The 55,048-nt window shown below is 70.3% G+C and carries 59 protein-coding genes and 1 pseudogene (2 of these 60 only partly in view); 28 read left to right on the top strand and 32 right to left on the bottom strand.

Annotated elements, in window-relative coordinates; translation table 11 throughout:
* Positions 1-375, bottom strand: the 5' portion of a protein-coding gene (locus ACH34Q_RS14525) for a TetR/AcrR family transcriptional regulator (protein WP_395983418.1). Its footprint begins 204 nt before the window's first position; only the first 375 of its 579 coding nucleotides appear in the window; it begins with the start codon at positions 373-375; the stop codon falls past the left edge of the window.
* Positions 376-461: 86 nt separating this feature from the next.
* On the opposite strand from ACH34Q_RS14525, the gene ACH34Q_RS14530 reads away from it, so the two are divergent.
* Positions 462-1,592, top strand: coding sequence for an FAD-dependent oxidoreductase (locus tag ACH34Q_RS14530; protein ID WP_395983419.1), 1,131 nt, complete (start codon positions 462-464; stop codon positions 1,590-1,592).
* A 47-nt stretch (positions 1,593-1,639) separates the two neighbouring features.
* On the opposite strand, the gene ACH34Q_RS14535 is transcribed toward ACH34Q_RS14530, so the two are convergent.
* Entirely contained in the window at positions 1,640-1,945 is a 306-nt protein-coding gene (locus tag ACH34Q_RS14535; protein ID WP_395983420.1) for a hypothetical protein, read from the bottom strand.
* 263 nt (positions 1,946-2,208) lie between these two features.
* Here ACH34Q_RS14535 and ACH34Q_RS14540 point away from each other — a divergent pair, with 263 nt between their 5' ends.
* From ACH34Q_RS14540 to ACH34Q_RS14575, 8 genes are all read left to right on the top strand, one after another.
* Positions 2,209-2,778 carry a hypothetical protein gene (locus tag ACH34Q_RS14540; RefSeq protein WP_395983421.1) on the top strand — a complete coding sequence of 190 codons (570 nt, stop codon included), beginning with the start codon at positions 2,209-2,211 and terminating at the stop codon, positions 2,776-2,778.
* A 114-nt stretch (positions 2,779-2,892) separates the two neighbouring features.
* Positions 2,893-4,608 carry an LLM class flavin-dependent oxidoreductase gene (locus ACH34Q_RS14545; RefSeq protein WP_395983422.1) on the top strand — a complete coding sequence of 572 codons (1,716 nt, stop codon included), beginning with the start codon at positions 2,893-2,895 and terminating at the stop codon, positions 4,606-4,608.
* Positions 4,609-4,617: 9 nt separating this feature from the next.
* Positions 4,618-5,577, top strand: a complete 960-nt coding sequence (locus ACH34Q_RS14550; RefSeq protein WP_395983423.1) for a DUF1152 domain-containing protein — start codon at positions 4,618-4,620, stop codon at positions 5,575-5,577.
* A gap of 50 nt (positions 5,578-5,627) precedes the next feature.
* Entirely contained in the window at positions 5,628-6,560 is a 933-nt protein-coding gene (deoC, locus tag ACH34Q_RS14555; RefSeq protein ID WP_395983705.1) for a deoxyribose-phosphate aldolase, read from the top strand.
* A gap of 4 nt (positions 6,561-6,564) precedes the next feature.
* The gene (locus ACH34Q_RS14560) at positions 6,565-8,007 is read left to right on the top strand and encodes an aldehyde dehydrogenase family protein (RefSeq protein WP_395983424.1); all 1,443 of its coding nucleotides are present in this window, start codon (positions 6,565-6,567) and stop codon (positions 8,005-8,007) included.
* Positions 7,997-8,857: an aldehyde dehydrogenase family protein gene (locus ACH34Q_RS14565; RefSeq protein ID WP_395983425.1), complete on the top strand. Its 861-nt coding sequence runs from the start codon at positions 7,997-7,999 to the stop codon at positions 8,855-8,857. Before ACH34Q_RS14560 ends, ACH34Q_RS14565 begins: the two co-directional genes overlap by 11 nt.
* An 84-nt stretch (positions 8,858-8,941) precedes the next feature.
* Positions 8,942-10,039 carry a hypothetical protein gene (locus tag ACH34Q_RS14570; RefSeq protein WP_395983426.1) on the top strand — a complete coding sequence of 366 codons (1,098 nt, stop codon included), beginning with the start codon at positions 8,942-8,944 and terminating at the stop codon, positions 10,037-10,039.
* Between the two features lie 87 nt (positions 10,040-10,126).
* Positions 10,127-10,387: a DUF2630 family protein gene (locus ACH34Q_RS14575; RefSeq protein WP_395983427.1), complete on the top strand. Its 261-nt coding sequence runs from the start codon at positions 10,127-10,129 to the stop codon at positions 10,385-10,387.
* 42 nt (positions 10,388-10,429) lie between these two features.
* On the opposite strand, the gene argS is transcribed toward ACH34Q_RS14575, so the two are convergent.
* The 6 genes and pseudogenes from argS to ACH34Q_RS14605 all read right to left on the bottom strand — a co-directional run bounded on the left by argS (position 10,430) and on the right by ACH34Q_RS14605 (position 16,095).
* Positions 10,430-12,175: an arginine--tRNA ligase gene (argS, locus tag ACH34Q_RS14580; RefSeq protein WP_395983428.1), complete on the bottom strand. Its 1,746-nt coding sequence runs from the start codon at positions 12,173-12,175 to the stop codon at positions 10,430-10,432.
* Between the two features lie 230 nt (positions 12,176-12,405).
* Positions 12,406-13,461: pseudogene (gene plsX / locus ACH34Q_RS14585) on the bottom strand (phosphate acyltransferase PlsX); the annotation flags it as partial.
* Positions 13,462-13,602: 141 nt separating this feature from the next.
* Positions 13,603-14,007 carry a hypothetical protein gene (locus ACH34Q_RS14590; protein ID WP_395983429.1) on the bottom strand — a complete coding sequence of 135 codons (405 nt, stop codon included), beginning with the start codon at positions 14,005-14,007 and terminating at the stop codon, positions 13,603-13,605.
* Between the two features lie 110 nt (positions 14,008-14,117).
* Positions 14,118-14,531 carry a hypothetical protein gene (locus tag ACH34Q_RS14595; RefSeq protein WP_395983430.1) on the bottom strand — a complete coding sequence of 138 codons (414 nt, stop codon included), beginning with the start codon at positions 14,529-14,531 and terminating at the stop codon, positions 14,118-14,120.
* Complete coding sequence (locus tag ACH34Q_RS14600; RefSeq protein WP_395983431.1) at positions 14,528-15,364, bottom strand: alpha/beta fold hydrolase; 837 nt, start codon at positions 15,362-15,364, stop codon at positions 14,528-14,530. Before ACH34Q_RS14600 ends, ACH34Q_RS14595 begins: the two co-directional genes overlap by 4 nt.
* A gap of 2 nt (positions 15,365-15,366) precedes the next feature.
* A complete protein-coding gene (locus ACH34Q_RS14605; RefSeq protein ID WP_395983432.1) occupies positions 15,367-16,095 on the bottom strand; it encodes a DUF998 domain-containing protein in 729 nt (242 codons plus the stop codon).
* Positions 16,096-16,404: 309 nt separating this feature from the next.
* Here ACH34Q_RS14605 and ACH34Q_RS14610 point away from each other — a divergent pair, with 309 nt between their 5' ends.
* A complete protein-coding gene (locus ACH34Q_RS14610; protein WP_395983433.1) occupies positions 16,405-17,718 on the top strand; it encodes a KamA family radical SAM protein in 1,314 nt (437 codons plus the stop codon).
* Positions 17,719-17,853: 135 nt separating this feature from the next.
* Positions 17,854-18,450: a YHS domain-containing protein gene (locus ACH34Q_RS14615; protein ID WP_395983434.1), complete on the top strand. Its 597-nt coding sequence runs from the start codon at positions 17,854-17,856 to the stop codon at positions 18,448-18,450.
* Here the strand turns inward: ACH34Q_RS14615 and ACH34Q_RS14620 are convergent.
* A complete protein-coding gene (locus tag ACH34Q_RS14620) occupies positions 18,407-19,609 on the bottom strand; it encodes a helix-turn-helix domain-containing protein (RefSeq protein WP_395983435.1) in 1,203 nt (400 codons plus the stop codon). The genes ACH34Q_RS14615 and ACH34Q_RS14620 overlap by 44 nt on opposite strands.
* 128 nt (positions 19,610-19,737) lie before the next feature.
* On the opposite strand from ACH34Q_RS14620, the gene ACH34Q_RS14625 reads away from it, so the two are divergent.
* The 4 genes from ACH34Q_RS14625 (at position 19,738) to ACH34Q_RS14640 (ending at position 22,863) form a co-directional block, all read left to right on the top strand.
* On the top strand, positions 19,738-21,081 hold the full coding sequence (locus ACH34Q_RS14625) for a flavin-containing monooxygenase (protein WP_395983436.1): 1,344 nt from the start codon (positions 19,738-19,740) through the stop codon (positions 21,079-21,081).
* The gene (locus tag ACH34Q_RS14630; protein ID WP_395983438.1) at positions 21,078-21,914 is read left to right on the top strand and encodes an SDR family NAD(P)-dependent oxidoreductase; all 837 of its coding nucleotides are present in this window, start codon (positions 21,078-21,080) and stop codon (positions 21,912-21,914) included. Before ACH34Q_RS14625 ends, ACH34Q_RS14630 begins: the two co-directional genes overlap by 4 nt.
* Before the next feature lie 15 nt (positions 21,915-21,929).
* Positions 21,930-22,079: a hypothetical protein gene (locus tag ACH34Q_RS14635; protein WP_395983439.1), complete on the top strand. Its 150-nt coding sequence runs from the start codon at positions 21,930-21,932 to the stop codon at positions 22,077-22,079.
* Between the two features lie 76 nt (positions 22,080-22,155).
* Positions 22,156-22,863, top strand: a complete 708-nt coding sequence (locus tag ACH34Q_RS14640; protein ID WP_395983440.1) for a TSUP family transporter — start codon at positions 22,156-22,158, stop codon at positions 22,861-22,863.
* Positions 22,864-22,869: 6 nt separating this feature from the next.
* On the opposite strand, the gene ACH34Q_RS14645 is transcribed toward ACH34Q_RS14640, so the two are convergent.
* On the bottom strand, positions 22,870-23,490 hold the full coding sequence (locus ACH34Q_RS14645) for a TetR/AcrR family transcriptional regulator C-terminal domain-containing protein (RefSeq protein WP_395983441.1): 621 nt from the start codon (positions 23,488-23,490) through the stop codon (positions 22,870-22,872).
* 104 nt (positions 23,491-23,594) lie between these two features.
* On the opposite strand from ACH34Q_RS14645, the gene ACH34Q_RS14650 reads away from it, so the two are divergent.
* The 4 genes from ACH34Q_RS14650 to ACH34Q_RS14665 all read left to right on the top strand — a co-directional run bounded on the left by ACH34Q_RS14650 (position 23,595) and on the right by ACH34Q_RS14665 (position 27,215).
* Positions 23,595-24,926 carry a DHA2 family efflux MFS transporter permease subunit gene (locus ACH34Q_RS14650; protein WP_395983442.1) on the top strand — a complete coding sequence of 444 codons (1,332 nt, stop codon included), beginning with the start codon at positions 23,595-23,597 and terminating at the stop codon, positions 24,924-24,926.
* On the top strand, positions 24,923-25,687 hold the full coding sequence (locus ACH34Q_RS14655) for an SDR family NAD(P)-dependent oxidoreductase (protein WP_395983443.1): 765 nt from the start codon (positions 24,923-24,925) through the stop codon (positions 25,685-25,687). Before ACH34Q_RS14650 ends, ACH34Q_RS14655 begins: the two co-directional genes overlap by 4 nt.
* A 77-nt stretch (positions 25,688-25,764) precedes the next feature.
* Positions 25,765-26,232 carry an SRPBCC family protein gene (locus ACH34Q_RS14660; RefSeq protein ID WP_395983444.1) on the top strand — a complete coding sequence of 156 codons (468 nt, stop codon included), beginning with the start codon at positions 25,765-25,767 and terminating at the stop codon, positions 26,230-26,232.
* A 152-nt stretch (positions 26,233-26,384) separates the two neighbouring features.
* Entirely contained in the window at positions 26,385-27,215 is an 831-nt protein-coding gene (locus tag ACH34Q_RS14665) for a phosphoribosylaminoimidazolesuccinocarboxamide synthase (RefSeq protein WP_395983445.1), read from the top strand.
* Between the two features lie 61 nt (positions 27,216-27,276).
* Here ACH34Q_RS14665 and ACH34Q_RS14670 read toward each other — a convergent pair whose 3' ends face one another.
* The 3 genes from ACH34Q_RS14670 to ACH34Q_RS14680 form a co-directional block, all read right to left on the bottom strand.
* A complete protein-coding gene (locus ACH34Q_RS14670; RefSeq protein WP_395983446.1) occupies positions 27,277-27,543 on the bottom strand; it encodes a hypothetical protein in 267 nt (88 codons plus the stop codon).
* On the bottom strand, positions 27,536-28,078 hold the full coding sequence (locus ACH34Q_RS14675) for an RNA polymerase sigma factor (RefSeq protein ID WP_395983447.1): 543 nt from the start codon (positions 28,076-28,078) through the stop codon (positions 27,536-27,538). The genes ACH34Q_RS14670 and ACH34Q_RS14675 overlap by 8 nt, the downstream gene beginning before the upstream one ends.
* Before the next feature lie 171 nt (positions 28,079-28,249).
* Positions 28,250-28,891 carry a CatB-related O-acetyltransferase gene (locus ACH34Q_RS14680; RefSeq protein ID WP_395983448.1) on the bottom strand — a complete coding sequence of 214 codons (642 nt, stop codon included), beginning with the start codon at positions 28,889-28,891 and terminating at the stop codon, positions 28,250-28,252.
* A 270-nt stretch (positions 28,892-29,161) separates the two neighbouring features.
* On the opposite strand from ACH34Q_RS14680, the gene ACH34Q_RS14685 reads away from it, so the two are divergent.
* Positions 29,162-29,659, top strand: a complete 498-nt coding sequence (locus tag ACH34Q_RS14685; RefSeq protein WP_395983449.1) for a hypothetical protein — start codon at positions 29,162-29,164, stop codon at positions 29,657-29,659.
* 457 nt (positions 29,660-30,116) lie between these two features.
* On the opposite strand, the gene ACH34Q_RS14690 is transcribed toward ACH34Q_RS14685, so the two are convergent.
* Positions 30,117-30,920 (bottom strand): PP2C family protein-serine/threonine phosphatase, encoded by an 804-nt coding sequence (locus tag ACH34Q_RS14690; protein WP_395983450.1) that lies wholly within the window; start codon positions 30,918-30,920, stop codon positions 30,117-30,119.
* 141 nt (positions 30,921-31,061) lie between these two features.
* Between ACH34Q_RS14690 and ACH34Q_RS14695 the strand changes: the two genes are divergently transcribed.
* Positions 31,062-31,988, top strand: coding sequence for a thermonuclease family protein (locus tag ACH34Q_RS14695; protein WP_395983451.1), 927 nt, complete (start codon positions 31,062-31,064; stop codon positions 31,986-31,988).
* 52 nt (positions 31,989-32,040) lie between these two features.
* Here ACH34Q_RS14695 and ACH34Q_RS14700 read toward each other — a convergent pair whose 3' ends face one another.
* From ACH34Q_RS14700 to ACH34Q_RS14730, 7 genes are all read right to left on the bottom strand, one after another.
* A complete protein-coding gene (locus ACH34Q_RS14700) occupies positions 32,041-32,562 on the bottom strand; it encodes a YbhB/YbcL family Raf kinase inhibitor-like protein (RefSeq protein WP_395983452.1) in 522 nt (173 codons plus the stop codon).
* 62 nt (positions 32,563-32,624) lie between these two features.
* Entirely contained in the window at positions 32,625-33,497 is an 873-nt protein-coding gene (locus ACH34Q_RS14705; RefSeq protein WP_395983453.1) for a carbohydrate ABC transporter permease, read from the bottom strand.
* Positions 33,498-33,553: 56 nt separating this feature from the next.
* On the bottom strand, positions 33,554-34,447 hold the full coding sequence (locus tag ACH34Q_RS14710; RefSeq protein WP_395983454.1) for a carbohydrate ABC transporter permease: 894 nt from the start codon (positions 34,445-34,447) through the stop codon (positions 33,554-33,556).
* Positions 34,444-35,484, bottom strand: a complete 1,041-nt coding sequence (locus tag ACH34Q_RS14715) for an ABC transporter ATP-binding protein (RefSeq protein ID WP_395983455.1) — start codon at positions 35,482-35,484, stop codon at positions 34,444-34,446. The genes ACH34Q_RS14710 and ACH34Q_RS14715 overlap by 4 nt, the downstream gene beginning before the upstream one ends.
* A 27-nt stretch (positions 35,485-35,511) precedes the next feature.
* Complete coding sequence (locus ACH34Q_RS14720) at positions 35,512-36,912, bottom strand: ABC transporter substrate-binding protein (RefSeq protein WP_395983456.1); 1,401 nt, start codon at positions 36,910-36,912, stop codon at positions 35,512-35,514.
* Between the two features lie 158 nt (positions 36,913-37,070).
* Positions 37,071-37,868 (bottom strand): ABC transporter ATP-binding protein, encoded by a 798-nt coding sequence (locus ACH34Q_RS14725; RefSeq protein WP_395983457.1) that lies wholly within the window; start codon positions 37,866-37,868, stop codon positions 37,071-37,073.
* Between the two features lie 31 nt (positions 37,869-37,899).
* Complete coding sequence (locus tag ACH34Q_RS14730) at positions 37,900-38,874, bottom strand: ABC transporter permease (protein WP_395983458.1); 975 nt, start codon at positions 38,872-38,874, stop codon at positions 37,900-37,902.
* Positions 38,875-39,112: 238 nt separating this feature from the next.
* Between ACH34Q_RS14730 and ACH34Q_RS14735 the strand changes: the two genes are divergently transcribed.
* From ACH34Q_RS14735 to ACH34Q_RS14745, 3 genes are all read left to right on the top strand, one after another.
* A complete protein-coding gene (locus ACH34Q_RS14735) occupies positions 39,113-40,603 on the top strand; it encodes a bifunctional phosphatase PAP2/diacylglycerol kinase family protein (RefSeq protein WP_395983459.1) in 1,491 nt (496 codons plus the stop codon).
* Positions 40,604-40,721: 118 nt separating this feature from the next.
* Positions 40,722-40,946 carry a DUF6158 family protein gene (locus ACH34Q_RS14740; RefSeq protein ID WP_395983460.1) on the top strand — a complete coding sequence of 75 codons (225 nt, stop codon included), beginning with the start codon at positions 40,722-40,724 and terminating at the stop codon, positions 40,944-40,946.
* A gap of 32 nt (positions 40,947-40,978) precedes the next feature.
* Positions 40,979-41,503, top strand: coding sequence for a YceI family protein (locus ACH34Q_RS14745; RefSeq protein ID WP_395983461.1), 525 nt, complete (start codon positions 40,979-40,981; stop codon positions 41,501-41,503).
* On the opposite strand, the gene ACH34Q_RS14750 is transcribed toward ACH34Q_RS14745, so the two are convergent.
* The 7 genes from ACH34Q_RS14750 to ACH34Q_RS14780 are packed head-to-tail and all read right to left on the bottom strand — an operon-like array spanning position 41,476 to position 48,284.
* Complete coding sequence (locus ACH34Q_RS14750; RefSeq protein WP_395983462.1) at positions 41,476-42,318, bottom strand: hypothetical protein; 843 nt, start codon at positions 42,316-42,318, stop codon at positions 41,476-41,478. The genes ACH34Q_RS14745 and ACH34Q_RS14750 overlap by 28 nt on opposite strands.
* A complete protein-coding gene (locus ACH34Q_RS14755) occupies positions 42,315-43,484 on the bottom strand; it encodes a glycosyltransferase family 4 protein (RefSeq protein WP_395983463.1) in 1,170 nt (389 codons plus the stop codon). The genes ACH34Q_RS14750 and ACH34Q_RS14755 overlap by 4 nt, the downstream gene beginning before the upstream one ends.
* Positions 43,484-43,846, bottom strand: a complete 363-nt coding sequence (locus ACH34Q_RS14760; RefSeq protein ID WP_395983464.1) for a hypothetical protein — start codon at positions 43,844-43,846, stop codon at positions 43,484-43,486. The genes ACH34Q_RS14755 and ACH34Q_RS14760 overlap by 1 nt, the downstream gene beginning before the upstream one ends.
* A complete protein-coding gene (locus ACH34Q_RS14765) occupies positions 43,843-44,577 on the bottom strand; it encodes a hypothetical protein (protein ID WP_395983465.1) in 735 nt (244 codons plus the stop codon). Before ACH34Q_RS14765 ends, ACH34Q_RS14760 begins: the two co-directional genes overlap by 4 nt.
* 21 nt (positions 44,578-44,598) lie before the next feature.
* Entirely contained in the window at positions 44,599-45,780 is a 1,182-nt protein-coding gene (locus ACH34Q_RS14770; RefSeq protein WP_395983466.1) for a glycosyltransferase family 4 protein, read from the bottom strand.
* Between the two features lie 14 nt (positions 45,781-45,794).
* Positions 45,795-46,667, bottom strand: coding sequence for an NAD-dependent epimerase/dehydratase family protein (locus ACH34Q_RS14775; RefSeq protein WP_395983467.1), 873 nt, complete (start codon positions 46,665-46,667; stop codon positions 45,795-45,797).
* A 9-nt stretch (positions 46,668-46,676) separates the two neighbouring features.
* A complete protein-coding gene (locus ACH34Q_RS14780; RefSeq protein ID WP_395983468.1) occupies positions 46,677-48,284 on the bottom strand; it encodes an ABC-F family ATP-binding cassette domain-containing protein in 1,608 nt (535 codons plus the stop codon).
* A 318-nt stretch (positions 48,285-48,602) separates the two neighbouring features.
* On the opposite strand from ACH34Q_RS14780, the gene ACH34Q_RS14785 reads away from it, so the two are divergent.
* On the top strand, positions 48,603-48,974 hold the full coding sequence (locus ACH34Q_RS14785; protein WP_395983469.1) for a hypothetical protein: 372 nt from the start codon (positions 48,603-48,605) through the stop codon (positions 48,972-48,974).
* A gap of 100 nt (positions 48,975-49,074) precedes the next feature.
* Here the strand turns inward: ACH34Q_RS14785 and ACH34Q_RS14790 are convergent, their stop codons facing one another.
* From ACH34Q_RS14790 to ACH34Q_RS14800, 3 genes are all read right to left on the bottom strand, one after another.
* Positions 49,075-49,617, bottom strand: a complete 543-nt coding sequence (locus tag ACH34Q_RS14790) for a DUF6183 family protein (protein ID WP_395983470.1) — start codon at positions 49,615-49,617, stop codon at positions 49,075-49,077.
* A 168-nt stretch (positions 49,618-49,785) separates the two neighbouring features.
* Complete coding sequence (locus ACH34Q_RS14795) at positions 49,786-49,980, bottom strand: DUF397 domain-containing protein (protein WP_395983471.1); 195 nt, start codon at positions 49,978-49,980, stop codon at positions 49,786-49,788.
* Positions 49,977-50,825 carry a Scr1 family TA system antitoxin-like transcriptional regulator gene (locus ACH34Q_RS14800; protein WP_395983472.1) on the bottom strand — a complete coding sequence of 283 codons (849 nt, stop codon included), beginning with the start codon at positions 50,823-50,825 and terminating at the stop codon, positions 49,977-49,979. The genes ACH34Q_RS14795 and ACH34Q_RS14800 overlap by 4 nt, the downstream gene beginning before the upstream one ends.
* A gap of 403 nt (positions 50,826-51,228) precedes the next feature.
* On the opposite strand from ACH34Q_RS14800, the gene ACH34Q_RS14805 reads away from it, so the two are divergent.
* Both ACH34Q_RS14805 and ACH34Q_RS14810 read left to right on the top strand, forming a co-directional pair.
* The gene (locus ACH34Q_RS14805; protein ID WP_395983473.1) at positions 51,229-51,627 is read left to right on the top strand and encodes an ATP-binding protein; all 399 of its coding nucleotides are present in this window, start codon (positions 51,229-51,231) and stop codon (positions 51,625-51,627) included.
* A gap of 109 nt (positions 51,628-51,736) precedes the next feature.
* A complete protein-coding gene (locus ACH34Q_RS14810; protein ID WP_395983474.1) occupies positions 51,737-52,333 on the top strand; it encodes a hypothetical protein in 597 nt (198 codons plus the stop codon).
* A 46-nt stretch (positions 52,334-52,379) separates the two neighbouring features.
* On the opposite strand, the gene ACH34Q_RS14815 is transcribed toward ACH34Q_RS14810, so the two are convergent.
* On the bottom strand, positions 52,380-54,071 hold the full coding sequence (locus tag ACH34Q_RS14815) for a proline--tRNA ligase (protein WP_395983475.1): 1,692 nt from the start codon (positions 54,069-54,071) through the stop codon (positions 52,380-52,382).
* A 106-nt stretch (positions 54,072-54,177) separates the two neighbouring features.
* On the opposite strand from ACH34Q_RS14815, the gene proS reads away from it, so the two are divergent.
* Positions 54,178-55,048: the 5' portion of a proline--tRNA ligase gene (gene proS, locus ACH34Q_RS14820; RefSeq protein ID WP_395983476.1), read on the top strand. It continues 578 nt past the right edge of the window; only the first 871 of its 1,449 coding nucleotides appear in the window; it begins with the start codon at positions 54,178-54,180; the stop codon falls past the right edge of the window.

The following is a 55,048-nucleotide window of genomic DNA, read 5'->3' on the forward strand; positions in this document are numbered from 1 at the left end:
GTAGGCCTTCTGGAGTTCCGGACGGCGGGTGGCCTCCAGGGCCAGCTCGTAGACGGCCAGGTAGCGCGTCCGGTGCTGGTCGGCCGCCACCAGGAGCGAGTACCCGAGCAGCTCGATGAGCTGGGAACGATCGATGGATGTGCCGGCCTGCGCGTTCGCGGCCTCCATCTCGGCGAGATGCAGCTCGGCCGCCCGCTCCATGGCCGCGGTGAAGAGGGCCTCGCGGCTCCGGTGGTAGTTCGACGCCGTTCCCGCAGGCAGGCCCGCCGTCTCGTCCACGGCGCGATGGCTGAGTCCATGCGCTCCGCGCGTGCCGAGGACCTCGATCGCGGCGTCGGCCAGCGCGTGGCGGCGTTTCAGATTCTGTGGCGGCACCCGCGAATTTTATACCCCGCGTAGTACTACGATCATGCTGTCACTACGATAGTTGTACTACTCCCGTACTTGAGAAGAGGGATCGGATGAAAGCCCTGGTGATCGGTGCGGGAATCGGCGGGCTCGCCGCCGCTCGGGGACTCCTCGCGGCCGGACACGACGTCGAGGTGTTCGAGAAGGCACCCACCCTGCGCACGAGCGGCGCCGCGTTCACGCTCTGGAGCAACGGCACCGGAATCCTGAAGGAACTGGCCGTCGATCTTGACGACTTGGGGGCCGGCGTCGACTACCTGGAACAGCGCGACTCCAATGGCCGCGTCATGCTGAGCATCCACGTCGGACACGCGGTGCGGCGCTACGGCCATCCCAACATCTCGCTGCCGCGCCGCCGCCTGATCGAACGGCTCGCCACGGAACTCCCCGAAGGCACCCTGTCGTTCGGCCGGTCCGCTGCCACGATCACGCAGGACCCCGGCGGCGTGCGGGTGGAGTTCGAGGACGGCGAAGCCGCGACGGGCGACGTCCTCGTGGGCGCCGACGGACACCATTCCGCCGTACGCACCCATCTGTGGGGCGGCGACCCGACGGAACCGAGCGGCTGGACGACCTGGCAGGGACTGAGCCCGGTCGACACCGAGGTCACCCGAGGCCGTACCGGCCTGATGATCCAAGGACCCGAGGGCCTCTGCGGGCTGATGCCCGCGGGCGCAGGCCTGCTGCAGTGGTGGTTCGACTTCCGCTGGAAGCCCGGGGACGTCGAACCCGCCGCCCCCATCCAGGAGCTACGCCGCCGCTTCGGCCACTGGACGGCTCCTCCCGTACCCGAACTGCTCACCGCCGTGAAGGACGAAGAGGTCGAGTTCTTCCCTCACTACGGGCACCGCATCCCCCGTACATGGGGCAAGGGCCGGATCACGCTGGCAGGCGACGCCGCCCACACCATGCCCCCGACCCAGGCCCAAGGCGCCAACCAGGCCCTGGAGGACGCATGGGCCCTCGTCCAGGTTCTGCGGAACAAGCCCGCAGACGTACCGGAAGCCCTTCGCCGCTACGAGCGCGCCCGTTCCAAGCGCGCTTCCCTCATCGCCCGAGTGGCGGGTACGGAGATCACCGACAAGTACTTCCCCGCCATCTCGCGGCTCGTACCCAACGCCATCATGGGCCCCGCCTACACGAGATGGCTCCGCCAGATCAGCAACTACCTCTCAAGCTCTTGATGTTGCTGACGGCGGGAGGCGGCGCGGCCGGTGGACTTTGGGCGTGGTCAGCTCAGGGAAGCGCGGTCGAGGATCTCGACGAACGTGATCTCATCGTGGACCACGTCCAACACGATCATCCCTTCGTCCGGCAGCAGGGGAACGCAGCGATGCCCGGTTCCGTAAGCGCCCGGGGGCGGCGGAGCCGAGTAGAAGCTCTTGCAGAAGTCGTCCGAGCAGGGACACCACTCGATGAACCGGAGGAAGGGGACCGACGAGGCGAGTCCGTCCTCGCCTTCCGCGCGGAGCAGGTCGACGAGCTCGCCGACCAGTTCCGGATAGAGCTCGCCGAGGCGCTGGGCGTCTTGACTCATTGAGGCAATGTAGCCCTGGCAAGGGAAAGGGTGATCACGGGCGGCTGTGCTGAACAGGGGCCGGCGTCGTGCCCCTGGCCAGTGAAGTCGCAGGTCGGGGCGGTGCCGCGATGGGGCTGCGGGCCCCGTCGTACGTCTGGACGGCGCATCGGGACGGAGTGGTGCTCGTGGAACGCCGTCCTGTCGGAGTCGGCCAGGGATCTTCGGTGCCGCTGCGCGGGAAACGGGGACATTTGTCATGGGTGATCGCCATAATCTCCGGCATGGTCGATTCTGCGTTGAACACTCTCCTGAGCCGGGTCCCACCGCCCGAGGCCCCCTATGTCGGTGAACGCGACTGGGAAGCGGTCTTCACGGAAGTGGGCACCCGGCTGCCGAACGAATACGTGGATCTGATCGGCCACTACGGCGCCGGGATATGGGCGGGCTGGCTGCGGTTCAACCCGCCGGGTCGACAGGGACCGGGTGGCATGCCGGCGAGCTCCGCACATGCCGCCTACGCGTATCGCACGCTGCGCGACGATTGGCCGGAGGAGTTCGCCCTTCCGGTGTGGCCGGAGCCGGGCGGTTTCCTGGCGGTCGCCGACACCGTGCACGGGGACTATCTGGGCTGGCTCACCGAGGGTCCGGACCCGGAGTCCTGGCCGCTGATCTTCTGGCCCCGGCACAACGACCAGGGCCCGCCACTGACCTGCGGCCTGGCCGAGGTGGTCTACGCGCTGCTCATCGGCGACCATGAAAAGTTCGGCTTCCCCAACAGCGAGGACGAGGACGAGGACAAGGTGCCCGACTTCGAGGCGTTCACCGCCGCCTCCTACGACCGACGCAAGTAGCCGGCCGTCCTGTGGGGCCGGCCGCCACCTATTGACGCGTCGTCCAGTCCAGGGGGACGCTGGCCGCGTACGGCCAGGTGGGCAGGGGCCTTCGCCGGGCCGGCGTGTGCGGAGGTGATCGAGATTCGTTTCTCCGTCTTCTATGAGCACCAGCTGCCGAGGCCGTGGGACGAGGGGGCCGAGCAGCGGCTCTACCGGGACGCGCTGGACCAGATCGAGATCGCGGACCGGATCGGCCTCGACTACGTCTGGGAGGTCGAACATCACTTCCTGGAGGAGTACAGCCATTCGTCGGCGCCTGAGGTGTTCCTGGCGGCGGCGTCGCAGCGTACGGAACGGATCAGGCTCGGGCACGGGATCGTCCAGCTGCCGCCGCAGGTCAACCATCCGGCCCGGATCGCCGAACGGATCGCGACGCTGGACCTGGTGTCGGGCGGGCGGGTCGACTTCGGTACGGGCGAGGCCAGTTCCTCGGCGGAGCTGGGCGGGTTCGGGGTGCGGCGTACCGACAAGCGGGCGCAGTGGCAGGACGCGATCGACGTCATCACCCGGATGTTCGTGGAGGAGCCGTTCGCGGGATGGGACTCGCGGCATTTCCGGATGCCGCCGCGCAACGTCATCCCCAAGACCGTCCAGAAGCCGCACCCGCCGTTGTGGGTCGCCTGCTCGCGGCGCGAGACGATCGAGTTCGCGGCGCGGAACGGGATCGGCGCCCTCGCGTTCTCGTTCATCGAGCCCGAGGACGCGGGCAGGTGGGTCGACGAGTACTACCGGCTGCTGGCCTCGGAGGAATGCGTTCCCGCAGGGTTCGCGGTCAATCCGAACGTCGCCGTGGTGCTGCCGATGATGCTGCACGAGGACGAGGAGACGGCCATCGATCGCGGGATCGACGGGGCGCATTTCTTCGGGTTCGCGCTGGCGCACTACTACGGGACGACGCCGCACGATCCCGGCCGTACCGACGTATGGAAGCACTTCGAGGAGCGGCGGGCGGCACGGGGATTCTCCCGCGAGCAGATCATCGCCAACGCCGAATCCCTGAACGTCAATATCGGCTCGCTGCGCGGTGCCGTAGGGACGCCGGGCCAGGTCGCGGACCTCATCCGTCGGTACGAGGCGGTCGGCGTGGACCAGATCTCGTTCGTCCTCCAGGCCGGGCCCAACCGGCACGAGCACATCTGCGAGGCGCTGGAACTGTTCGGACGCGACGTTCTCCCGCAGTTCACCGAGGGACGCGAGGAGCGCGAGGCAGCCAAGGCCGAACGGCTGGCGCCCGCGATCGAGGCCGCACTCGCCCGCCGGGCCCCGGCCCGAAAACTGGCGTCCGGGTACCGCATCGACGAGGACGCCGAGGTCGCGCGGGCAAGGCGAGGCTCGCGGGCCGGGCGCCCGCTGCGGGACGAGGTGCGCACTGCCGGGCAGCGCCGCGTACGGCAGGGCCTCTACCGCATGGTGGGCGGACGTTCGGACGCGCAACTGGAGCGGCGTTTCGGACCCGGCGCCCAACGCGTTTTCTTCGCCGGAATGGCCCGGGCGTACGACGCGGATGCGGCCGGCGGGTTCGAGGGCGAGCTGGAATTCCGGCTGTCACGTTCAGGGGTCGTCACGCCCTGGACGATCGAGGTCCGGAACGGACGGGCCCGTGCCCGCGCAGGAGGGGCGCGAAATCCCGTCCTCACGGTCAGTACGGGCACGGCCGACTTCCTGCGAACCCTGTCGGGCCACACCAACCCGGCCGTGCTGCTCATGGACGGCCGGTTGAACCTGAGCGGCGACGTGGAACTCGCACCCCGGCTAAGTGAGATGTTCGGCGGCCCCTCGCCTTATTAGAGTCGCGGGATGTTCTCCCTTCACGAACCGCCCCTGTTCGCTCGCCTGAAAAAGGCGGAACGGATCCTGATCGCAGGGGCGGGCGGCGGGTTCGACGTGTTCGCGGGCCTGCCTCTCGCGCTGGCGCTACGAGAGCAGGGCAAGGAGGTGCATCTGGCCAACCTGTCGTTCAGCCACCTCTACGGCCTGGGCAGCGAGGTCTGGTGGGAACAGGACGTCGCCAGGATCGAGCCCGATACCCAGGCGCGCGATCCGTACTTCCCCGAGGGCGTCCTGGCCCGTTGGCTGGAACGGCACAAGCAGCCCTCAACCGTGTACGCGTTCGCGAGAGTGGGGGTACGGCCGCTCAGGGACGCCTACCGCTTCCTGGTGGAACGGCTCGCCATCGATGCCGTGGTCCTGGTGGACGGCGGCACCGACATCCTCATGCGCGGGGACGAGCATGGCCTGGGAACGCCTGAGGAGGACATGGCGAGCCTCGCGGCCGTACATGGCCTCGACGTACCGCAGAAGCTCGTCGTGTGCCTGGGCTTCGGCGTGGACGCTTTCCACGGTGTCAACCACTCCCATGTGCTGGAGAACCTCGCGGCCCTGGATTCCGAAGGCGCCTATCTGGGTGCGTTCTCGATTCCGCGCGACAGCAAGGAAGGTGCCCTCTATCTGGACGCGGTGGCGTACGCCCAGGCGCAGACCCCGGACCACCCCAGCATCGTGAACGGCTCGATCGCCGCCGCCCTCCGGGGCGAATTCGGCGACGTACGATTCACCGAACGCACCCGGGGCGGCGAGCTGTTCATCAACCCGCTGATGGCGATGTACTTCACCGTGGATCTGGACGGCCTGGCCCGCCGCTCCCTCTACCTGGAACGCCTGGAGAAGACCGTCCTGATGCGCCAGATCAGTTCCATCATCGAGGACTTCAGACACGACCTGAAGAAATCACGCCCACCCCACCAGTTCCCCCACTGACCTGTCGTTTGGTGCCGGGGGCACGTGTGGGCGATGCTGGGGGCGTGTCAATGGAGACTCTGAACGGGGTGGGCGGAGCGGCGGAGCTGCGCGCCTTCCTGCATGGGCTGCCCGGCGTCGATCAGGTCGGTGCCGAGGAACGGGCGGCCCGCCTGGCGACCCGGTCCATCAAGACCACGGCCAAGGCCCAGGCCATCGATCTGGCGATCTCCATGGTGGACCTGACCACCCTGGAGGGCGCCGATACCCCCGGCAAGGTCAGGGCGCTGTGCGCCAAGGGCGCCCAGCCCGATCCGGGCGAGCCGGACGTGCCCAGGGTCGCGGCGATCTGCGTCTATCCCGACCTCGTGGGCGTCGCCGTGGAGGCGCTGAAGGGGACCGGGATCGGGGTGGCGAGCGTGGCGACGTCGTTCCCGTCCGGGCGGGCGCCGCTGGAGGCGCGGCTGGCCGATACGGCCGCGGCCGTGGCCGCGGGGGCGAGCGAGATCGACATGGTGATCGACCGCGGCGCGTTCCTGGCCGGGGACTACGTGAAGGTGTACGAGGAGATCGTCGCGGTCAAGCAGACCTGCGGGGACGCCCATCTGAAGGTCATCTTCGAGACCGGCGAGCTGGTCACCTACGACAACGTGCGGCGCGCGTCCTGGCTGGCGATGCGGGCCGGCGCCGACTTCATCAAGACCTCCACCGGCAAGGTCGCGCCCGCCGCGACGCTGCCGGTCACGCTGGTCATGCTGGAGGCGGTCCGCGACTTCCGCGACCGTACGGGGCGCCAGGTCGGGGTCAAGCCCGCCGGCGGGATCCGTACCACCAAGGACGCGATCAAGTACCTGGTGCTGGTGAACGAGACGGCCGGGCCCGACTGGCTCAGCCCGGAATGGTTCAGGCTCGGCGCGTCCAGCCTGCTCAACGACCTGCTGATGCAGCGCCGCAAGCTCGCCACCGGCGTCTACTCCGGCCCCGACTACTTCACTTTGGACTGACCGGATGACCGAGAAGATCTTCGCGTACGCGCCGGCGCCCGAGCCCCGCGGCGTCGTCGACATCAGGCCCGCGTACGGCCTGTTCATCAACGGCGAGTGGGTCGACGGGACGGGCGGGGAGAGCACCAAGACCATCGATCCGGCGACCGAGGAGACCCTGGCCGAGATCACCGAGGCCGGTGCGGCCGACGTGGACCGGGCCGTGGCCGCCGCGCGCGCCGCGTACGACAAGGTCTGGGGCCCGATGCCGGGCCGGGAGCGGGCCAAGTACCTGTACCGGATCGCCCGGATCATCCAGGAGCGCTCGCGGGAGCTGGCGGTGCTGGAGTCGATCGACAACGGCAAGCCGATCCGCGAGTCGCGGGACGTGGACCTGCCGCTGGTCGCCGCCCACTTCTTCTACTACGCGGGCTGGGCCGACAAGCTCGGTCACGCGGGCTTCGGGTCCGACCCGCGGCCGATCGGCGTCGCCGCGCAGGTCATCCCGTGGAACTTCCCGCTGATGATGCTGGCCTGGAAGATCGCCCCGGCGCTGGCCTGCGGCAACACGGTGGTGCTCAAGCCCGCCGAGACGACCCCGCTGACCGCGCTGGCGTTCGCCGAGATCTGCCGGCAGGCCGAGCTGCCGCCGGGCGTGGTCAACATCATCACCGGTGCGGGCGAAACGGGCCGGCTGCTGGTGGAGCACGAGGGCGTCGACAAGGTCGCGTTCACCGGCTCGACGGACGTCGGCCGGCAGATCGCGCGCAGCGTCGCCGGTACGCGCAAGCGCCTGACACTGGAGCTGGGCGGCAAGGCCGCCAACGTGATCTTCGACGACGCCCCGCTGGACCAGGCCGTCGAGGGGATCGTCAACGGGATCTTCTTCAACCAGGGCCACGTCTGCTGTGCCGGATCGCGGCTGCTGGCGCAGGAGTCGGTGGCCGAGGAACTGCTCGACCGGCTCAAGGCGCGGATGGCCACGCTGCGCGTCGGCGACCCGCTCGACAAGAACACCGACATCGGCGCCATCAACTCCGCCGAGCAGCTCGAACGGATCCGTGCCCTGTCGGAGATCGGCGAGCTGGAGGGCGCCCAGCGCTGGTCGCCGCCCTGCGAGCTGCCGCAGCGCGGGTTCTGGTTCGCGCCGACGGTGTTCACGGACGTGGCGCAGTCGCACCGGATCGCCCGCGAGGAGATCTTCGGGCCGGTGCTGTCGGTGCTGACCTTCCGGACGCCCGCCGAGGCCGTCGAGAAGGCCAACAACACCCCGTACGGGCTGTCCGCCGGGGTGTGGACCGAGAAGGGCTCGCGCATCCTGTGGATGGCCGAACGGCTGCGCGCGGGCGTGGTCTGGGCCAACACGTTCAACAAGTTCGACCCCGCGTCGCCGTTCGGCGGCTACAAGGAGTCGGGCTTCGGCCGCGAGGGCGGCCGGCACGGTCTGGAGGCTTATCTTGAGTACTGAGTCCCGGCTTGTGGTGCGGAAGACGTACAAGCTGTTCATCGGGGGCGCGTTTCCCCGTTCCGAGTCCGGCAGGTCGTACACGGTGAACGACGCCAAGGGCCGCTTCCTGGCCAATGCCTCCCAGGCCTCCCGCAAGGACGTACGGGACGCGGTCACGGCCGCGCGCAAGGCATCGGGCGGCTGGGCGGGGCGGACCCCGTACAACCGCGGCCAGATCCTCTACCGGATCGCCGAGATGCTGGAGGGACGGCGCGCGCAGTTCGCCGAGGAGCTGCGGGCCGCCGGGCTGAGCAAGGGCGCGGCGGCGGCCGAGGTGGACGAGGCCGTCGACCGGTGGGTCTGGTACGCGGGATGGGCCGACAAGCTGGGCGCCGTGCTGGGTTCGGCCAATCCGGTCTCGGGGCCGTTCTTCAACTTCTCGACGCCGGAGCCGACCGGGGTCGTCGGGATCGTCGCGCCGGACTCGCCGCTGCTCGGGCTGGTGTCCGTGGTGGCGCCCGCGATCGTGTCGGGCAACACGTCCGTCGTGGTCGCGTCCGAGCCGATGCCGCTGGTCGCCATCACGCTTGCCGAAGTGCTGGCGACGTCCGACCTTCCGGGTGGCGTCGTGAACGTTCTCACCGGGCGCCGGGACGAGCTGGCGCCGTGGCTCGCGTCACACATGGACGTGAACGCGCTCGACCTCGCGGGCGCGTCCGAGGACCGTGTGAAGGAGCTCGAGGAGGCCGCCGCCGGCAACCTCAAACGCGTGCTCCGTCCGGCCGGGAGCGACTGGTCGCGGGAGCCCGGAACGGCCCGGATGACCGCGTTTCTGGAGACCAAGACCGTGTGGCATCCGGTGGGCGTCTGATCCCTGGATCGGCGGAGTGTGTGTAGAGCGTCACTTTCTGTGGAATAGAACTCCCCGTAGCTGATCATCACGGGGGGTAGATCAGTGCCTACCAAGACGACAACACGCAAGACGACCAACGCCAAACGGTCCACCGCCGCCAAGAGCACTCCGGCCAAGCGCACCAGCGCCGCGTCGAAGAGCACGGCGGGACGGACCACGACCGCACGCAGGACCACGGGCACCGCGTCCAAGTCCTCGGGCACCACGGCCAAGCGCGGTACCACCGCGCGCAAGAGCACGACGAGCAAGAGCACGGGAGGTACGGCACGCAAGAGCACGGCGAGCACCGCGCGCAAGAGCACCGGTACCGGTACGACGAGCGCGGCCGCGAGCCGGAGTTCCAAGGCGGCGGCGACCAAGGTCAACAAGGCGGCGACCGAGGCCAAGTCGGCGGCCACCAAGATGAAGTCGGTGGCCACCAAGGCGACGGCGTCGGCCAAGTCGATGACCGCCATGAACAAGGCGATGACCACGGCGACCAAGGCGATGACCGACGCGTCCAAGGCGATGAACGCCGCGGCGAAGGCCATCACCACGTCCGCCAAGGCCACGTCCAAGAGCACGGGCACGGGTACGCGCAGTTCGGCCGCACGGAGCACGGGCACGCGGAGCACGACTTCGCGCAGCACCGGTACGCGCGGCACGGGTACGCGTAGTACGAGCTCGCGCAGTACGGGGACGCGCAAGACCTCACCGGCGTCCAGCCGGTCGAAGTCCACGACGTCGAAGTCGACGACCACGTCCCGTACGGCCAAGCCCAGGGCGACGGCGGCGCGCAAGACCGCCACCTCGTCCTCGGGTACGGCGCGCAAGACGCCGTCGAACGGAAGGAGGTCGTCGTCGTCCTCGACATCCGGATCAGCTGCAAAGACGACGCGACCGCGGACCACCCGGTCCACCACGAGGACGACGAGCGGCCGCACGACGGCAGGCCGTACCACCACGGGCCGTACCACCACGGGCCGCACCACGGCCGCGCGGACGGCGACCGGCCGCACCACGGCCGGGCGGACCGCCACTCCGGCGACCAGGCCGCCGGCGATGGTCGAGCCCAAGACCGACGTAGGCTCGATGGGTCAGCGGCCACGTACCGAAGGCGGGCTCCTCGCGGGCACCGCCCGGGGTACCCAGGGCGGCTGAGGCCGGTGTCCGGCGGCGAGGCCCCTTCCCGTGCAATGCGGGGAGGGGGCTTCGCCGGACATGCCCACGATTCGGCGGAGGTCCGGAGTGACCAGGCAGCAGAACGACGACCAGCAGATCCTTGCGCGGATCAGCGAGTTCGTGAACGACGAGCAGGAGCTGCGCGAGCGGCACCGGCGTGGCGAGCTGGCGGGGGAGGAGGAGCGCCGCCGCCTGCGGGAGCTGGAGGTGGCCCTGGACCAGTGCTGGGACCTGCTCCGGCAGCGCCGGGCACGCAGCCTGGCGGGGGAGGACCCCGGCGCGGCCGAGGTCCGTCCGCCCGATCAGGTGGAGGGTTACCTCCAGTAGCCGTCCACAACGGAGTACGGGCTACACGCGCTCGAGCGCGGGCTACATGCGCTCGGGCGTGGGAACCCCGAGCAGCTTCAGGCCGGTGACCAGGGTGCGCAGCGTGGCCGCGCACAGCGCCAGCCGCGACGCCTTGGTCTCCTCGTCCGGAGCCTTCAGCACGGGGCAGTTCTCGTAGAACGCCGTGTACGCCGAGGCGAGCTCGAAGATGTAGCTCGCCAGCCGGTGCGGCTCGGCGTTCGCGGCGGCCTGCTCCAGCGCCGCGCCGAAGCTCAGCAGGTGCAGTGCCAGCGCGCGCTCGGCCGCGTGCCCGAGCACGATCGGGCCGGTGGCCGCCTCGGGCGACAGCCCGCCCTTGCGGAAGATCGACCGGATCCGGGCCGCGGCGTACTGCAGGTACGGGCCGGTGTTGCCCTTGAACGCGATCATCCGGTCGAAGTCGAAGATGTACTCGCTGTCGCGCGCCACCGACAGGTCGGCGTACTTGACCGCGCCGATCCCGACCGCCTCGACGATCGCGGCCCGGGTGGCCGCGTCGAACGTCTCGTCGTGCGTGATCGCGTCGTACTCCACGCCGGCCCGCTCGACGGCCTCGTCCAGCAGTTCGGCGAGCTTGACCGTGCCGCCCGCCCGGGTGCGCAGGATCTTGCCGTCGGTGCCCAGCACGTTGCCGATCTCGGCGTGCTCGGCCTGGACGTCGCCGCCCAGCCAGCCCGCCATCCGGGCCACCGCGAACACCATCCGGAAGTGCAGCGACTGCGGGGTGCCGACCACGTAGATCATCCGGTCGACCCGCTCGGTGTCGACCCGGTACCGGACGGTGGCCAGATCGCTGGTGGAGTAGTTGTAGCCGCCGTCGCTCTTGCGGATGATCACGGGCAGCGGCTCGCCCTCCCGGCCGGCGAACCCGGGCGGGAACGCGCACAGCGCGCCGTCGCTGATCGTCGCGATGCCCTTGTCCTCGAGCTCCTGGACGGTCGGGGCGAGCTGCTCGTTGTAGAAGCTCTCGCCCTTGATGTCGTCGTCGGTGAGCGTGATGCCGAGCCGCTCGTACACGGTGTTGAAGTACCGCTTGGAGACGTCGACGAGCACCTGCCAGAGCCGCAGCGTCTCGGCGTCGCCGGCCTGCAGCTTCACCACCCGCTGCCGGGACCGCCCGGCGAACTCCTCGTCGGAGTCGAACTTCTGCCGCGCGGCCTGGTAGAACGCGGTCAGGTCGCTGACCGAGGAGTCGTCCCGGGCGGCGGCGTCCTCGCCCAGGTCGATCAGGTGCTCGATGAGCATGCCGAACGGCGTGCCCCAGTCACCGACGTGGTTGTCGCGGACGACCTCGTGCCCGAGGAACTCCAGGATCCGGGCGATCGCGTCGCCCACGATCGTGGTCCGCAGGTGCCCGACGTGCATCTCCTTGGCCACGTTGGGCGAGGAGTACTCGACGACGACCTTCTGCCGCGCCTCGGTGACCGGCACCGCGAGCCGCTCGCCGGCCAGTACCTCCAGGGCCTGCCCGGCGATCCACTCGTCCCTGAACGTCAGGTTGATGAAGCCGGGCCCGCTGACCTCGACGCCCGTCGCCAGGTCGGTCACGTCCAGGTTGGCGACGATCTCGCTCGCCACGTCTCGCGGCTTTCGGCCCAGCTTCTTGGCCAGCGGCAGTGCCACATTGGCCTGAAGGTCGGCGAACTGCGACGGCCGGATGACCGGGTCGGTGTCCGCGTACGAGGGTCCGAAGGCGGCGCTGAGCGCGGCCCGGACCCGGGCGGCGATGACGAGTTGCGGATCGGGCATGGCCCAAGGTTATCGGCGCCGGGTGGCAGCCCTGGTAACCATTAAACCTAAAGATCGGTATCGACGGACCGCTCTTCCTGCGCCTCCACGGCCTCGACCCGGGTCTCGGGCGCGGTCTCGGCTCCGGGCGGGGCCTCGTCCGGCTTCTCGGCGACCTTCCTCTCGCCTTTGTCGGTCTTCTCGGCCCTGTCGGCCTTCTCGGTCTTGTCGGAGTCGCGGTCGCCGTGCCGGAGCCGGCCGAGCCTGGACGGGGTACGGGTGGCGGCGATCTGCTCGCGGATCCGGTCGATGATGCGGCCCATCGCCAGGTCGTGCGCGAGCAGGCAGGCCGAGGTGATCGCGCGGGCGCGGGACGCCCCGTGCGCGATGACGACGGTGCCGTTCAGCCCGAGCAGCACGCCGCCGCCGTAGGTCTCCGAGTCGAGCCGGTCCCGGAGCTCCAGCAGGCGGCGGCGCTGGAGCAGCGACCCGAACCGCGCCGTGGCGCTGCCCGACATCGCCTCGCGCAGCTCCCCGAGGGCCATCCGTACGGTGCCCTCCATGGTCTTCAGCGCCACGTTCCCGGTGAAGCCGTCGGTGACGACGACATCGACCGTGCCCGCCAGCAGGTCGTGGCCCTCCACGTTCCCGGCGAACTCGATCCCGTGCTGCCCGCCCGCCAGCAGTTCGTACGCGCGCTTGGTGACCTTGTTGCCCTTGCCCGCCTCGGTCCCGATGCTGAGCAGCCCCACGCGGGGGCGCGGCAGGTCCAGCAGGATCTGCGCGTACGCGGTGCCCACGGCGGCGAACTGGACGAGCGTCTCGGGCTTGACGTCGGCGGTGGCACCCGAGTCGAGCAGGACGGTCGGGCGCGGCCGGGTGGGCAATGTCACCGCGATCGCCGGGCGCATCACGCCCTGCTGCCCCTTGAGCCGCAGCCGCGCGGTGGCGACCACGCCGGCGGTGGTGCCCGCCGACACCAGTGCCGAGGCACGGCCCTGCTTGATCAGATGGCAGGCGATCGCGACCGACGAGCGGGGCTTGCGCCAGCTCGCCAGCGCGCCCTCGCCCATGTCCAGGGCCTCGTCGGCGTGCACGATGGGGATCTCGCCGATGATCCCGTGCCGGTCCAGCTCCCGCCGGATCCGGGGCGCCTGCCCGACCAGCACCAGCCGTACACCGTGCTCCCGTACGGCGGCCACCGCGCCCGCGATGATCTCCTCGGGGGCATGGTCGCCGCCCATGGTGTCGACGGCGATGGGCGCGGGGCGCTCCGGCGCCGGGCGCGGTTCGCCCGTGCCGGTCATGGCGACTCCAGGAGGGTGTAAGGCCGGGGAGGGCCGCAGAAATGCAGCTCACCGCATCGTAGGCGGTCCCCGTCCCTGCACCGGTTCCGGGTCGTACCGGTTCCGCGCCGTACGGGCCGGACCGGCTCCTGGCCGTCCGGGTCAGCCGGCCTTCTTCTCGCAGTCGGCGCCGAGGCAGCGGGCGTTCTCCACGACCGGGCGGCCGTCGACCAGGATCGTGTAGTGGTGCTCGCTCGTCTCGTCCTCGCCGGTGCCGATGACCTGGACCGGCTTCTCGTCGGCGGTACTGCCGGTGCAGCCGGCGCGCAGCTTGAGCTTGGTCCAGCCGGGCAGGTCCTGGCAGGTCAGCCCCTTGCGCAGGGCGATGCCGCGGCTGCTCAGCTCGGCGGTGGCGGTGGTTCCGAGTGCGTCGCGCAGCGCCGACTGGGTCGGGTAGCGCAGCTCCTTGGAATCGGTCAGCGTCACGAAGGCGATGGCCGCGACGACGCCGATGACGGCGAGGCCGGCCAGGCCGAGGGCGATGCCCCTCACGCGGGTGATCTTCACAGCCGTAACGTCGCCGCGAGGACGGGGCATATGCCGCGTACGGCCAGGGTTTTTCCTGCTCATGGGCCATCGTTGGCCGTGGCGGTGGCGGCCTGTTCAGGAAGTTCTGGTCAGGACGGTTCGTGGCAGGAGACGCCCAGGCAGCCCGTCCGGAGGACCTCCTTGCCGTCCACCGTGATCACGTACGACTCGCGCGGGTGGTCGGTGTCGGCGCGGTCGGCGCCGCCGGTCACCTCGACGCGGGCGCCCGTGGTCGTACGGCCCGTACAGGTGATCCTCACCACGGCGTCGGAGCCGGTGTCCGGGGTCACGCAATCGGGGCGGCGGTCCATCCGGACGCCGCGTTCGGCCAGTTCGGCGCTGGTGCCGTCGGCGACCGCGTTGCGGTAGGCGCCCTCGGAAATGCGCTGCATCAGTTCGCAACCGCTCAGCGAGAAGGTCAGCAGCACGGCGAGCGCGACGGCGCGCACCCGCTTCACGCCCGGCCCGTTCACGCGCACCCAGGCCACGTGCGGCCCGTTCACGAGAGGACCTCGGCGACCGCGTCGGCGACGGCGTCCGGGCGGTCGAGCTGGATCATGTGCTTGGTCCCGGTCAGCTCGATCTGGCGGCCTCGCGGGCTCATCGCGGCGAGCCTGCGGTGCCCCTCGGCCCAATCGCGGGCGCGATCGGCGTCCCCGACGTCGCCGAGGGCGGTGAGGACGATCAGCGGGAGGTCCGGGAACGGCCTGCGCTCGCGCAGCGCCACCAGGTCGGCGGCCATCTCGCGGTACGCGCAGTTCGCGGAGAGCACCGTGCCGAGGACGGTGCCCCGCCCGTACACCTCCCGGATGTCCTTCGCCGGAACGGTCTCGCCCCGGTCGCTCGTGTGCTTCAGGATCAGCCGGCGGGCGGCGGGACCGGCGAGCCGGGCGAGGCGGGTCCTCTCGAGGACGGCACCGACCCCGATGAAGATCGGGTGCAACGCGGCCGACAGCCGCGGGTACGAACGGGGATCGCGCTCGTAACTGGGATCGACGAGCACCAGGCCGTTCACGAGTTCGGGGTGCAGGCGGGCCAGCGCCTCGGCGGGGAAGCCGGCCATGGAGTGGGCCAGGACGGTCACCGGGGGACCGGCGCGTTGCGCCAGGTCGGCCAGGATCCGCACGTCGCGGCGCAGGCTCGGGGGCACCTGGGCGGCGGGGCTCAGCCCGAGCCCGGGATGGTCGTACGCGATCACACGGTGGGCGCCGCTCAGCAGATCGGCCGTGGGACCCCAGTCGAACCAGGCCTCGCCGAGACCGGCGCTGAGCAGCAGCGGAGGTCCGTCGGCCGGTCCCGACTCGACCACGTGGACGAGTTCGCCTCCCGCGTTCACGATCACAGCGGTGCCCGCTCTCGTACGGAGGCGGCCCCGCCGGTGGAGCCCCGGGCCCGGCGCCGGTCCTCGTACAGGGCCCAGGCGATGACCAGCAGCCCCAGGCAGAGGATGGAGATCTGGACCCGCTGGATGATGCCCAGCCACCGGCCCAGCAGCATCGCCACCAGCGTGCTCAGCGCGGCGACCGTCTCCACCAGCGCCAGCAGCCAGCCCCAGCGGGCCAGCGCGGGCCACCAGCCGTACCGGCGGGCGGCGATCGACAGGGACAGCAGCGCGGCCACCCCGAACGTGATCACCAGGCTGCTGGTGACCGCGTGGAACGAGTGCGAGAAGCTCAGCCGGTCGGTGCGTTCGAGCAAGGCGCAGCGGGTCTCCAGGCTGGGCGCGCAGTCCAGCGGGAACACCGCGTCGCCGATGGCGCACAGCCCGAACAGGGCCAGGAAGATCCACCCGGCCACCGCCCAGCGCCGCCGCCGCAGCGTGACCAGCGCCGTACCGGCGACGGTGATCGCCAGCACCCCGGTGATGAAGTCGCCGCTGCTGTAGACCAGGTGGAACGGCTGGTCGGCGGCCGACAGCTCGCTGACGTAGCCGTTGACGCGGTCGAGGTCGGGGCTCAGGAAGTGCTCGAGCAGGAACGTGGCGTACGTGATCGCCGCGATGACCGCCAGGATCGGCGCGAACGCGGGGACCGTGCCCGGCCGGTCCCGAAGATCTGGCGCGCTCACCCAGCCCCCTTACTGGTCGACCGCTCATCAGCATAGGACCACCGGGGCTCACATCGAGTGATCGGCGGAGGCCGGGGCGCTCCGACAGGACGTGCGCGGATTTGTCAGGTCTGTGGTTGACCAGCTTCTTTGTACCCTCTTGAGGGTAGAAATGCGGATGAGTGGGTTCAACTGCTTCCATGGGGGTGGCCTGGGCCTGATCGATCATCGTGCGTAGTGATCACTGTCCGTACCGATCCGTGCTGACGCGTGCCCCGGGGCACGTGCCCTAGGGTGCGTTTTCCCGCCGACTTCAAGGAGACCCAACACGTGACACTGGTGAACGACGCGGCTCCCGCAGTGCGATCGACCGGTCGCAAGTTCCGCGCCTTCACGGCGAAGCACCTCGACGAGCTGACGATGCGCGCCGGCCTCGGCCCCCAGGAACGGCTCGCCACCCGGGCCGTCGCCACGGTCCTGCCGTTCCGGACCAACGCCTACGTCCTCGAGGAGCTCATCGACTGGTCGGCCGCGCCCGACGATCCGATCTACCGGCTGGTCTTCCCGATGGCGGACATGCTCCCGGCCGAGGACGTCGCGCACCTGTCGGACCTGCTGAGCAGGGAGGCGCCCAAGGCCGAGATCGACGCCGCCGCGAGCGCCGTCCGGGCGAAGCTGAACCCGCATCCGGCCGGGCAGATGGAGCTCAACATCCCGAGCTTCGGCGACGGCAAGATCCCCGGGCTGCAGCACAAGTACGACGAGACCGTCCTGTACTTCCCCAAGCAGGGCCAGACGTGCCACGCGTACTGCACGTACTGCTTCCGCTGGGCCCAGTTCGTGGGCGAGCCGGACCTGAAGATGGCCGGCGACGACACCCACCAGCTGCGGGACTACCTGCTGGCCCATCCCGAGGTGACCAGCGTCCTGTTCACCGGCGGCGACGCCATGATCATGGGCGAGTCGGTGCTGCGCCGCTACGTCGAGCCGCTGCTGGAGCTGGAGCAGCTGGAGTCGATCCGGATCGGCACCAAGTCGCTGGCGTACTGGCCGCAGAAGTTCGTCACCGACCCCGACGCCGACGGCATGCTGCGGCTGTTCGAGCAGGTCGTGGAGTCGGGCAAGAACCTGGCCTTCATGGCCCACTTCACGCACCCGCGCGAGATGGAGCCGCTGGTCGTCACCGAGGCCGTCCGCCGCATCCGCGACACCGGCGCCGTCATCCGCACCCAGGCCCCGCTGATCCGTACGATCAACGACGACCCCGAGGTCTGGAACGGCATGTGGCGTACCCAGACCCGGATGGGCATGGTCCCGTACTACATGTTCGTGGAGCGCGACACGGGCCCGCAGGACTACTTCGCGGTCCCGCTGGCGCGCGCGTACGACATCTTCCGGGACGCCTACAAGAACGTCTCCGGGCTGGCCCGTACGGTCCGCGGACCCTCCATGTCGGCCACGCCCGGCAAGGTCTGCGTGGACGGCGTGCTCGACATGTTCGGCGAGAAGGTCTTCGCCCTGCACTTCATCCAGTGCCGGGACTCCGACCTGGTCGGCAAGCCGTTCTTCGCCAAGTACGACCCGGACGCCGTCTGGCTGGACGACCTGAAGCCCGCCTTCACCGACCGCTTCCCCTGGCAGTAACCCTTCCGTCGACTCGTGGCGTGTTCGCCTCATCGCCCGGCGTCGACGGCGAACCCGCCACGAGTCAACAGGGTGTGGCGGCCGTGACAGCCGGCTGTGCGCCGGATGCAAGGACGGGCGGGCAGCGTGGCCCGCATGCTGTTCATCGAGCTTTTCGTACCTGAGAACGCACTCGACGCCGACCAGCGCCGGCAGGTGGCCCAGGGGTTCCTGGGCTCCATGACCGGAGGCGAGGGAGGGATGGAGGGCGCGTCGGCGGACATCTTCGCGTCCCAGTTCCATGTCGTGGTGCACGAGCCGGAGACGTGGGTGCGGGGCGAGCGCCTGCTGGACGGGGACGGGCCGTCCCCTTACCTGGTGCGCGTCCACACCCCCGGCCCGTGGCGCAAGGACATGAGCGAGTACGTCATCACCGCGTTCACCAAGCTGATCACGGACGTGGACCCGGACGCCGCCGTCCAGGTGCACGTCCTGGGTGTTCCCGAAGGGGGCATCGGCGTGCGCGGGGAGGCGAAGACCTCCGCCGCGCTCGTCGAGATGATGAACGAGCCCCTCGAGCAGGCCTACGCCGAGGGCAGGGCGCTCAAGGACCCGATGTGCGACATGCTCGTCTCCCCGGACACCGCGCCGACCCTGGAGTGGGAGGGGACGCTGTACGGGTTCTGCTGCGAGGGCTGCCGTACCGAGTTCATCGAGAAGCAGGAGAAGAAGGCGCGGAAGGCTCGCGCCTGATGGGCTGAACCGGGCTGGAGGCCGCCTGGGCCAGCCACGTACGGCCGAGCCACCAGGCGTCCACGGCGCCGAAGGTCGTGTACGGGTCGATCCCGGTGACCTCGGCGAAGCGCTGGACGCGGTTGCGGACCGTGTTGGGGTGCACGAACAGGCCCGCGGCCGCGGCGGTCACGTCCCGGTCGGCCTCCAGCCAGGCGGCGACGGCGCGCGCGACCGGCTCGGCGTTCGGGCCGAGCGCGGCCCAGGCGGGCATGTGGCGGTCGAGGAGGACCGCGGCCAGGTCCGCCCGGCCGGCGATCGCGGCGAGCGAGGCCACGTCGGCGATGTGCGTCACGCCGGTCCGTCCGGTGGACTCGGCTGCAACCAGGGCGGCGATGGCGAGCCGGTGGACCGGTGCCAGCTCCTCGGGCTCGGCCGGGCCGGCGAGCCCGATCGCCGTCCCGGCCGCCGACCCGGCTTCGGAGACCCGGGCGGAGGGCGCCCGGGGGAGTACACCGACCATCAGATCGTCCACGAGCGCGAACAGCGCCGGCGGGTGCTCGCGCAGGGCCCGTTCCAGCACGGCGGCACCCTCGCCCGGCCGGGCGACCAGTACCCGGAGCCCGCCGGTGACCGGCAGGCCCGCCTCGGCGACCGCCAGCGCGGCGGCCGAACCGCCCTGGAGCAGGCGCCGCAGGATCGCCGCGTCCCTGCCGCCGGGCGGCGGGTCCCCGCCGGCCCTGGTGGCCCGATGGGACGTGATCAGCCTCGCCCGTACGGCCTCGGCCCAGTCGTCGTACAGTTCCCGCGCGTCCAGCAGCCGATCGGCCGAGAGCCCTTCGGCACGGGCCACATCCCGGGCCCGTGACCAGATCGCGCGCTCGGCGACGTGCACGGCCGCGAGCACCGCCTCGATCGGTATGCCCTGCCGGGCCCGCGTGACGCCGAGCTCCTCCACGAACGACAGCTCCGCCTCCGTGGGACCGCGCCGGGCCGCCAGCGCACGGGTCGCCGCGACGAGCAGCGCGCGGGTGTGCCCGGTCATGTCGGACGGCGGCAGCGCCGCGACCTCCCGGACCATCGCGCGCACCCCGGCGATCACGGACGGCAGCAGCTCCTCCTCGCCCACGACCCGTTCGATGAGATCGACCACGGCCGTCCAGTCGTCACCAGATTGCATGCCGCCATGCTGCCCCGCCGTTGTAGCCGCGTACAACCCGACCCCCGAACGGCGTGATGTACGCCATGTCCAGGCCGCTGAACAGCACCTACGGTTTGGAGAGCGCTACAACCACCCCGAGGAGAACCATGGCCCCTCCCTGCCGTGTCGCCGTCATCGGCGCAGGAGCGGCCGGCCTCGCCGCCACCAAGGCCCTGCTCGACGCCGGCTGCGAGGCCGTCACGTACGAGAAGGGCGACCGGCCCGGCGGCCTGTGGGCCCGGGACAACAGCAGCGGGCTGTCACCCGCCTACGCCTCCCTGCACCTGAACACCAGCAAGGGGCGTACGGAGTTCGCCGACTTCCCGATGCCCGCCGAGTGGCCCGACTACCCGTCGGCCGACCACGTGGCCGGATACCTGGCCGACTATGCCGAGACGTTCGGGCTCACCCCGCGCATCCGCTTCCACACCACGGTCACGGGCGTCGAACGGGACGGGCGCTCGTGGGTGGTGACGACCGAGCCGGACGAAGCCGAACGGTATGACGCGGTCGTGGTCGCCAACGGGCACAACTGGAGCCCGCGCCTCCCGGAGCCCGCGTACCCCGGAACGTTCGACGGCGCCCAGATGCACGCCCACGACTACCGCGACGCCGAGGTCTTCCAGGGTCGGCGGGTACTCGTCGTCGGGATGGGCAACTCCGCCATGGACATCGCCGTGGACGCCTCGTACACAGCAAGGGGCCCGGTCCTGCTCTCGGCGCGGCACGGGGTCCACATCGTTCCGAAGTACCTGTTCGGGCGGCCTTCGGACGCGGCCGGCGGTGCGCTGGCGGCGCTGCCCTGGCGGCTGCGGCAGCGCATCGCCGAGACCATGCTGCGGCTGGCCGTCGGGACTCCGCAGAGCTACGGCCTGCCCGCACCGGCCGGCGGGCTCTTCCAGAACCACCCCACGATCAGCGACACGATCCTGCACCGCCTCACCCACGGCGAGGTGGCCGCGCGGCCGGGCATCGACCGGCTCGACGGGGAACGGGTCGTCTTCGCCGACGGGACGTCCGATCCCGTCGACATGATCGTCTGGGCCACCGGCTACCGCGTGACCATCCCGTTCCTGTCCCCGCGATGGCTGGGACCGGACCCGGAACGGCTGCCGCTGTACAAGCGCGTCTTCCATCTCGACGACCCGAGCCTGGCCTTCGTCGGCCTGATGCAGTCCACGGGCGCCGCCCTTCCCGTCGTGGAGGCCCAGGCCAAGCTGGCCGCCGCGTACCTTTCGGGCGGCTACGCCCTGCCCCCGGCGCGGGACCAGCGGCGCGCCGTCGCCCGCGCCCTGCGCGCCGCCGTCGAGCGGTGGGGCGAGAACGCGCGGCCCGCCATGCGCGTCGACTTCGACCAGTACGTCGCCGACCTGCCCCGCGAGACCGCGTCCGGCCGGGCCCGGCTCGTCCGTGGCGGACGGCCGTTCACCCTTGAGGAGACCTCCGTATGAGCACCCGCGCCCCTCGCGACCCGCACGGCATGCGGGTCATCGTCACCGGCGCGTCCGGGACGTTCGGCCGGGAGATCTGCGCCCGGCTGGACGCGCTCGGCGCCCGGGTCGTCGGGCTGGACCTGGCGCCCCGCGCGGACGACCCGGTCGAGGTCCTGGCCTGCGACATCACCGACGACGCCGCCGTGCCCGCCGCGGTGGCCGAGGCGATCGGCCGGCTGGGCGGGCTCGACCTGCTCATCAACAACGCCGGGATCGGCGGCCCGGCCCCCGCCGAGCTGCCGCCCGGCGAAGAGGTGCGCCGCCAGCTCGACATCAACCTGCTCGGCACCTGGCGGGTGACCGCCGCGTGCGTGGACGCCCTCGTCGCGTCCCGTGGCCGGGTCGTCATGCTCACCTCGCGGATGGCCGTCATGCAGCTTCCCCTGGCCGCCGCGTACGGGGCGTCCAAGCGCGCGCTCGTGGCGTACGCGGACGCCCTCCGCCTGGAGATCGGCACCCATGTCGACGTGACCTGCGTGTACCCCTCGGCGGTACGGAGCCCCATCCACGACTCGACCGCCGCCGCCGGGCTCTCGCTGGAGGGCATGAGCCAGTACGAGCCGCTGGAAGGCGTGGTCCGTACCGTGCTCCGCGCGGCCCTGGGCAACCGCCCGCGCCGCGACCTGCCGACGACCCGCCGTGGGGCCGTCGAGTTCTTCCTGGCCCGCCACCTGCCCGCGGTGACCGACCGGATCGTCGCCCGTACCCTCGCGGGCCGGGTCCGTTCCGGCGCGTTCAAGGGGGCGGAACTGGCCGCCGGCGTCGTCGCGCGCCACAAGGCCGGGAGATGACCACCCTCGTTCCGGATGCCGGACGAGCACGCCCACTCCGCCCTCGGCGACGTCCGGATCGCGTGGCGCGACCGCGACTTCCGCGCGCTGGTGCTGTCCTCCCTGTTCACCGGCACCATCACGCACCGCTTCCTCGCGGCGCTGCCCACACCGCACTGCTCGTAGGCTTCACCGTGGTCCCCGCCGTACTCATGGCAGCGGCCCTGGCCTTCCAGCTCCGCTGGACTCTCGACCGCGAACGGTGACCTTGGATCCCTCGTACGTCCTGGCGCTCGCCGGCATCCTGTTCGGCGCGCTGGCCCAGGCCTCCACCGGGATGGGCTTCTCGCTGGTCTCGGCGCCCGTCCTGGTCCTGCACCTCGGCCCCCGCGAAGGCGTCGCCACGGCCGTCGCGCTGGCGGTGGTGTCCTCCGTCGTACCGCTGCTGCGCGACGGCCGCCACGCCCGCGCGGGCGACGTCACCCGTCTCCTCGTACCGACGCTGCTCTGCACGTACCCCATCGCCTGGGCCCTGCGCGGGGCCGACACCCGCCTGCTCGCCCTGGCCGCCGGAGCCGGCGTGATCGCCGCCGTCTGCGCGTTGGCCGCCGGTGTTCGCTGGAGCTGGCTGCGCCGTCCCGAAGGAGCCGTGGCCACCGGCGCCACCAGTGCCCTGCTGAACGTCGTCGGCGGCGTGGGCGGCCCCCCGATCGGCCTCTACGCGGCCAACGCCGGCTGGGAACCGGCGACGATGCGGGGCAACCTGCACGCGTTCTTCCTCGTCCAGAACGCCGCGACGGCCCTCGTCCTGGGCGTCGTCATCCCGGACCTGACCCAGCTGGCGGCCCTCGCCCTCGGTACGGCCTGCGGGATGTTCCTGGCTCCCCGGATGCCGCTCAAGACCCTGCGTACCGCCGTCCTGGGCGCGTCCCTCCTGGGCGGCATCGGCCTCGTAGCCGGAGCCGTCTGATCCCGTTCAGCCGGCGAAGGCGGCGAGGAACGTCGAGACAGCCGCCTCGGCCACGTCCTCAAGCTCCTTGTCCGGAACGGCCCGCGTCCCCAGCCGGGACCGGGTCTCCACCGGCCCGGTGAGCAGCGCGAAGAAATGCTCGGCCGCCAGCAGCGGATCGGCGGCGCGCAGCCGCCCGGCCAGCGTCAGCCGCGCCAGCCGGTCGGCCAGCGCCTCGGTGACCCGCTCGCTCACCTGCCCCTGAACGATGTCGAGGAGATCGGGGAACTGCCCGATCTCCGCCGCGAGCAACCGGCGCATCGCCCACGAACGCTCGTCGCAGTAGCACCGCACCAGCCGCAGGCCGACGTCCACGAGCGTCTCGCGCAGCTCACCGCGCCCGTCGAGCCGCTCGACCGCCGCCATGTTCCGCGCCAGCGCACTCTCCGCCAGCGCGCTGAACGTCTCGCGGAGAAGTGTCTCCTTGTCGCCGAAGTGGTTGTAGACGGTGGCCTTGGCCACGCCCGCCTCCGCGGCGATCACGTCCACCCTGGCCTGCGCGTACCCCTCGCGTGCGAACACCGCGAACGCCGCCTCCAGGATCGCCCGCCGCTTGTCGACCCGTCCCCGCCCCGTGAGCCCAGCCATCCCCGGATCCTATCTGAACCGACAAGTCCAGTCTTATGGACGGACTTGCCTAATACTGACCAGTCTTCTAACTTGAACTCGCTAGTCTAGATTCGGGGGGGTTTATGGAACGCGACGACCGCCTCTGGCGACTGACCGCGGTGGTCCTGCTCGGAGGGATCATGGGAATCCTCGACGGCACGATGGTCGCCGTCGGCATCGGCACCCTCGCCGCGGAGTTCGACACCTCGCTCGGCACGATCGCGTGGGTATCCACCGGTTACCTGCTCGCCCTCACCCTCACCATCCCGGTCACCACCTGGGCCGTCGACCGGTTCGGCGGCCGCGGACTGTGGCTCGGCGCCCTCGGCCTCTTCCTGGCCGCCTCCCTCGCCTGCGGCCTGGCCTGGGACGTCGGCAGCCTGATCGTCTTCCGCGTCCTGCAGGGCATCGCCGCCGGAATCCTCGACCCGCTCGTCCTCACCCTGCTGGCTCGCGCCGCCGGCCCCGCCCGCGCCGGCCGCGTGATGGGCCTGATGGCCGGCGTCCTGTCGCTCGGCCCCGTCCTCGGGCCGGTCGTGGGCGGGATCGTCCTGGAGACCCTCGGCTGGCGCTGGATGTTCCTGATCAACCTGCCGATCGGCCTGGTCGCGCTCATCGGCGCCCTGCGCCTGATCCCGCGCGACCCGCCCCGTACCGCCGTGCCCCGGCTCGACGTCCTCGGCCTCGCCCTGCTCGCCCCCGGCTTCGCCGCGCTGATCCACACGCTCGCGCACGGGTCCCTCTCGTGGCCCGCGCTCATCCCGGCGGCCCTCCTGATCGGCTACACCGTCCACGCTCTCCGCGCCCGCAGCACACCGCCGCTGATCGACCTCCGGCTCTTCGCCCGGTCCGGCTTCGCCGCCGGCGTGATCGCCATGGGCCTCACCGGCCTCGCGATGTACGCGATCCTCTTCGCCCTTCCCCTCTACCACCAGCAGGAACACGGTGCCCTCGCGGCCGGCCTCCTGCTCGCCCCGTTCGGCATCAGTTCAGCCCTCGCCGCCCCGGTGGCCGGCCGCCTCGCCGACCGGTCCGGAGCCCGCGGCGTGGTCCGTACCGGCGCCCTCATCGCCCTGCTCGGCACCCTCGCTCTCACCCAGGCCGAGGGCCGCACCTGGCCGACCCTCGCCGCCATCGCCACCGGCCTCGGCCTGGGCTTCATCGGCGCCGCCACGATGGGCTCGCTCTACCGCTCCCTGCCCGGCCCGCTCGTACCGCAGGGCAGCTCGGTCCTCTACATGCTCAACCAGCTCGGTGCCTCGATCGGCATCGCCGCCGTCACCCTGATCGTCCGGACCTGGAGCTTCCACGGCGTCTACTGGCTGGTCACCGCCGCCGTCCTGACCATCCTGGCCGGTACGTCCCTGCTCCCCGGCCGCCCGTCCCCTGCCGTACAGAAGGAGTTCGCAGCATGAAGACCCTCGTGATCTCAGGAGCCACCGACGGCATGGGCAAGGCCCTCGCCCGTACGTACCTCGACCGGGGCGACACCGTCGTCACCATCGGCCGCAACCCCGAAAAGGCCCTGGCCGGAGCCCACTTCGTCCACGCCGATCTGAGCCTGGTCTCCGAAACCGAAAAGGCCATCGACCAGATCCGGGCCGCCCACCCGGCCATCGACGCCCTCGTTCTCTGCGCCCGCCATTTCCGTACGGCCCGGCTGGAGACGTCCGAGGGCTTCGAGAGCACTTTCGCCCTGGAGTACCTGAGCCGCTACCTGCTCGGCCACGGCCTGCTGGAGTCGCTGGAACGGTCCCCGGACCCCCTCATCATCAACGTCTCCGGCCCCGGAGCACACAAGCCCGAAATCCAGTGGAAGGACCCCAACTCCGTACGGAACTACTCCGGAGTCACGGCCCAGATGCATGCAGGCCGAGCGAACGACCTGCTCGGCATGTTCTTCACCGCGCCCCGTACCAAGTACGTACTGCTGCACCCGGGCCTGGTCGCCACCGGCTTCTCTGGTACGTACGACGCCGAAACAGCCGCCCATATCGAAGCCATGAAGAAGGCGGGCAGGCCCGTGGCGGAAGGCATCGCCCCGATCACCACCCTCCTGGACGACCCGCCCGCCGATCGGCTGAGCGCGTACATGCGCGACAAGCGGATCCCACTCCCGCGCGAGAAGGCCGCAGAACGCCTCCGTACCCTCACCGAGCAACTCCTGGCCGGCTGAGCCCGGCCCGCCCAGAGGAGGGGCCGGGCGACATGCCAGACTCGTACGGCTTTGTTGCCCGGATGAGGAGGGCGGAAATGCCGGTCGAGCGTTTCGAGGTGCAGCGGGAGATCGCGGCGCCTCCGAGCACGGTGTTCTCGCTGCTGTGCGAGCCCGCAGGGCATGTGGCGATCGACAGCTCCGGCATGCTGCAGTCCGCGGAGGGCGACCCTGTACGGCGGACGGGTGACACGTTCATCGTGCACATGGACCGGGAATCGCTCAACGACTTCCCACTGGGCAAGTACGACGTCACGGTGCTCATCACCGACTTCGAGCAGGACGCCCTGATCGAGTGGATGGTCGCCGGGGAGAACTTCCCTTCGATCAAGCACATCTACGGCTACCGGCTCGAACCCAGCGAGACGGGCACTCTGGTGACCTCGTACTACGACTGGAGCCAGATCTCGGAGAAGTGGCGGGGCAAGGGCGTCTTCCCCGTCATCCCGGAAGCGGGCCTCCGCGCCACCCTCGGCATCCTCGCCCGAAACGTCGAACGCCACTGACCGGGCGTTCGCCGTTCGGGTCCGTGACGGTCTCGGCGGAACGGGCGTGCCGGCCGTACGCGCGCGCGATGGTCGGCGGCTGCCGGCGGGGAGTTGAGCCAGCTCAGCGATATCTTTCTCGGGAACGTGCGATCGCGAGCTGAGGAACTTCTATGGAACTGGTCCACTCGGGCAAGGTCAGGGACGTGTACGCGGACGGGGACGATCTGATCCTCGTCGCCTCGGACAGGGTGAGCGTGTACGACGTCGTGCTGCCGACCATCGTCCCGGACAAGGGGAAGATCCTCACGCAGCTGTCGCTCTGGTGGTTCGAGCAGCTCAGGGACGTGACGCCGAACCACGTCATCTCCGGGACGAACGTTCCGGACGAGTGGGAGGGCCGGGCGATCCGCTGCAAGCGGCTCACCATGTTGCCGGTCGAGTGGATCGCGCGGGGCTACCTCGCGGGCCTGGGGCTCAAGGAGTACGAGAAGAGCGGCACCGTTTCCGGCGTTCCGTTGCCGGACGGGCTGGGCGAGGCGTCCCGGCTGCCGGAGCCGATCTTCACGCCGACCACCAAGGCGACCGAGGGGCACGACGAGTTCATCACCTACGAGGACGTGGTGGACGAGATCGGCGCCGACACCGCCGCGCACCTCAAGGAGGTCACCCTTGAGGTCTACAAGCGCGGAGCGGCGCTGGCGGCCGAGCGCGGGATCATCATCGCCGACACCAAGCTGGAGTTCGGGCGTGCCGCGGACGGCACGCTCGTCCTGGGGGACGAGGTTCTGACCTCGGACTCCTCGCGCTTCTGGCCTGCGGACGACTGGGAGCCCGGCCGTACGCAGCACGCCCTGGACAAGCAGTTCGTACGCGACTGGAGCAGCACGCTGGACTGGGACCGTACCCCTCCCGGCCCGGCGATCCCGGCTGAGATCGTGGACGCGACCCGGGCCCGCTACATCGAGGTGTACGAGCGGCTCACCGGCACCACGTGGGACTGACGCGTTGACTCGTGGCGTGTTCGCCCTTCCAGGGCCGCGATAAGAGCGAACACGCCACGAGTCAACCGCGGGGGCGGGTGGTCAGCTCGCATCGTCCGTCCGTGCAGGAGCGCTGGAGCCGGCCCTGGGAGATCGTCTGGATCAGGCCGATCGTCCAGCAGGTCGGGCACCCGCGCAGCGCGAGCAGGCCGACCGGCAAGAGCAGGAGACTGGCCGGCCCCAGCGCCGGGATCAGCGCGAACGAACCGATCAGGGCTCCGAAGCCCAGCCCGCCACGCAGCAGGTGCCGGGGGAGCGAGGTGCTCGCGAAACCGCGCTGCTCAGTCATCGCCGCCTCCTGGGGCCAGCAGTGTTCGGTGAACGGTCGCGCGGGCGCGGTGCAGCCGGGACTTCATCGCGGCGAGGCTGAGGCCGAGGGCGGCGGCGACCATCCGGCCGCTGTAGCCCTGGACGTCCCGCATGATCAGTACGTATCGCTGGTCGGCCGGCAGAGCGGCGATCGCCGCCGCCACCCGGCCGGCCTCGAGGCGCTGCATGACCTCGTCCTCGACCGACGCCACGCTGATGTCGCGGACCGGTTCGTAGCGCGGCCGCGGCCGCGCCCGCCGCAGGCACTCGTTGCGGACGATGCGGAACATCCACGACGCCAGCGCACCGGAGGCCCGCAGGGTCCCGATCTTGCGGTACAGGATGATCAACGCTTCCTGTGCGGCGTCCTCGGCGTCCTCGGGCGAGGCGCACAGGGAGTGGGCGAACCTCCGTACATGCGGGTGCGAACCGGACACCAGCGCCGCGATCGACTCGACGTCACCGCCCTGCGCGGCGGTGATCAGCCGCTCGCCGGGCCAGGTCCGCTCAGCCACGCGAACGCCCTCGCCGCCGCAGCACGGTGACACTGCACGCGCAGACGAGCACGGCCGCGGCGCAGACGATGGCACCAATGATCATGACTACCTCCCGATCCCGTCCCGGCGCTGTCGCCGGGACATGTATGAGAGGCCTGAACATGGTCAAAGGATTCTCGCGTACCCGCGTCACATGGACGGGGCGGCGGCTTCGAGGTCGTCGACGCTACCCGACATGATCGTCCGTACGTGCTCGGTGATGTGCTCCGCGGGCCAGTCCCACCAGGCCACCGCCAGCAGCCGGACGATGTCCTCGTCGCTGTAGCGGGTACGGATGAGGCGGGCGGGGTTGCCGCCGACGATCCCGTAGTCGGGTACGTCCTTGGTGACCACGGAGCCGGAGCCGATGATCGCGCCGTGCCCGATCCGTACACCGGACATCACCATCGTGTCGTAACCGAACCAGACGTCGTTGCCGACGACGGTGTCCCCTCGGTTCGGCAGGCCTGCGAGCAGGTCGAAATGCTCCGACCACGAGCCGCCCATGGTCGGGAAGGGGAAGGTCGAAGGGCCGTCCATGCGGTGGTTGGCGCCGTTCATGATGAACCGCACTCCCGTGCCCAGCGCGCAGAACCTGCCGATGATCAGCTTCTCGGGCCCGTAGTGGTACAGCACGTTCCGCGTCTCGAACGCGGTCGGGTCGTCCGGATCGTCGTAGTACGAGTACTCCCCGACCTCGATCAGCGGGGACGTCACCAGCGGCCGGAGCAGGACCACCCGAGGCTGTTCGGGCATGGGATGGAGCACCGTCGGGTCGGCGGGCACGGGCATGGCGAGCGGTTCCTTAGGGTCGGTGACCGGACCATGATCACAGTAAGGCCCATCCGGAGCCGGACGGCCGCGCGAAGTCCTCGTCCGGGAGGTGCTCGACCGCCGTGCGCAATGCCGTCCAGGAGCGAGTGAAGAGGCCCACGCTCGGCAAGGTGGTGCGGCGCCGCGACAACGGACAAGCGGACAGGCGGGGCGCGTTCCCCCGTACGGGTGAGGGCCTTGGCCCTGCGGCGGGAGGTACGGAACGGGGCGCGGCGGCAGGATCTTGGCATGAGCCTGATGAAGCCCTCGACGGCAGCCTTCGCCGGTGCCCTCGCTCTCGTTCCGTACGCGGTCATGAAGACCTACTGGGCCCTCGGTGGCACGGCCGGCAAGCCCGCCGGTGATCTCGCGGCGCAGTTCCAGGCGAACGGGGCGCCCGAGGTACTGGTGTGGATGGAACGGCACGGGCTGGACTTCACCGTCCTCGGTGCGCTGGCGGGGATGCTGCTCTTGGCGGCGTTGGTGCTGCCCTGGGGTACGCGGCTGCCGCGCTGGAGCCTGCTGGCCCCCGGGTGGGCGGGCGCGCTGCTGCTGACGCCGTACGGGCTGGTCACGATGGGCGCCGCCCCCCTCGGCTTCACGGTCGGAGACGCGGAGGGCTGGTCCGCGTGGGTGGGAATCGTGGGCGGACTGGCGTTCGCCGGGCTGGGCGCGGCACTGGGTGTGTGCAGCCGCTCGTACCAGCACAGGACCCGCTCGACGGCGAGCACGGTCACAGCAGAATGAAGGATCCGTTCCGTCGTTAGTGGTGGGCCCTTCGCAGCCACCAGGGCTGGTCGGAAGCGGCGAACGGATCGGGGGAGGTGCGGGCGAGGAAGAGGTCGTCCAGTGGCTGGACCAGGGCTCTCAGCTCTCGGGCGGCGAGCGCCGGGAGCGTATGGAGAGCGAGGTCGAGGATGCGGCGTTCGTCCTCGAGGAAGAAGTCATGGCATATGGGGCAGCCGCATGGCGGGTCCGCGTTGGAGCGTGCATAAGCGGTCCATCGGCGGAACGCGGAGGCGGTGGCGCCGGGCCAGAGGGAGCGGCGTTCGTGTTCGAGCCGGGTCAGGGCCGCGGCCAGGCCGCCTGATCCGCCAGGGAGGCCGGGTACGTGGCGGGTGCGAGATCCATGGGGTACGCGGGGACGCAGGGTCGCGCGTACCTGGGACGGCCGTCTACGCGGCATCGTCCTTTCGGGTCTGGGTCATAAGGGCATGATGCCACGTTCGGCCGGGACGAGCAGTGCGGTGATGTTGTCGTGGCCGCCGGAGTCGAGGGCGTAGCCGACCAGCGAACGGGCGCCTTCCAGAAGGTCGCCGCCGACGGGAAGTTCGGCGCGTAGCGAGTCGGCGTCGGGCAGGTAGCGCCACAGGCCGTCGGTGCACAGCAGGAGAACGCCGGGGCCTCGGGGACGGTAACTGCGGACCTGGGGGGACGGTTCGCCCGCGTCGGCACCGAGCCAGGCGGCGAGGGCTTCGTGGTCACCGGTGTCGTCCTCGGTCAGCGCCATTCCGGGGCCCTCGTCCGGGAGCCAGTAGGCGCGGCTGTCACCGACCCAGCCGGCCCAGACGCCCTCCGGGCCGGCGATGCCCGCGACATACGTACAGGCCGGGGCGGCGTGTACGGACGAGGCCAGGGCGGCGACCGCGTGAGCCGCGCGTACGGCGGCGTCCAGGAGGGCGGTCTCCGGCAGGACGCCCGACCGCAGCCGTGCGGCCAGAGTCGCCGCGCCGGTCTCGGCGGCGACCTGAGCGGCCCGTTCCGACCTCGGTGACATGGACACGCCGTCGCAGACGACGCCGATCGTCCACGTGCCGACCGTGGTCAGCGCCATGGCGTCGGCGTTGATCCCGCGCCGCAGGCCGCGGTCGGTGACCCCGGCCGCGCCGTGTTCGGTGGTGAGTTCGAGGTGGGACCGGAACGCCGGTTGCGCCTTGCCGCAGTCCCAGCAATGGCCGTCCGGGGCGACGGTCCCCTGGCACAGGACGCACGTCGCCGTCTCGATCATCGCCTCAGGATAGGGAAACGGTGGGCTTCGGTCGATTCGCCGGCCGCCGGCCTGGCTTTACCATGCGTTGCTGGACGAAGTGCGACAATAGGGGCGAATAGTCGGGCTTCCCCTCCTCGGCAGGAGGAGGGAAGTCTGCCCATGGACACCAGAGGCCTCATCGTCGCCTTATCGATCACCGTGGGTCTCGGTACGGCCTGCGGCACGGATCCGGACGATCGAGCCGATCCCGGAAAGGCGCCCGGTTCGGCACCGGCCGACGTAGAGCTGCAGCCGGAAGGGACGCCCGCCGAGCCCTCCGGCCGCGAAGCGGTCACCGTGGAACGGATCGTCGATGGCGACACCATCGAAGTCCGCGGTGACGGCGGAATCGTTCCGCAGAGCCGATCCACCAAGGTCCGCCTTCTCGAGGTCGATTCTCCCGAGGCGGGGACCTGCTTCGGTTCCGACGCCACCGCCCGTACCGAGGAACTGCTGCCCGTAGGCTCCACCGTCCGCGTCGAACGCGACGCCGAACTCAAGGACCCCTACGACCGCTACCTGCTGTACGTCTGGAACGACCAGGGCGAGTTCGTGAACCGGTCACTGGTGGACTCCGGACATGCCAAGGCCGTTCTGTACCCGCCCAACGACAAGTACTGGCCGCAGATCTCCGCGGTCGGTGACGGCGCGGAGCAGGAGCGGCCAGGTCTGTGGTCCGCGTGCGACACGGCGACGCCCATTCCGGAAGAGCCGGGCCTTCCGCCGCATCCCGACACCCCGCCGCCTATCGACACCCCGCCGCCCTTGAGTCCGCTGCCGTCGGACAGCCCACCACCGTCGGATAGCCCACCACCGTCGGACAGCCCGCCGCCGTCGGACAGCCCATCACCATCGGATAGCCCGCTGCCGTCGGACAGCCCGCCGCCCTCCGACAGCCCGTCGCCTTCGGACGCCGACCCTGAGTCGCCTCCGGGACCGGGTCCGGACGTGGACTGCTCGGACCTTTCCGAGCCCGTTCCGGTCGAGGAATCCGACCCCCACGGGCTCGACCGCGATGAAGACGGCACCGGCTGCGACACCGAATAGGCCGGCGCCACCGGTTGGGGCCGCCCCGTGCCGGGGCGGCCCCCCGGAGGGCTCAGTGGCCGTAGACCGGGGCGATCACGGCTCGGGCCAGGGTGTGGGCGGTGACGTTGAAGCCCACGACGGCGGGTGAGGTGCCGGAGTCCAGTCCCAGGGACTCCACGTCCAGGGCGTGGACGGCGAAGACGTAGCGGTGCGGGTCTCCTGGCGGCGGGGCGGCGCCGCCGAAGGCCTTCACGCCGTAGTCGTTGCGGGCCTGGACGCCGACGTCGAGGTCCTCGGCACCGGCACCGACGGGCAGCTGGGTGATCTCGACCGGGAGGTCGAACAGGACCCAGTGCCAGAAGCCGCTGCCGGTGGGCGCGTCGGGGTCGAAGCAGGTGACCGCGAAGCTCCTGGTCTCCGGCGGGTAGCTGGACCAGGCCAGGTGCGGGGAGAGGTTCTCGCCGCTGAAGCCCCAGTCGTTGAAGACGTGCCTGTTCGAGAGCTGCTCGCCCTCGGTCACGTCGTCGCTGGTGACGGTGAACGACGGGACCTCGGGCAGGTATTCGTACGGCAGCGGTGCCTTGCCTGGCATGGCGGCCTCCTCGTCAGTTGATCGGTTCCTCCATACCTATCAGTGGTCGCCCGCCGGCGCTTTCAGGTCTTGACGGCGCCCATGGTGAAGCCCGTGACGAAGCGATCGAGGAACAGGTTGAACAGCAGGGCGATCGGTACGGCCATGATCACGGTGGAGGCCTGCAGGGACTGCCAGAAGAAGACGTCCCCCCGGATCAGCTGGGTCGGGACGCCGGTGCTGACGACCATCGTGGGACTGGACGAGACAAAGGCGAGCGCGTACACGAACTCGCTGGCCGTCAGCGTGAACGTGAACACGACGACGGCCACGATGCCGGGGAAGACCAGCGGCAGCACGGCCCGCAGGAACGCGCCGAGGCGGCTGTGGCCGTCGACCATGGCCTGCTCCTCGATGTCCTTCGGTACGGCCTTGAGGAAGCCGATCAGGAGCCAGACCGAGACCGGGACGGTGATCGTGGGATAGACGACGATCATCGACCAGAGCGAGTCGTCCAGGCCCAGCCCGACCACGACGCGGGTCAGGGACAGGAACAGCAGGGACGGCGGCACCAGGTAGACCATGAAGATCGCGATGCCCATCGTGGTGCCCCACGGGCGGTTCAGGCGGGCCAGGCTGTACGCGGCGGGCAGCGACAGGGCCAGCGTGAGCAGGACGACGACCAGGCCGACCACGAGGGTGTTCCACACGAAGGTGAGGAACGGGGTGTCGTTCAGCAGGAACGTGATGTGGTCCGATGTGGCGGGCTCGTTGAACAGGAACGGGTTGCTCTCGGGGTCGTAGAGGTCGCGGTTCATCTTGAACGCGCTGACCAGGCTCCACAGGAACGGCAGCGCGCAGACCAGCGCGGCCAGGATCGCGGCGCCGTACACGCCGCAGCGCGCCGCCACATGGCGCCGGGCGTACTTCTTCCGCAGCCGGCCCGTGCTCGACAATCCTGTACTGGTCGGCCCCGTGTTCGCTGGCACGGTGGTGGTCGGAGCCTTGTCCATCACTGGGCCCCCAGACGGCGTACGGCCCGCAGGATCGCGATGGCGCCCGCCAGCAGGATCGGGAAGAGGAACAGCGCGATCGCCGCGCCCTGGCCCACGTCGCCGCCCTCGATGCCGCGGAAGTAGGCCCACGACGCCAGCGTGTCAGTGGAGTGCGTGGGGCCGCCGCGGGTCAGCACGTACGAGACGGTCATGTCGGTGAACGTCATGATCGCGCCGAACAGCCCGGCCACCGCGATGACCGGCAGCGCGAGCGGGATGGTGATCCCGAACATCCGGCGCCAGAACCCGGCCCCGTCGATCCGGGCCGCCTCGTCGATGTCGCGGGGGATCGCGATCAGCCCGGCCATCACGATCACGGCGGCCAGCGGGGTCAGCCGCCAGACCTGGACGGCGATGACCGAGGCCATCGCGGTGCCCTGGCCGCCCAGCCAGACGACGTTGCCCTCGATCAGCCCGACCTGGCGCAGCACCCAGTCGACCGGGGAGTAGATCGAGTCCAGGAACCACAGCCACGAGATCGTCGACAGCGCCACGGGCGTGGTCCAGGGCAGCAGGACGAGGAAGCGGACGAACCACTTGCCCCGGAAGTCGGCGATCAGGATGTTGGCCAGGATCTTGCTGAACACCACGACCAGCACCATCGTCACCAGCGTGAACAGCAGCGTGTTGCGCAGCGACCGCCAGAACACCCGGTCGTCGAAGACCGCGTCGAAGTTGCTCAGCCCCACCCAGTCGAACGAGGGGTCCCCGGTGGTCACGTCCGAGAACGCGAACGCGATCGCCAGCACGAACGGCACCCCGACCAGCGCGAGGATGTAGATCACGGAGGGCAGCAGCATCGCCCAGGCCAGGAACCCCTCCCGGTCGGCCAGGGCGGCCCGCCGGCTCACTGCCCGATCCGTACGGGATCGGTCCGGGTGCCCTCCTCGGCGTGGAAGAAGCGCAGCCGGCCGGCGGCCACCGCGAACCCGTGGGTCTCGCCGGGTTCCAGCGGTACGGTCACGGTCGCGGGCAGCCGGGCGATCACCCGTGTCTCCTCGCCGATGCCGGTGACCGTCCCGTAGATGTGCCGGTCGCCGGACAGGTACTCCATCCGGTCCACCTGGAGCGGCATCGTCACCCGTTCGCCGGAGACGATCTCGGCGGGCAGCAGATGCTCGGGCCGGAACCCGACCAGCACGTCCCCGTGCGGTACCAGGTTCATCGGCGGCGACCCGATGAACGTCGCCACGAACGTGTCGGCCGGGTCGTCGTACACCTCGACCGGGGTCCCGACCTGCCGGACCCGGCCCCGTTCCAGCACCGCGATCCGGTCGCCCAGCCCCATCGCCTCGGCCTGGTCGTGGGTCACGTAGATCGTCGTGGTCCCGACCCGTTCCTGGAAGCGGCGCAGCTCGTCCCGGGCACTGGCACGCAGCTTGGCGTCGAGGTTGGACAGCGGCTCGTCCAGCAGGAACACCGCCGGATCCCGGACGAGCGCGCGCGCCAGCGCCACCCGCTGCCGCTCCCCGCCCGACAGTTGCCGCGGCTTGCGCTCCAGCAGCGGCTCGATGCCCAGCAGTTCCGCCGACCAGCGCGCCTTCTTCGTCCGCTCGTCCTTGGGCATCTTCTCGGCCTTGAGCGGGAAGACGATGTTGTCGTGCACGGTCTTGTGCGGGTAGAGCGCGTACGACTGGAACACCATCGCGACCTGCCGCACCCGAGGCGGCAGCCCGTTCACCACCTGCCCGTCGATCAGCACCTCGCCGCCGGTCGGCTGCTCGAGCCCCGCGATCGTACGGAGCAGCGTCGTCTTGCCGCAGCCGGAGGGCCCGAGCAGCACCAGGTACTCCCCGGCGCCGGCGGCCAGATCCACCCCGTCCAGCGCCCGAACCTGCTCGGAACCACCCCGCCGCCGCCGTACATGACCATCAAAGGACTTGGTCAACTTCCGCACCTCAACGGTCTTCACTCGTCAGCCGCCGACCAGGCCGCGGGCGCGCCAGTTCTTGAAGATGGCGTTGATCTGCTTCTCGGCGTCGGCCACCGCGTCCTTGGCGGAGACCTGGCCGCGGGCGGCGCGGCCGAACATGGTGGGCAGGACGTTGGTACTGAAGATCTCGCCGATCGCCGGGTTGGAGGGGCCCGGATAGCCGATGTTGGCGCTCCAGGACGTGGCGTCCTTCAGGAGGCTGAGCTTGTTGGCCGGTTTGGCGCCGTACGGGTCGTCGTCGAGCCAGCCGTTCAGCTGCGGTACGAGGGAGGGCCAGCCGGGCAGGTCGTACAGTTCCGAGTGGTACGTGACCGCCGGGAAGTTGGCGGTGTAGTGCAGCAGGAACTCCTTGGCCGCGTCGGGGTTGGCGGCGTGCTTGGGGACGATCCACTGCTGGATGACGTGCTGGGCGGCCTTGGCGGCGCGGGGGCCGCGCAGGGCGGGGGTGAAGAAGATGTCGTCGCCGATCTGGCGGTTGGTGCCCATCGCGGTGCGCCAGGCGGAGATCGAGTTGAGGATGTACGACGACTTGCCCGCGATCAGGGCCTGGTTGTTGGACGCGGGGACCCAGGAGAAGACCTCCTCGGTCTCGGCCTCCTTGAACAGCCGGGTCATGAACTCCACGGCCTCGATGGTGGCGTCGGAACTGATCGTGACGGCCTCGTTGGCGTCCTGCTCGGCGGCGCCGTACGACCAGAGCAGGGCGCGGGCGGCCATGTTGGAGTCGGTCTCGGGGGACAGCCCGATGCCGCAGGGGACGCCGGTAGTGCGCTTGATCTCGGACGCGCCGCGCAGCAGCTCGTCCCAGCTGCCGGGGCCGTTGGGCAGGCCGACCTTCTGCCACATCGACCTGCGGTAGTCGCCGGGGTCGGGGGACCAGCCGGGGCAGTAGCAGTAGTACCGCCGCGTGTTGGGGTTGTAGCTTGACTTGCGGCACAGTTCGAGCTGCTGGCCCCAGCGCTTGTTGGCTTCTTGGACGACGTCGGCCATGTCCAGGACGGACGGCTCGTACTGGGAGAACGGGGCGATGTGCTGGATCAGGTCGTGGCCCTTGCCGGCCTGGATCTCGGACGCGGCGCGCCGCGGCACGTCGACGGTGTTGATGTGGTCGACGCGGACGTCGACGCCGACCTGCTTGCCCCAGTCGGCGGCGAACTTGTCGAACCACTTGTCGTGCCGGGGGACGAAGTGGCTCCACATCAGGACGCTGAGGGAGCCGCTCAGCTTCTTGCCGGGGGCGGTGAAGACCTCCTTGGGCGCACCGCCGGTGTTCTTCGCCTGGGGGCCGCTGGTCTCGCTGGCGCATCCGGCGGCGAGGCCGTACGCGCTCGCCGCGAGCGCCGTGGAGGACAGGAAGCCGCGTCTGCTGAGCCGATCCGTCATTGGGAGCGCTCCTCGCCGAAGGTCTCCCCCGAATGTGTTCACCTTCGAAGGTAGATCGGCGAGGCCGTCCCATCCAGAGACGGAACGGTAACTCTATGCAACTACCGCCACTGCGTTCCCAGGGACCTCACGAGTCCCCGGGAACGTCCCCGAGACGTCTACTTTCCGTTGGATTCGGTGTAGGCGCGCAGGACCTCTTGGGGGTCGCCGTCCATCTTGACGCGGCCGTCGTCCAGCCAGATGACCCGGTTGCAGGTGTCCTCGATGACGTCCAGGTTGTGCGCCACGAGGAAGACCGCGCCGGCGTCCTTGCGCAGCTCGTCGATCTTGTCCTTGCTGCGCTTGCGGAACTTGGCGTCGCCGGTGGCCAGGGCCTCGTCGATGAGCATCACGTCGTGCGTGCGGGCCGCGGCGATCGCGAACCGCAGCCGGGCGCCCATCCCGGAGGAGTAGGTCGACATCGGGTAGTCGATGAAGCCCTTCTTCAGGTCGGCGAACCGGACGATCTCGTCGTACCGGTCCTGCGTCTCCGCCTGCGTGAGGCCCATGGCCAGGCAGCCGAGCACGATGTTGCGGGAGCCGGACAGGTCGCGCATCAGCGCGGCGTTGACGCCCAGCAGCGACGGCTGGCCGTGGGTGTAGACCCCGCCGCGGGCGGGCGGCAGCAGGCCGGCGATCGCCTTCAGCAGGGTGGACTTGCCGGACCCGTTGGTGCCGATCACGCCGATCGCGTCACCTCGGTACGCGACGAAGGAGACGCCCTGGACGGCGTGCACCTCCTTCATCTGCGGGCGGTTCTCCCGCTTGACGATGCGCAGCAGGGCGCTCGCCGCCGTGCCCTTGCTGCCGCTTCCGCTGAAGACGCGGTAGATGATGTGCAGGCCGTCCACGACCACGATGGGCTCGCGGGTGTGGTCGATGACCACATCGGGCTGCTGTGACGCGGAACTGGACACTGGAGCCTTCGCTGTCCTTTCCTGGAGCGCCTTAGCCACGGCCGTACCTCTCCTCCGCACGGTAGAAGTACCAGAAGCCCCCGCCGAAGGCGATCACTGCCCACAGGATCGCGTACAGCCAGAGCCTGGTGTAGTCCACGTCGTACGGGACCAGGTCCTGACGGAAGCTCTTCATCAGCGAGGTCCGCATCAGGTCGATGTAGACCGCGCCGGGGTTGGCCTCCAGGATCTTGCCCACCCAGGGGTGGCCCTTCTCGGCGAACGTGTGCCCCATCTGCGGGATGAAGAAGAACACGCCGGAGAAGTAGAGCCAGGACCGGGTGATGAACGGCAGCAGCTGCTGGATGTCGCGGACGAACGCGCCGGCCCGGGCGATCGCCAGGCTGATCCCGATGTTGAACAGCAGCTGGAGCGCCAGCACGGGCAGCAGCAGCAGCCAGTACCAGGTGATCGGCTCGCCGGTGACCAGCACGATCACCAGCAGCACGCTCATCGAGATCAGCAGCTGCTGCAGCTCCATCAGCACGTGCGCGAACGGCAGCGAGGCGCGCGGGAAGTGCAGGGCCCGGATCAGCGACAGGTTGTTGCCGATCGACTTGGCCCCCGCGGTCAGCGAGCGCTGCGTGAACGTGAAGACGAACACGCCGGTGATCAGGTACGCCGTGTAGTTGCTGATCCCCTTGTTGGTGCCGAGCAGCACCCCGAAGATCAGGAAGTAGACGCCGGCGTTCAGCAGGGGGGTGAGGACCTGCCACAGCTGTCCGAGCCGGGAGCTGGAGTATGTGGAGGCGGTCTTGGCGGAGGCGAAGTTCCAGATGAACGTGCGGCGCTGCCAGAGCGACCGTACGTACTGGCGCAGCGTGGGGCGCCCCGCGCTCTGGGTCAGCCCGTGTCGTGCGGCGAATTCGGCCAGCGACTCGCTGCTGCGTCCGTTCATGTATGGAGGCTCCGCGATAGCGCCGACCGGCTCGCCACCCGAGGTGCTGAGCCGTTCCGGGTGACTCATGGCCGGAAGCCTATTGCAGTCCACACTGTGTGAGGGACGTTCGCGCATAGGTGAGGCCTGAATTGAGATCTTGGGGAATCATGCCCGACCTGCTGGGGATACCCCCGACATGCAGGCTCATCACCGTCCGCGGCCGATCTTGTCACCGACCGTAATGTTGGCATCTCGTTATGCGGCCTCCGACCATCGCCGCCGCGCGCGCACCCCGGCGCTCTACCGGAGGGGCCCGCTGCGCAGGATGGGGCGGGTCGACCGGTGGGCGTTCGACCGGGTGGCGGCCACCCATCTGCCCGGTCTGGAGTACGTGCTGCCCCGCCTGTCGCGGCTGGCCGACCACGGCGTGCTGTGGTTCACGGCGGCGGGGGTGATGGGGCTGACCGGCCGGGCCCGGCTCCGGCGTGCCGCGCTGCGGGGCTCGATCGGGATCGCGGTGGCGAGCCCGGGGGTGAACATGCTGGGCAAGCACGCGTTCCGGCGGGCCCGCCCGGTCGTCGACCTGGTGCCGCCGATCCGGATCCGCTGGAAGCTGCCGACCTCGCACGCCTTCCCGTCCGGCCATTCGGCGTCGGCGGCGGCGTTCGCCACGGGGGTGGCGATGGAGGCGCCGCGCGCGGTCGCGATCCCGGTGGCGGCCACGGCCGGGGCGGTCGCGTTCGCCCGGATCTACACCGGAGCCCACTATCCGGGGGACGTCCTCGCGGGCGTGGGCATCGGGGCGCTGGCCGCCCTCGGTACCCGGCTGGTCTGGCCGGCCCGGCCGCCGGTCGCGCATGTCACCCGTACGACCACCGAGAAGGTGACGATCACCGGCGACGGGCAGGGCGTCGTGGCGGTCGTCAACGCGGGCTCGGGCGGCGGGGGCGGCTCGGCGGCCGTACCGCTGCTGCCCAGCAGCGCCGAGGCCGCGGTCGCCGTGCTGGAACGGGAACTGCCCGCCGCGCGGATCGTCAGGCCGGGCCGGGACGATGATCTCGTCAAGGTGTTCGAGGAGGCCGCCGGTGAGGCCGAGGTCCTGGCGGTGGTCGGCGGCGACGGGACGGTGAACGCCGCCGCCCTGGCCGCCATGCGGCGCGGCGTACCGCTGCTGCCGATCCCCGGCGGGACGTTCGACCACTTCGCCCGCGCGCTCGGCATCGAGACCGTGGCCGACGCCGTGGCCGCCTATCGCGGCGGCCGGCTGGGCCGGGTCGATCTGGGCCTGATCGCGCCGGACGGGGAGGAGGAGGGGCTGGTCTTCCTCAACACGATCGGCTTCGGCGCGTACACCGAGCTGGTGGAACGGCGCGAGCGGCTGGAGGGCCGGCTGGGCAAGTGGCCCGCGATGGTGGTGGCCGCGCTCCGCACGTTCCGGCACTCCGAGCCCGTACCGATGATCGTGAACGGTCGTTCACGCCGGGTCTGGATGGCCTTCGTGGGCAACTGCTCGTACGGCTCGCGCGGCCCGGCCCCGACCTGGCGCGACCATCTGGACGACGGGCAGCTCGACATCCGGATGGTCACCACGGGCAGCCACGTACCGCGCCTGCGGGCCCTGGCCGCCGTCCTGGCCGGTCACCTGCACGTCACGCCCGGCTACCGTGCCTGGCACGGCGCCACCCTGGAGCTGGTGTCGCCGGACGGCGGGTTCCGGGTGGCCCGCGACGGCGAGCTGACATCGCCGTCCACGGCCGTCCGCATCACCAAGCGCCCCGGATCCCTGGCCGTCTTCTGCCCGCCCACCACCCGTTGACTCGTGGCGTGTTCGTCTCTTCGGCCCGGCGCGAGGGCGAACACGCCACGAGTCAACCTGGCGGGTTCGTGCGCGCCCGGCCGGGTACGAGGCGACCATGAACGCGGAAAGGGGATCGATGACGACCGACGGAGTCGAGCCGCAAGTGCTCAGTGATGAGGACCTCATCCGCGAGCTGCGGCATCTGGGAGAGACGCGCCTGGACGCGCTGCGGCACGCGTCCGACCAGGCCCTCGACGAGCACACGCACCGCACGCGCCAGCTGGAGACCGAGTACCTGCGCCGCAACCCCGGCCGCGAGATCGACCCGGAGCGGATGCGCGCGGGGGCCCGCGCCCGTTGACCCCGCCCGGTCCGGGACGCGAGGCTGGCGGCATGGAAACGATCGAGCTTGGTCCGGAGGCCGGACGGCTGCTGATCAAGACCGGGCGCAGCGGGCTCGGCCGGCGGGCCGGACACGACCTCACGATCGAGGCGACCCGCTGGTCGGGTACGGCGACACGCGCCGGGAGCGCCGAGGAATCCGCCGTTCAGATCACCGTGGCGGTGGACGGGCTCGCGGTACGGGAGGGCACCGGCGGGGTACTGCCGCTGTCGGACCAGGACCGTACCGAGATCACCGGCAACCTCCGCAAGGTGCTCCAGGCCGACCGGCACCCGGAGATCACCTTCGCGTCCACCAAGATCGAGGGCACGCCGTCGGAGTTCACGGTCGAGGGCGAGCTGACCCTCACGGGCCGGACCGAGCCGCTGTCGGTGAAGGCGGCGAGCGAGGGCGACCGGTTCCACGGTGAGGCGACCGTCAAGCAGACCCGGTGGGGGATCAAGCCCTACTCGGCCTTCTTCGGTGCCCTGAAGCTGGCCGACGACGTTCAGATCACGTTCGATCTCCGGCTCTGACCCGTCGGACCCGTCGGACCCGTCGGTCTGGCGCGCGCAGCCCGGGTGAACTGGTCGTCCAGGGTCCGGGGGAACGGCAGGATCCGGTGCCGGTCCCGCCAGGGCGCCAGCCGGCGCACGCTGTTGAAGCCCGCCGCCGTGAAGATCCGTCCAGTGAATCCCGCCGGGAGCCGCACCGGATAGAGATCCCGATGCGTGATCGCGCCGGGTAGACCGGGCGGACGGACGGGCGCCACCAGCGTGAGCGATGGCCGCAGCCCTTCCATCGCCGCGACGTCCTGGGCGTACGCGATCAGCTGCATGATCTCCGGCTCCGGCCCGGCATGGACGATCAGCCAGCCGTCGACGCCGATCACCGGGTCGGACACCTCGGCCGGCGGATCGACCAGTTCCAGCGGGGCGATCTCACCGGACCGGTCCTGGAGGTAGGCGAGATGCTCCGGCGCCAGCTCCTCCAGGACGAGGGTGCGGTCGAAGCGGGGCGCGTCGGGCGGGATCAGCGGCCGGTAGGCGTCCCAGCGCAGCAGGCGGGCCAGGTGGGTGACCTTGGTCCCGGACGGGACGTCACCGGCCGTCAGCTCGCCTTTCAGGCCCGCCGGGAAGGCATCAATGATCAACTCTGCCGGGGCGAGTGCGGCCAGGGCAGGCCCGTACGGCGGGCCCAGCACCCGCCAGGAGCCGCGGACGCGCGGATCGGCGGCGAACGGCGACGATGTCAGCACCGTGGCCGGCCCGTCGTAGCCCACGGTGTGCAGGAAGGCTCGGATCCGGGTCAGGTGGCCGAGCCCGCCGCCTTCCGCGTAGCAGGCGATCAAACCCGCGCCGTCCCGGTGCTCGCCGCTCCAGCGCCCGGCGTCCCAATGCCCGCGGTCTCAGCCAGAACGGCCAGGTAGCCGGCGGTCTCGGCGGCCGGGGTGAAGTCGCGCCGGATCCGCTCCTCGCCCGCCGCGCCCAGCTTGCCCAGCTCCTCGTCACTCGCCCGAGCAGCCCGGTCGATCGCCGCGCGGCAGCCGTGCGAATCTCCTGCCGCGAACACGAACCCGATCTGGTCGTCGGCGACATCGGCCAGGCCCCCGGCGTCCGAGGCCAGCAGCGGGACGCCGAGCGCCGCCGCCTCCAGCGCCACGTTCGGCATCCCGTCATAGAACGAGGGCAGCGCGACAAGATCGCAGGACGCGTAGACGGCGGGCAGTTCGTACCGTTCGAGGAAGGGCAGGAACGAGCAGGCCGGAGCCGTACGCGAGCCCGGTCGTTCCAGGACCGGCTCCTCGACCTCGCCCACCAGCAGCAGGTGGAACGCGTCCGTACGGCCCGAGGCGTCGAGTGCGTCGAGCAGGAATCCGACGCCCTTCTTGTTCTTGAGCTGGCCGATGATGCCGAGCGTGCGCCGTCCCGGCTCGACGTTCGCCGCCCGCCAGGCGCGGGCCCGCTCGCGTTCGGACGGCAGGATCTGCCAGCTGCCGGTGTCGACGCTGTTGGGCACCCAGGTCACCGGGGTGCGCGGGGCGATCACCGACACCAGCGGGGCGTGCGAGCGGGCGACCACGCACACCCGGGCCGAGGCGCGCAGCGCGTCCGCCAGCACGCCCCTGCGGCGCAGCGAGAAGACCCCGGTGTCGATGTCGTTGCCGCGCAGCAGCGTGATCAGCGGCGCCCGCTGGAGGCCGGCCAGCACCGGCCCGGCGAGCATCGCGTACGTGCCGCCGAAGGCCACCACATGGTCGTACGAGAGCCGCTCGGCCTCGATCGTGGTCAGCAGCCGCCGCAGGGCGTGCTCGGGATCATCCTGCAGCGGAGCGGTCAGCAGCCGCCCGCCGTGCTCGCGCTCGACCTTCCAGGGACGGGCGCGGCGGGTCAGATGCGCGACGTCGACCTCGGTCCCGGCGGCGCGCAGCCCCCGGACGATCCGGTCGCACGACTCGGCCATCCCGCCCTTGCTCGGCGGGTAGTGCTCGGTCAGCCAGAGGACGCGGCCCGGCATCAGCTGTCCACCAGCCCATCGTCGTTGTCGTAGCCTTCGCCGCCCGCGTCACCGCCGGTGGACCAGTCGTTCCCCGGCTCGAACGCGCCCCGGTCGTAGGAGTCGAACGTCGAGTACCAGGTGGCGTCCGAATAGGCCTGCGAGCTGCGCTGATAGAAGTGGCGCCGGTAGCCCCACGCCCAGCCGGGGTGATGCGGATCGGGCGATCCGTACCCGTACGCGGCGGCGCATTCCGGGCACAGGCCGTTGGGCCCCTGATGCTCGCCGCAGAGGGGACGGCGGCACTGCGGGCACCAGGAGACCGAGGCGCTCCCGCAACGCCTCAGTACGAAGAAGCCCGTGGTCACGGTGCAGGGGGTCAACGCGCGCTCCTCGCTCCGGGCGGCGTCCACCGGAACAGTTCCGTGGACAGGATCAGGATCTGCTCGATCAGGGCCATGTCGTTCGGCGGGGCGGGGAGCTTGGCGCCTGCCCGGATCAAGGTCCGCCTGCCCTCGCGTACCTTCACCCGGACCCAGGGCGGCGGCGGTGTGGGAGGCCGCCGCAGCGCCGCTCCCGCCGGCAGCCGGCGCGACACGCTGACCTGCTGGACCAGCTTCGTCTTCCGCTTGGTCTTGTACTTGCCGCTGCGGCTGACCTTGTGGACGTCGCGATTCCGGACCCGGTCGGTGACCGACAGCTCCAGGACGCTCCCGTCCCGCAACTCGGCCCGGAGCCGCAGCCACGGGTCCACGCCGTGCGTCTGGATGACCTTCCGTACACCCGGCGCCTGCCCGGGGTACTGGTACGAGGGCCCCATCTTGCCGGGAACGTCCAGCCCGCGAAGGTCGGCGGCGATGGACAGCACCCCGCCCGCGCTCATGTCCTCGGTCAGGACGCGGATCAGCGGTACCAGCACGGTCCTGGACCGGCTGGGCGGCGCCCACTTGTGGAGCCGTACCACCGCGTCGTGCCCGGCCAGGCTGTGCACCAGCTGCGCCCAGTCGGCAGGCCGCAGCGACACGGAGATGCCCCGATGCCAGATCAGCGCCTGATGCAATGGATGAAAGGTGTCGATGGCCGCACGCTGCTCACGCTGCTTACGTCCGAACATGTTCCGGACACCGCCCCTCGCTCAGATCGAACCGTAGACCGCGGCCAGCCGGGCGCGCGAGTGTTCCCACGTGAGACCGTCCTCGATCCTGCGCCGCGCGGCATCGCCCATGGCGCGGGCCCGTTCGGGGTACTCCAGCAGGATCCGTACGGCACGGGCCAGCTCGGCGGGCCGGTCGGCCGGTACGAGACGCCCGTGCTCCCCATCAGCCATCAGCTCCCGGATCACCGGCAGATCCGACCCGGCGACCGGGGTCCCGGCCGCCATCGACTCGATCACCTTCAGCGGCGCGCAGCCCTGGTCGAGGTTGCGGGCGCAGCCGGTGAGCGGCGCCACCGACACCTCGGCGTGCGCCAGCCAGGCCGCGACGTCGCCGTGCGGCAGTGCGAACCGCCAGTCGATCCGCCCGTCCACGCCGAGCCGTTCCGCCAGGCGCCGCAGCGGCTTGGCACGCCGTTCCGGTACGGAGGAGCAGATCACCAGCTGCAGATCCGGCAGGTCGGCGAGCCGCGCGAAGGCGCGGAGCAGCACGTCCACGCCCTGCCACGGCTGGAGCGCGCCGACATAGATCAGGTAGCGCTCCGGGGCCCCTTCGGGACGCTCCGGCCGGGGTACGGGCGTGGCGCCGTTGGGCACCAGGTGGATCTTGCGTTCGGGCACCCCGAGGGCGGCGACCGTACCGGCGATGACCGCCGAGGGCACCACGACGGCGGCGCTGCGCTCCAGGCAGAAGACCTCCAGCTCGCGGATCTTGGCGAGCGCGCCGGGCGAGGCCAGCGGCCAGGTGTGCGCCATCTCGATGGACGGCAGCCCGTTCACCTCGTACACGACCTGCCGCCGCCCGCCCAGGGTCACCGCGGGCAGCGCGCCCCACGGATCGCGGACATGGCAGATCTCCAAGGTCTTCCGGTGCGGCGCCAGATGCGCGCCGACCCATGCCGAGAACGCCTCCGCCCTGTCGATCAGATTAGGGATCGGCTCCTCGAACCGGACGATCTCCCTGCCACCTTCGCGCTGGTAGCGGGGCAGATCACCGCCGCCGATCACTCCCAGCAGGCCGCCGCCGTACCGGGTGAACAGCTCGTCGGCCATCTGCGCGATGTGCACCGCCGAACCCTTGCTGGACGGGAAGCGATCGAACGCCACGTACGCGGCCCGATGGCTCATCGCAGGGCCGGGGTTCATCGCGGGCCCCGTGCTCATCGAAGGAGGTGGGCTCATCGCAGGCCCCGGTGCCAGGCGACCTGATCGGCGATGCCCTCGGCCGGATCGATCCGCGCCGACCAGCCGAGCAGCCGCGCGGCCCGTCCCGCGTCGGCCCAGGTACGGGTCGCGTCCCCGGCCACCGGCTCCTCGCCGCGGATCTCCGGCCGCACCCCGAGCACCTCCGCCAGCAGTCCGATCGCCGCCCGTACCGTGATCGGCTCCGGGTGGCCCACATTGATCGGGATGCCCGGCGGCAGCTCGGCCTCGACCGCAGCCAGGGTCGCCGCCACCACATCATCGACATGCGTGAACGAACGCGAGCGCAGCCCGTCCCCGAACACCGGCAGCGGCCGCCCGTCCAGCGCCGCCTCGACGAACCGGTGGAACGCCATGTCAGGACGCTGCCGCGGCCCGTACACCGAGAAATAGCGTAAGAGCACGACCGGCAGGCCCTCGGCCGCCGCGCTCACGGCGAGCCGCTCGACCTCGGCCTTGCTGCGCGCGTAGGGACTGCCCGGCAGGAGCGGATCGTCCTCATGCGTCGGACGATCACGCCCGGCCGACCCGTACACCGACGAACTCGACGCGACGACGACCCGTGGCCGCACCCCCGCCGGCCTGGCCGCGCATGCCGCCAGCAGCCGCCGCGTCGCCACGATGTTGTCCCGCTCGACCGCCGCCCAGGTGCTCCGCACACCGGGCCGCCCGGCCAGATGCACGATCACATCGGCCTCCGCGGGCTTGGCGAGATCGTCCACCGCCAGATCGGACTCGATCAGCGCGCCGGCCCGGTCCAGGGACAGCACTTCATGCCCGGCCCCGGCCAGCGCCTCGGCCACATGACTCCCGATGAACCCGGCAGCCCCCGTCACCACCACTCGCACGCGGGCACACTACCTGGCGCGAATCACCCGGGACTCGTCCCAGACCGGTTCCGGCGCCTCGTAGACCTTGCCATCCGACCCGAAGACCAGGAACCGGTCGAACGACCGCGCGAACCACCGGTCATGCGTCACCGCCAGGACGGTTCCCTCGTACGACTCCAGGCCCTCCTGCAGCGCCTCCGCGCTCGCCAGATCGAGGTTGTCGGTCGGCTCGTCCAGCAGCAGAAGAGTGGCCCCGCCCAGCTCCAGCAGCAGGATCTGCAGCCGTGCCTGCTGCCCGCCCGACAGCGTCTCGAACGGCTGCTCGGCGCACATCTGCAACTCGTACCGGGCCAGGGCGTTCATCGCGTGGTTCTGGAGTTTGGCGTGCTCGGTCATCACGATCTCGCACGGGGTTCGTCCGGCCAGCTCCGGCCGCGCATGTGTCTGCGCGAACAACCCCGGCACCACCCGCGCCCCCAGCCGGGCCACCCCGGTATGCGCGACGTGCTCCCCGGCGAGCAACCGCAGGAAGTGGCTCTTGCCCGACCCGTTGGAGCCCAGCACGGCGACGCGCTCCCCGTACCAGACCTCGGAGTCGAACGGCCGCATCAGGCCAGTGAGCTCCAGTCCCTCGCAGATCACCGAGCGTTTGCCCGTACGGCCGCCCTTGAGCCGCATCTTGAGGCTCTGGTCCCTGGGCGGCACCTCCGGCGGCCCCGCCTCCTCGAACTTCCGCAGCCGCGTCTGCGCCGCCTGGTACCGCGACGCCAGCCCGTCGTTGAACGTGGCCTTCTGCTTGAGCATGGCGACCAGCTGCTTGATCTTGGCGTGCTCCTCGTCCCAGCGCCGCCGCAACTCCTCGAGCCGCTCGTTGCGGTCCTTGCGGGCCTGCGCGTACGAGGCGAACCCGGCCCCATGCACCCAGACCTTCCCGGCCTCCACGGTGATGATCCGCCGCGCCGCCCGGTCGAGCAGCTCCCGATCGTGCGAGATCAGCAGCACGGTCTTGGGCGTCTCCCTGAGCCGCTCCTCAAGCCACTGCTTGCCCGGTACGTCCAGATAGTTGTCGGGCTCGTCGAGCAGAAGCACCTCATCGGGCCCACGCAGCAAGGCCTCAAGCACCAGACGCTTCTGCTCGCCACCCGACAGCGTCCGTACGTCCCGATAGCGGCACCGGTCATAGGGAACGCCCAACGCGGCCACGCAACAGGCGTCCCAAAGGACCTCGGCCTCATAACCGCCGGCGTCGCCCCACGTGGCGAGCGCGTTCGCGTACCGCATCTGCGTCGGCTCGTCGTCGCGCTCCATCATCGCCAGCTCAGCGGCGTCCAGCGTCGCCGCCGCCTCCCTGATACGCGCCGGCGCCACCGACACGAGCAGGTCGCCCACGGACGACTCGTCCCGTACGTTCCCGACGAACTGCCGCATCACCCCGAGCCCGCCACTGTGCGAGACCGTCCCGCTCTGAGGCGCCAGATCCCCGGCGATCATCCGTACCAGCGTCGTCTTGCCCGCCCCGTTGGGCCCCACCAAGGCCGCGACGGCACCGTCCCCGACCCGGAACGACACATCGTCGAGCAACAGCCGCCCATCAGGCAGCACATGCTCGACATGCCCGACCTCAACGTGCCCCACTGGTTTCCCCCTCCGAGCCCAACCTACGAGTGTGAGCACCCCCACCCACAAGGGCAAACGGTTTTCAGCGCCCCACCGCCGCCCCCGCTCGACCGACCAACGGCGCCTCGGTCACGTGGCCCGGATCCCGGCGGCATCGACCGACACGATCTGGAGTGGGCGCATTGGCGCAGGTATCCATCGAAGAGTACGCAGTGGCCGACCGTACGCGATCACCACAGCACCAGACGTCGCCCAAAGCGCCGTCCGGGAGCCGACTGCATCGTGAGAGTCTGATCTTGAAGGGGGTGCGACCGCGTGAGGCTCACCTGTGACCCCGTGTACAGCGAAGTGGATCTCAAGGCGTCGGCGGCGGAACTGAATCGTCTGGCGGACGCGGTGGCCGAGGGCGAGGGCGAGGTCCTGCTCAGCTCTACGCCTTCGCCCCGCAGCGACGCCCTGGCGGGGATCGTGGTCGAGGGAACTGCAGGTCCCGGTGTCCTTGTACATCTGGATTCCGAGCGGCGGTTCCTTGTGATCAGCGGTGACTCCGCCGGCCGGGAGGTGCTCGCGGACAATCTGCGCGGCATGGCGTCCGCCGAAGATGGCGGTCATCTCCACATCGACTATTTCCCCGGGCACTTCTACCTCGCTGAAGGGTCTGTGCCGCTGGTGGTCATCAGCCCGCACGGAGGCATGCCGACCCGCTGAGCGCCGGTTGCTGCGGTCAGCGGTCGCAGGCGGCGACCGAGACCCGCAGCGCCTTGTCCGGGTATTCAGCGCCCCTGACGACCGGGCGGTTCGAGCCCGGTCAGTCGCTGTCGGTGGCGGCCAAGATCGCGATCGTGTCCCGGCCCGGCCACAGCGCCGCAATACCGAGATCCCAGAACGCGGCCATCCGGGTGTGCCACGGGGAGCTGAACATCAGCCATTCGCACTGGCGAGCGGCGCTTGCGATCTCCCGCCGCTCCGGTACCGGGCCTTCCGTGTCCCCGGACAGGGCTCCGGACAGGGCGGCGTACGAACTCCACGCGTCCAGCTCGGCGAGCTCTGGGTTCCGGCCGTGACTGAGGAGACCGTCGCGGCGGGCGTAATACCGGAGCGCCTTCCGCACCTCGTCGGCATCGGCCTGCCGAACGTCCAGATCGCCGCGCCGGTCCTCCCAGATCGACCCCGCTCCGAGCCGCAGCAGGACGCTCTTGCCGAATCTGGCCCGGCCGAGCGGCCGGTCGAGCTTGAAGAGACTCGCCTCGCAGATCGCATCGTCTTGGGCCTGGTCGGCGAGCAGCACGGCCTTCGCGTAGCGAGCGGCCGGCCACTCGACCTCCGCGACCTTGAATTCGGACGGTTTCACGGGCCGCAACGGACCGCTGGAGGGCGGAAGCGCACCATCGTGATCCTTTGCCTTCAGGAACGGATCACGCTACCGGCTCGTACCGAGCCGTGAACCGCGACGCCGACACCCAGCCCGCACGGCGCCCCGCCGCCTAGACGAGCGGGGCGTAACATCAGCGCCGACGTCTTACGGCTGGTTCTGGATGTGCCCGATCAGGCGCGCCCAAGCTGCCGCGGGCATGGTCAGATACGGCTCGTCCGGTGCCTTGGAGTCCCGTACAGCGACGGTCCCGCCCGAGCGGGCCACCTCGACGCACTGGTTGGGAGTGGTGTCGGATCGGCTGCTCTTTCGCCAAGTGGCGCCGCTGAAGTCATCGGTCATGACCCCATCTTCCCCGACAAAGCCTTGCGAAGTAGATCAAGTGTGGTGTCCTCGGACAAGGCGGCGTTAATGATGTGACGGAAGTCGGAGTGGAACCCGGCTACCTCATGGGCTGCGTCGAAGTATCGTTCGCCGGCTCGGTTCTCGACCATCACCACGTCAGGGTCGATGGGGTCGTGAAACGTCAGGATGGCGAACGAGTTCCCGGCCGACGCGTAGAGCCCCGCCGCGTACGGGATCACGCGAAGGTGGATGTTGTCCAGCGTCGCCATCTCGATGAGATGCCGGAACTGTTCTTCGGCGATCTGAGACTGTCCAGCGATACGCCACAGAACGACCTCGTCAACGATGGCGTGAAGGGTGAGCGGATCTTCCGCAGTCAGTCGAGCTTGGCGCTGGAGGCGTGCGTTGACGCGGCGTTCCGCTTCTTCGGCGGCAAGAGCGGACCCGAAGCTCTGCATGGTGGCGTGCGCGTAGCCGGGCGTCTGGAGCAGGCCAGGCAACAGAGTCGGTTGGTAGTTGCGGATCTCGGCGGCAGCGCTTTCCAACTGGACGTACGGGCCGGGCAGTAGATCGGTGTAGGCGGACCACCAGCCGCCGCGCTTGCGAGCGTCCCGGCCAAGGTCGAGCAGCCGGTCCCTGTCCTCGGTGCCCACCTGGAACAGCAGGAGCAACTGCTTCAGGTCGCTGGTGCTGACCGTGCTCTGCGCGTTCTCGATCCGGACGATCTTGTTCGAGGAGACCTCAAGCTCCCGGGCGACGTCGTCCTGCGAGAGCCGGTGCGCGATCCGGAGGGCGCGGAGCTCGGCGGCGAGTCGGCGCCGGAGCACGAGCGAGGCACTCATTTCTTAGCAACCACCTTGTTAGGTAACAGATCAAGAGCTATGTTCTGGTGGTGACAGTATGCCATCGCGCGATCACAGAACGGGGAGCAATGGCGAACATTCGGCACGAGGCCGAGGACGTCGGCTCGTGGACCCAAGTACGGGCGCCGTCCGTACCTGAACTGCGTCGGCACTACCTCGGGTGGCTCGAAGGGCAGCTCTCTGAGCGGGGTGTCAGGGCGCGGGGCGTGCGGCCGGACAAGGGAGGAACAGAGGTCCGGCGGGTCGAGCGCGGGGACGGAGCGAGGTTCATCACCTGTGTGCCAGCGCCGCAGCGGGATACCTGGGCATGGGTGTGGCCGAGGGGCTGGGCGCTGGTTACGGACCCCGGCGCGGTGGCCATGGTCGCGAAGGACATGGCGCGGTGACGGAGAAGAGGATCCTGGGTACGGTCACGCTGCCCGGCGACACCGCGAGCGTCCGGCTGTTCCGGCGGTTCGTCGCCGACATCATCGGGACGTACTGGCCTACCGGCGCTGAGAAGTTCGACGACGTCGTTCTGCTCACCTCCGAGTCGGTGACCAACAGCGTCGTCCACTCCGATTCACGGCGCGGCGGGGTCGTCACCCTGTCTCTGATTGCGAGCGATGCCGCCTTGCGCGTCGAGGTGCTCGACGCAGGCGGCGAGACGCTGCCCGTACAGGCTCAGGCCGGTGAGCTGTGTACGAGTGGACGGGGCGTCTTCCTGGTCGAGGCACTGGCGCGGGGCTTCGGTCATCGCGTCGATGCGCAGGGCCGCTTGCTCACCTGGTTCGAGGTCTGACGGCACCGTCCTTGCTGACGCGTGACGTGCTCGTTCATCTGCAGCCCGCGTGGCTGGAGCGCTGCTATCGATGCGGCACTCTCTTGAGGGAGAAAGGGGCGGTGATCGCATGCGCCATGTTCAGGGTGACCTTGAGTTGCGGCCGGACTTCCGGGCAGGGATGTTCGTACTGACCGCTTTCCTGGTGGCCACTGTGGTCATCGTCGCGGCGATCCTGATCGGCGACGCCCCGACGGTGTTCGCCCCGATCGTGGGTCTCGTGTTCGGCGGGCTGATCCTCATGGGGATGGGGGCTCTGCTTCGCGCCCGGGTCATCCTGACGCCGCACGAGATCGTCGTCAAAGGACTGTTCTTCCGGCGGCGCGAGTCGCGGTCGCGTGTCGCCGAGCTGGTGCGCGCGACCATCATCGTGCCGCGCGGAGCCGCCGGTGAGAGCCTGTTCGTGCTGGACGCGCACCGGAATCTGCTCATCAGGGTGTCCGGCGGCGCGTACAAGCGCGAGGACTTCGACCGGCTGGTGAACGCGCTCGGCGTGCCGTGCAGCGGGCCCGACGCGGCCGTCCCGGGCAAGGAGTTCGCCAAGACGTACCCGGGCTTGCTGCCCTGGGTCGAGCGCCATCCCTATCGGTTCGCGTTCGCGATCGCCGGCGGCATCACCGCCGCGCTGCTGGTGGTGGTGCTCATCGCGATCGCGACAACGTCCTGATGAGGGCGGCTCCGCCTGCCGCTGATCCCCGCGGCAGGGGCCGCTGTCAGGTGAGCAAGGTCTGGACGTGCTTGACGGCCTCGGCGAACGGGATCTTCTCGGTCTCGCCGGTGGCTCTGCGGGTGATCTCGATCGTCCCCTCGGCGAGGCCTCGGGTGCCTACGGTCAGGCGGTACGGGATGCCGGTCAGTTCGGCATCGCGGAATTTGACGCCGGCGCGTTCCGGACGGTCATCGATGATGACTTCCACTCCGGCGGCGGTCAGGTCCTCGTAGAGCTTCTCGGCGGCCTGGGCCGTTTCTTCGTCGCCGGACTGGGCGACGACCACGGTGACCTGGAACGGAGCCACGGCGACGGGCCAGACGATGCCCCGGTCGTCGTGGTGGACCTCGATCAGGGCGGCCATGGCGCGCTCGATCCCGATGCCGTACGAGCCCATGATCAGCGGGGTCTGGCGGCCGTCGGGGTCCAGGACCTCGGCGCCCAGGGCGCGGGAGTAGCGGTCACCGAGCTTGAAGATGTGGCCGATCTCGATCGCGCGGGTGGCCTCCAGCGGCTCGCCGCAGCGGGGGCAGGGCTCGCCCGCGCGCACCTCGCGGAGGTCGGCCCAGGTGGTGACGGGAATGTCGCGTTCGATGTCCACGCCGCGCAGGTGGACGTCGTCGCGGTTGGCGCCGGTGAACATGGCGCGGCGGCCGCGGAGCGCCTCGTCGGCGATGATCGGGATGTCCTGGACGCCTACCGCGCCCAGGCTGCCGGGTAGGGCGCCCAGGGCTTCGTGGATCTCGTCGGCGGTGGCGGCTTGCAGGGTGTTGGCGCCTGTCGCGTCGGCGAGTTTCTGCTCGTTCAGCGGGTGATCGCCCCGGAGCAGGACGAGGGTGAGCGTGCCGTCCAGGAGGTGGACGAGGGTCTTGATCTGGCGGTCGCCGGGCGCGTCGTAGGCCAGCAGGTCCTCGATCGTACGGACGCCGGGGGTATCGAACGGCTCGGGCGCGGGCAGGCCGGGGCCGTCCTCGGAGGGCGCCAGGCGCGAGGTGGCCTTCTCGATGTTCGCGGCGTACCCGCAGGGGCTGGTCAGGACGGTGTCCTCGCCGGCCTCGGACGGGCACATGAACTCCGTGGAGCCGGCGCCGCCCATCGTTCCGCTGGACGCCTCGACGGCGAGGGCGGGCAGGCCGAGCCGGTCGAAGATCCTCGTGTACGCGCCGTGGAAGGCGTCGAAGGCCGAGTCCAGGCCCGCTGGGTCGATGTCGAAGCTGTACGCGTCCTTCATCGTGAACTCGCGGGTGCGCATGAGCCCGGCCTTGGGGCGCGGCTCGTCCCGGAACTTGGTCTGGAACTGGTACCAGCGCTGGGGGAGCCGCTTGTACGAGTTCAGTTCGCGGGCGACGGAGGCGAAGATCTCCTCGTGCGTCATGCCGAGGGCCAGGTCGGCGCCGCGCCGGTCGCGCAGCCGGAACATCTCCTGGCCCATGAGGTCCCAGCGGCCCGAGCGCCGCCAGGGCTCGGCCGGGTGCAGGGCGCGCAGGAGCATCTCCTGCGCGCCGATCCAGTCCATTTCGGAGCGGACGACCTCGATGATCTTGGCCCGTACACGCATCGCCAGGGGCAGCAGGGAGTAGTGGCCGGCGGTGAGCTGCCGCACGTATCCCGCACGCAGCAGCAGCTTGTGGCTCGCCGCTTCGGCCTCAGCCGGGTCCTCCCGCAGGGTGGGGATGAACGTCCGGGACCAGCGCATTCGGGTGCTCCAACCTTCGGTCACGCTCGGTCAGGTGATGGGGCGAGATTCTAGACGCTCGGGGTTTACGTGCTGGCAGCCCCGCGTTACTTAGTACGCTCGGGGGGTGAGTCGAGAAGGTGTGACGCCGCAGAGCGAGGATTTCTCCGCTTGGTACAACGAGCTGGTCATCAAGGCCCAGCTGGTGGACCGGGGGCCGGTCCGGGGCACGATGGTGATCCGGCCGTACGGCTACCGGGTCTGGGAGCTGCTCCAGGCCGACCTGGACCGGCGGATCAAGGACGCCGGCCATGACAACGCCGTGTTCCCGCTGCTCATCCCCGAGTCCTACCTCAAGCGCGAGGCCGAGCACGTCGAGGGCTTCTCGCCCGAGCTGGCCGTGGTCACGATCGCGGGCGGCAAGGAGCTGGAGGAGCGGCTGATCATCCGGCCGACCTCCGAGACGGTCATCGGCGAGTACATGGCCAAGTGGATCGACTCCCATCGCGACCTGCCGCTGCTGCTCAACCAGTGGGCGAACGTGGTGCGCTGGGAGATGCGCCCGCGGATGTTCCTGCGGACGACCGAGTTCCTCTGGCAGGAGGGGCACACCGCGCACATCGACGAGGCCGACGCGATGCGCGAGACCATGTGGGCGCTGGACGCCTACACGTCGGTGGCGCGTGACCTGTGCGCGATCCCGGTCGTACCGGGGGAGAAGACGCCGGGCGAGCGGTTCGCCGGAGCGGTACGGACGTACACGATCGAGGGCATGATGCGGGACGGCCGGGCGCTGCAGTCCGGTACGTCGCACTACCTGGGCACCAACTTCGCCAAGGCGTTCGAGATCCAGTACCAGGACGAGGAGAGCAAGCTCCAGCTGGCTCACACGACCTCCTGGGGGCTGAGCACCCGCATGATCGGCGCGGTGATCATGACGCATGGCGACGACAAGGGGCTGGTGCTGCCGCCGCGACTGGCGCCGTACCAGGTCGTCG

It is taken from the genome of Actinomadura sp. 9N407 (assembly GCF_044326315.1).
In the GTDB taxonomy this organism is placed as follows: domain Bacteria; phylum Actinomycetota; class Actinomycetes; order Streptosporangiales; family Streptosporangiaceae; genus Spirillospora.

What these genes read in the sequence shown, in the direction of transcription:
- ACH34Q_RS14745 (WP_395983461.1), top strand. Translation starts at nt 40,979, where the DNA reads ATGGAAACGATCGAGCTTGGTCCGGAGGCCGGACGGCTGCTGATCAAG.
- ACH34Q_RS14645 (WP_395983441.1), bottom strand. Translation starts at nt 23,490, where the DNA reads ATGGCTGGGCTCACGGGGCGGGGACGGGTCGACAAGCGGCGGGCGATC.
- argS (WP_395983428.1), bottom strand. Translation starts at nt 12,175, where the DNA reads ATGCCCGATCCGCAACTCGTCATCGCCGCCCGGGTCCGGGCCGCGCTC.
- ACH34Q_RS14670 (WP_395983446.1), bottom strand. Translation starts at nt 27,543, where the DNA reads ATGACTGAGCAGCGCGGTTTCGCGAGCACCTCGCTCCCCCGGCACCTG.
- ACH34Q_RS14685 (WP_395983449.1), top strand. Translation starts at nt 29,162, where the DNA reads ATGAGCCTGATGAAGCCCTCGACGGCAGCCTTCGCCGGTGCCCTCGCT.
- ACH34Q_RS14795 (WP_395983471.1), bottom strand. Translation starts at nt 49,980, where the DNA reads ATGACCGATGACTTCAGCGGCGCCACTTGGCGAAAGAGCAGCCGATCC.
- ACH34Q_RS14550 (WP_395983423.1), top strand. Translation starts at nt 4,618, where the DNA reads ATGTTCTCCCTTCACGAACCGCCCCTGTTCGCTCGCCTGAAAAAGGCG.
- ACH34Q_RS14695 (WP_395983451.1), top strand. Translation starts at nt 31,062, where the DNA reads ATGGACACCAGAGGCCTCATCGTCGCCTTATCGATCACCGTGGGTCTC.
- ACH34Q_RS14740 (WP_395983460.1), top strand. Translation starts at nt 40,722, where the DNA reads ATGACGACCGACGGAGTCGAGCCGCAAGTGCTCAGTGATGAGGACCTC.
- ACH34Q_RS14810 (WP_395983474.1), top strand. Translation starts at nt 51,737, where the DNA reads ATGCGCCATGTTCAGGGTGACCTTGAGTTGCGGCCGGACTTCCGGGCA.
- ACH34Q_RS14770 (WP_395983466.1), bottom strand. Translation starts at nt 45,780, where the DNA reads ATGAGCACGGGGCCCGCGATGAACCCCGGCCCTGCGATGAGCCATCGG.
- ACH34Q_RS14655 (WP_395983443.1), top strand. Translation starts at nt 24,923, where the DNA reads ATGAAGACCCTCGTGATCTCAGGAGCCACCGACGGCATGGGCAAGGCC.
- ACH34Q_RS14635 (WP_395983439.1), top strand. Translation starts at nt 21,930, where the DNA reads ATGCCGGACGAGCACGCCCACTCCGCCCTCGGCGACGTCCGGATCGCG.
- ACH34Q_RS14650 (WP_395983442.1), top strand. Translation starts at nt 23,595, where the DNA reads ATGGAACGCGACGACCGCCTCTGGCGACTGACCGCGGTGGTCCTGCTC.
- ACH34Q_RS14700 (WP_395983452.1), bottom strand. Translation starts at nt 32,562, where the DNA reads ATGCCAGGCAAGGCACCGCTGCCGTACGAATACCTGCCCGAGGTCCCG.
- ACH34Q_RS14815 (WP_395983475.1), bottom strand. Translation starts at nt 54,071, where the DNA reads ATGCGCTGGTCCCGGACGTTCATCCCCACCCTGCGGGAGGACCCGGCT.
- ACH34Q_RS14625 (WP_395983436.1), top strand. Translation starts at nt 19,738, where the DNA reads ATGGCCCCTCCCTGCCGTGTCGCCGTCATCGGCGCAGGAGCGGCCGGC.
- ACH34Q_RS14730 (WP_395983458.1), bottom strand. Translation starts at nt 38,874, where the DNA reads ATGAGTCACCCGGAACGGCTCAGCACCTCGGGTGGCGAGCCGGTCGGC.
- ACH34Q_RS14765 (WP_395983465.1), bottom strand. Translation starts at nt 44,577, where the DNA reads ATGTTCGGACGTAAGCAGCGTGAGCAGCGTGCGGCCATCGACACCTTT.
- ACH34Q_RS14530 (WP_395983419.1), top strand. Translation starts at nt 462, where the DNA reads ATGAAAGCCCTGGTGATCGGTGCGGGAATCGGCGGGCTCGCCGCCGCT.
- ACH34Q_RS14630 (WP_395983438.1), top strand. Translation starts at nt 21,078, where the DNA reads ATGAGCACCCGCGCCCCTCGCGACCCGCACGGCATGCGGGTCATCGTC.
- ACH34Q_RS14720 (WP_395983456.1), bottom strand. Translation starts at nt 36,912, where the DNA reads ATGACGGATCGGCTCAGCAGACGCGGCTTCCTGTCCTCCACGGCGCTC.
- ACH34Q_RS14800 (WP_395983472.1), bottom strand. Translation starts at nt 50,825, where the DNA reads ATGAGTGCCTCGCTCGTGCTCCGGCGCCGACTCGCCGCCGAGCTCCGC.
- deoC (WP_395983705.1), top strand. Translation starts at nt 5,628, where the DNA reads ATGGAGACTCTGAACGGGGTGGGCGGAGCGGCGGAGCTGCGCGCCTTC.
- ACH34Q_RS14535 (WP_395983420.1), bottom strand. Translation starts at nt 1,945, where the DNA reads ATGAGTCAAGACGCCCAGCGCCTCGGCGAGCTCTATCCGGAACTGGTC.
- ACH34Q_RS14680 (WP_395983448.1), bottom strand. Translation starts at nt 28,891, where the DNA reads ATGCCCGTGCCCGCCGACCCGACGGTGCTCCATCCCATGCCCGAACAG.
- ACH34Q_RS14620 (WP_395983435.1), bottom strand. Translation starts at nt 19,609, where the DNA reads ATGCAATCTGGTGACGACTGGACGGCCGTGGTCGATCTCATCGAACGG.
- ACH34Q_RS14735 (WP_395983459.1), top strand. Translation starts at nt 39,113, where the DNA reads ATGGGGCGGGTCGACCGGTGGGCGTTCGACCGGGTGGCGGCCACCCAT.
- ACH34Q_RS14660 (WP_395983444.1), top strand. Translation starts at nt 25,765, where the DNA reads ATGCCGGTCGAGCGTTTCGAGGTGCAGCGGGAGATCGCGGCGCCTCCG.
- ACH34Q_RS14755 (WP_395983463.1), bottom strand. Translation starts at nt 43,484, where the DNA reads ATGCCGGGCCGCGTCCTCTGGCTGACCGAGCACTACCCGCCGAGCAAG.
- ACH34Q_RS14540 (WP_395983421.1), top strand. Translation starts at nt 2,209, where the DNA reads ATGGTCGATTCTGCGTTGAACACTCTCCTGAGCCGGGTCCCACCGCCC.
- ACH34Q_RS14560 (WP_395983424.1), top strand. Translation starts at nt 6,565, where the DNA reads ATGACCGAGAAGATCTTCGCGTACGCGCCGGCGCCCGAGCCCCGCGGC.
- ACH34Q_RS14690 (WP_395983450.1), bottom strand. Translation starts at nt 30,920, where the DNA reads ATGATCGAGACGGCGACGTGCGTCCTGTGCCAGGGGACCGTCGCCCCG.
- ACH34Q_RS14615 (WP_395983434.1), top strand. Translation starts at nt 17,854, where the DNA reads ATGCTGTTCATCGAGCTTTTCGTACCTGAGAACGCACTCGACGCCGAC.
- ACH34Q_RS14665 (WP_395983445.1), top strand. Translation starts at nt 26,385, where the DNA reads ATGGAACTGGTCCACTCGGGCAAGGTCAGGGACGTGTACGCGGACGGG.